The 56418-nt window shown below is 71.4% G+C and carries 53 protein-coding genes, 1 tRNA gene and 1 pseudogene (2 of these 55 only partly in view); 23 read left to right on the top strand and 32 right to left on the bottom strand.

Translation table 11 applies throughout. The features are described from left to right. From ACFPCY_RS23080 to ACFPCY_RS23065, 4 genes are all read right to left on the bottom strand, one after another. Positions 1 to 1228, bottom strand: the 5' end (the start) of a protein-coding gene (locus ACFPCY_RS23080; RefSeq protein WP_378258340.1) for a fibronectin type III domain-containing protein. 1811 nt of this gene lie to the left of the window's left edge; 1228 of the gene's 3039 nt are visible here — the first part of the coding sequence; it begins with the start codon at positions 1226 to 1228; the stop codon falls past the left edge of the window. Between the two features lie 177 nt (positions 1229 to 1405). Beyond that, the gene (locus tag ACFPCY_RS23075; RefSeq protein WP_378258338.1) at positions 1406 to 2638 is read right to left on the bottom strand and encodes a DUF6801 domain-containing protein; all 1233 of its coding nucleotides are present in this window, start codon (positions 2636 to 2638) and stop codon (positions 1406 to 1408) included. A gap of 170 nt (positions 2639 to 2808) precedes the next feature. Then, positions 2809 to 3162, bottom strand: coding sequence for a hypothetical protein (locus ACFPCY_RS23070; RefSeq protein ID WP_378258336.1), 354 nt, complete (start codon positions 3160 to 3162; stop codon positions 2809 to 2811). A gap of 15 nt (positions 3163 to 3177) precedes the next feature. After that, complete coding sequence (locus tag ACFPCY_RS23065; RefSeq protein ID WP_378258334.1) at positions 3178 to 5067, bottom strand: DUF6801 domain-containing protein; 1890 nt, start codon at positions 5065 to 5067, stop codon at positions 3178 to 3180. Positions 5068 to 5583: 516 nt separating this feature from the next. Between ACFPCY_RS23065 and ACFPCY_RS23060 the strand changes: the two genes are divergently transcribed. Continuing rightward, positions 5584 to 6804, top strand: a complete 1221-nt coding sequence (locus ACFPCY_RS23060; RefSeq protein WP_378258332.1) for an RsbRD N-terminal domain-containing protein — start codon at positions 5584 to 5586, stop codon at positions 6802 to 6804. Positions 6805 to 7055: 251 nt separating this feature from the next. After that, positions 7056 to 8108, top strand: a complete 1053-nt coding sequence (locus ACFPCY_RS23055; protein ID WP_378258330.1) for a hypothetical protein — start codon at positions 7056 to 7058, stop codon at positions 8106 to 8108. Between the two features lie 44 nt (positions 8109 to 8152). On the opposite strand, the gene ACFPCY_RS23050 is transcribed toward ACFPCY_RS23055, so the two are convergent. Beyond that, positions 8153 to 9370, bottom strand: coding sequence for a PucR family transcriptional regulator (locus ACFPCY_RS23050; protein ID WP_378258328.1), 1218 nt, complete (start codon positions 9368 to 9370; stop codon positions 8153 to 8155). 197 nt (positions 9371 to 9567) lie between these two features. Between ACFPCY_RS23050 and ACFPCY_RS23045 the strand changes: the two genes are divergently transcribed. Then, positions 9568 to 9642, top strand: a tRNA-Val gene (locus ACFPCY_RS23045). A 1015-nt stretch (positions 9643 to 10657) separates the two neighbouring features. Here ACFPCY_RS23045 and ACFPCY_RS23040 read toward each other — a convergent pair. Then, positions 10658 to 10798, bottom strand: coding sequence for a hypothetical protein (locus ACFPCY_RS23040; protein ID WP_378258326.1), 141 nt, complete (start codon positions 10796 to 10798; stop codon positions 10658 to 10660). Between the two features lie 61 nt (positions 10799 to 10859). Beyond that, the gene (locus ACFPCY_RS23035) at positions 10860 to 10994 is read right to left on the bottom strand and encodes a transposase (RefSeq protein ID WP_465251235.1); all 135 of its coding nucleotides are present in this window, start codon (positions 10992 to 10994) and stop codon (positions 10860 to 10862) included. 309 nt (positions 10995 to 11303) lie between these two features. On the opposite strand from ACFPCY_RS23035, the gene ACFPCY_RS23030 reads away from it, so the two are divergent. Both ACFPCY_RS23030 and ACFPCY_RS23025 read left to right on the top strand, forming a co-directional pair. Then, positions 11304 to 12023 carry a cytochrome P450 family protein gene (locus ACFPCY_RS23030; protein WP_378258322.1) on the top strand — a complete coding sequence of 240 codons (720 nt, stop codon included), beginning with the start codon at positions 11304 to 11306 and terminating at the stop codon, positions 12021 to 12023. A 726-nt stretch (positions 12024 to 12749) separates the two neighbouring features. Then, the gene (locus ACFPCY_RS23025) at positions 12750 to 13553 is read left to right on the top strand and encodes a maleylpyruvate isomerase N-terminal domain-containing protein (RefSeq protein WP_378258320.1); all 804 of its coding nucleotides are present in this window, start codon (positions 12750 to 12752) and stop codon (positions 13551 to 13553) included. Positions 13554 to 13908: 355 nt separating this feature from the next. Here the strand turns inward: ACFPCY_RS23025 and ACFPCY_RS23020 are convergent, their stop codons facing one another. Further along, complete coding sequence (locus ACFPCY_RS23020) at positions 13909 to 14787, bottom strand: IS5 family transposase (protein ID WP_378258318.1); 879 nt, start codon at positions 14785 to 14787, stop codon at positions 13909 to 13911. Between the two features lie 263 nt (positions 14788 to 15050). On the opposite strand from ACFPCY_RS23020, the gene ACFPCY_RS23015 reads away from it, so the two are divergent. Both ACFPCY_RS23015 and ACFPCY_RS23010 read left to right on the top strand, forming a co-directional pair. Next, entirely contained in the window at positions 15051 to 16448 is a 1398-nt protein-coding gene (locus tag ACFPCY_RS23015) for a pentapeptide repeat-containing protein (RefSeq protein ID WP_378258317.1), read from the top strand. A gap of 67 nt (positions 16449 to 16515) precedes the next feature. Then, positions 16516 to 16881, top strand: a complete 366-nt coding sequence (locus tag ACFPCY_RS23010; RefSeq protein ID WP_378258315.1) for a transposase — start codon at positions 16516 to 16518, stop codon at positions 16879 to 16881. A gap of 171 nt (positions 16882 to 17052) precedes the next feature. On the opposite strand, the gene ACFPCY_RS23005 is transcribed toward ACFPCY_RS23010, so the two are convergent. Further along, on the bottom strand, positions 17053 to 17310 hold the full coding sequence (locus ACFPCY_RS23005; protein ID WP_378258314.1) for a hypothetical protein: 258 nt from the start codon (positions 17308 to 17310) through the stop codon (positions 17053 to 17055). A gap of 128 nt (positions 17311 to 17438) precedes the next feature. Here ACFPCY_RS23005 and ACFPCY_RS23000 point away from each other — a divergent pair, with 128 nt between their 5' ends. Next, positions 17439 to 18182 (top strand): hypothetical protein, encoded by a 744-nt coding sequence (locus ACFPCY_RS23000; RefSeq protein WP_378258313.1) that lies wholly within the window; start codon positions 17439 to 17441, stop codon positions 18180 to 18182. A 66-nt stretch (positions 18183 to 18248) separates the two neighbouring features. Here the strand turns inward: ACFPCY_RS23000 and ACFPCY_RS22995 are convergent, their stop codons facing one another. Both ACFPCY_RS22995 and ACFPCY_RS22990 read right to left on the bottom strand, forming a co-directional pair. Next, a complete protein-coding gene (locus ACFPCY_RS22995; protein WP_378258311.1) occupies positions 18249 to 18956 on the bottom strand; it encodes a hypothetical protein in 708 nt (235 codons plus the stop codon). A gap of 662 nt (positions 18957 to 19618) precedes the next feature. Then, positions 19619 to 20260 carry an IS3 family transposase gene (locus ACFPCY_RS22990; RefSeq protein ID WP_378258309.1) on the bottom strand — a complete coding sequence of 214 codons (642 nt, stop codon included), beginning with the start codon at positions 20258 to 20260 and terminating at the stop codon, positions 19619 to 19621. A 30-nt stretch (positions 20261 to 20290) separates the two neighbouring features. Between ACFPCY_RS22990 and ACFPCY_RS22985 the strand changes: the two genes are divergently transcribed. Further along, a complete protein-coding gene (locus tag ACFPCY_RS22985; protein WP_378258308.1) occupies positions 20291 to 20812 on the top strand; it encodes a transposase in 522 nt (173 codons plus the stop codon). A gap of 319 nt (positions 20813 to 21131) precedes the next feature. On the opposite strand, the gene ACFPCY_RS22980 is transcribed toward ACFPCY_RS22985, so the two are convergent. The 3 genes from ACFPCY_RS22980 to ACFPCY_RS22970 all read right to left on the bottom strand — a co-directional run bounded on the left by ACFPCY_RS22980 (position 21132) and on the right by ACFPCY_RS22970 (position 24552). Then, complete coding sequence (locus ACFPCY_RS22980) at positions 21132 to 21701, bottom strand: methyltransferase family protein (RefSeq protein ID WP_378258306.1); 570 nt, start codon at positions 21699 to 21701, stop codon at positions 21132 to 21134. A gap of 490 nt (positions 21702 to 22191) precedes the next feature. Beyond that, positions 22192 to 23835 carry a CocE/NonD family hydrolase gene (locus tag ACFPCY_RS22975; RefSeq protein WP_378258305.1) on the bottom strand — a complete coding sequence of 548 codons (1644 nt, stop codon included), beginning with the start codon at positions 23833 to 23835 and terminating at the stop codon, positions 22192 to 22194. A gap of 120 nt (positions 23836 to 23955) precedes the next feature. Beyond that, positions 23956 to 24552, bottom strand: coding sequence for a dihydrofolate reductase family protein (locus ACFPCY_RS22970; RefSeq protein ID WP_378258304.1), 597 nt, complete (start codon positions 24550 to 24552; stop codon positions 23956 to 23958). A 275-nt stretch (positions 24553 to 24827) separates the two neighbouring features. On the opposite strand from ACFPCY_RS22970, the gene ACFPCY_RS22965 reads away from it, so the two are divergent. Then, positions 24828 to 26255: a glycosyltransferase gene (locus tag ACFPCY_RS22965; RefSeq protein WP_378258302.1), complete on the top strand. Its 1428-nt coding sequence runs from the start codon at positions 24828 to 24830 to the stop codon at positions 26253 to 26255. Positions 26256 to 26598: 343 nt separating this feature from the next. On the opposite strand, the gene ACFPCY_RS22960 is transcribed toward ACFPCY_RS22965, so the two are convergent. Next, entirely contained in the window at positions 26599 to 27210 is a 612-nt protein-coding gene (locus tag ACFPCY_RS22960; protein WP_378258300.1) for a response regulator transcription factor, read from the bottom strand. After that, a complete protein-coding gene (locus ACFPCY_RS22955; RefSeq protein WP_378258298.1) occupies positions 27207 to 27455 on the bottom strand; it encodes a sensor histidine kinase in 249 nt (82 codons plus the stop codon). Before ACFPCY_RS22955 ends, ACFPCY_RS22960 begins: the two co-directional genes overlap by 4 nt. A 466-nt stretch (positions 27456 to 27921) precedes the next feature. Between ACFPCY_RS22955 and ACFPCY_RS22950 the strand changes: the two are divergent. Beyond that, a pseudogene (locus tag ACFPCY_RS22950) lies at positions 27922 to 28299 on the top strand (nuclear transport factor 2 family protein). Between the two features lie 32 nt (positions 28300 to 28331). Continuing rightward, entirely contained in the window at positions 28332 to 29093 is a 762-nt protein-coding gene (locus ACFPCY_RS22945) for a class I SAM-dependent methyltransferase (RefSeq protein ID WP_378258296.1), read from the top strand. A 77-nt stretch (positions 29094 to 29170) separates the two neighbouring features. Here the strand turns inward: ACFPCY_RS22945 and ACFPCY_RS22940 are convergent, their stop codons facing one another. From ACFPCY_RS22940 to ACFPCY_RS22925, 4 genes are all read right to left on the bottom strand, one after another. Next, positions 29171 to 29470, bottom strand: coding sequence for a 2-oxo acid dehydrogenase subunit E2 (locus ACFPCY_RS22940; protein ID WP_378258294.1), 300 nt, complete (start codon positions 29468 to 29470; stop codon positions 29171 to 29173). Then, positions 29464 to 29820 (bottom strand): E3 binding domain-containing protein, encoded by a 357-nt coding sequence (locus ACFPCY_RS22935; protein WP_378258292.1) that lies wholly within the window; start codon positions 29818 to 29820, stop codon positions 29464 to 29466. The genes ACFPCY_RS22940 and ACFPCY_RS22935 overlap by 7 nt, the downstream gene beginning before the upstream one ends. Beyond that, positions 29751 to 29975: a transketolase C-terminal domain-containing protein gene (locus ACFPCY_RS22930; RefSeq protein ID WP_378258290.1), complete on the bottom strand. Its 225-nt coding sequence runs from the start codon at positions 29973 to 29975 to the stop codon at positions 29751 to 29753. Before ACFPCY_RS22930 ends, ACFPCY_RS22935 begins: the two co-directional genes overlap by 70 nt. 1223 nt (positions 29976 to 31198) lie before the next feature. Continuing rightward, positions 31199 to 31954 carry a GntR family transcriptional regulator gene (locus ACFPCY_RS22925; protein ID WP_378258288.1) on the bottom strand — a complete coding sequence of 252 codons (756 nt, stop codon included), beginning with the start codon at positions 31952 to 31954 and terminating at the stop codon, positions 31199 to 31201. 397 nt (positions 31955 to 32351) lie between these two features. Here ACFPCY_RS22925 and ACFPCY_RS22920 point away from each other — a divergent pair, with 397 nt between their 5' ends. Next, positions 32352 to 32960, top strand: a complete 609-nt coding sequence (locus tag ACFPCY_RS22920; protein ID WP_378258286.1) for a hypothetical protein — start codon at positions 32352 to 32354, stop codon at positions 32958 to 32960. 509 nt (positions 32961 to 33469) lie between these two features. Here ACFPCY_RS22920 and ACFPCY_RS22915 read toward each other — a convergent pair. Next, positions 33470 to 33769: a hypothetical protein gene (locus ACFPCY_RS22915; RefSeq protein WP_378258285.1), complete on the bottom strand. Its 300-nt coding sequence runs from the start codon at positions 33767 to 33769 to the stop codon at positions 33470 to 33472. Between the two features lie 539 nt (positions 33770 to 34308). On the opposite strand from ACFPCY_RS22915, the gene ACFPCY_RS22910 reads away from it, so the two are divergent. Beyond that, a complete protein-coding gene (locus ACFPCY_RS22910) occupies positions 34309 to 35241 on the top strand; it encodes an alpha/beta fold hydrolase (RefSeq protein ID WP_378258283.1) in 933 nt (310 codons plus the stop codon). Positions 35242 to 35881: 640 nt separating this feature from the next. Here the strand turns inward: ACFPCY_RS22910 and ACFPCY_RS22905 are convergent. Then, a complete protein-coding gene (locus ACFPCY_RS22905; protein ID WP_378258281.1) occupies positions 35882 to 36241 on the bottom strand; it encodes a hypothetical protein in 360 nt (119 codons plus the stop codon). 585 nt (positions 36242 to 36826) lie between these two features. Here ACFPCY_RS22905 and ACFPCY_RS22900 point away from each other — a divergent pair. Beyond that, positions 36827 to 38221, top strand: coding sequence for an erythromycin esterase family protein (locus ACFPCY_RS22900; RefSeq protein ID WP_378258279.1), 1395 nt, complete (start codon positions 36827 to 36829; stop codon positions 38219 to 38221). Positions 38222 to 38338: 117 nt separating this feature from the next. Here the strand turns inward: ACFPCY_RS22900 and ACFPCY_RS22895 are convergent, their stop codons facing one another. Then, positions 38339 to 39178 carry a glucosamine inositolphosphorylceramide transferase family protein gene (locus tag ACFPCY_RS22895; RefSeq protein WP_378258277.1) on the bottom strand — a complete coding sequence of 280 codons (840 nt, stop codon included), beginning with the start codon at positions 39176 to 39178 and terminating at the stop codon, positions 38339 to 38341. A gap of 22 nt (positions 39179 to 39200) precedes the next feature. Beyond that, complete coding sequence (locus tag ACFPCY_RS22890; protein WP_378258275.1) at positions 39201 to 40481, bottom strand: glycosyltransferase family 4 protein; 1281 nt, start codon at positions 40479 to 40481, stop codon at positions 39201 to 39203. A gap of 171 nt (positions 40482 to 40652) precedes the next feature. Here ACFPCY_RS22890 and ACFPCY_RS22885 point away from each other — a divergent pair, with 171 nt between their 5' ends. The 6 genes from ACFPCY_RS22885 (at position 40653) to ACFPCY_RS22860 (ending at position 45724) form a co-directional block, all read left to right on the top strand. Next, on the top strand, positions 40653 to 40913 hold the full coding sequence (locus ACFPCY_RS22885; protein WP_378258273.1) for a hypothetical protein: 261 nt from the start codon (positions 40653 to 40655) through the stop codon (positions 40911 to 40913). A 373-nt stretch (positions 40914 to 41286) separates the two neighbouring features. Further along, on the top strand, positions 41287 to 42114 hold the full coding sequence (locus ACFPCY_RS22880; RefSeq protein ID WP_378258271.1) for an AfsR/SARP family transcriptional regulator: 828 nt from the start codon (positions 41287 to 41289) through the stop codon (positions 42112 to 42114). Between the two features lie 131 nt (positions 42115 to 42245). Beyond that, complete coding sequence (locus ACFPCY_RS22875) at positions 42246 to 42704, top strand: anthrone oxygenase family protein (protein WP_378258269.1); 459 nt, start codon at positions 42246 to 42248, stop codon at positions 42702 to 42704. Between the two features lie 95 nt (positions 42705 to 42799). Then, positions 42800 to 44002 (top strand): acyl-CoA dehydrogenase family protein, encoded by a 1203-nt coding sequence (locus ACFPCY_RS22870; protein WP_378258267.1) that lies wholly within the window; start codon positions 42800 to 42802, stop codon positions 44000 to 44002. Beyond that, positions 43986 to 44924, top strand: a complete 939-nt coding sequence (locus ACFPCY_RS22865) for a hypothetical protein (protein ID WP_378258265.1) — start codon at positions 43986 to 43988, stop codon at positions 44922 to 44924. The genes ACFPCY_RS22870 and ACFPCY_RS22865 overlap by 17 nt, the downstream gene beginning before the upstream one ends. 20 nt (positions 44925 to 44944) lie before the next feature. Continuing rightward, entirely contained in the window at positions 44945 to 45724 is a 780-nt protein-coding gene (locus ACFPCY_RS22860) for a cyclase family protein (protein ID WP_378258263.1), read from the top strand. A gap of 36 nt (positions 45725 to 45760) precedes the next feature. On the opposite strand, the gene ACFPCY_RS22855 is transcribed toward ACFPCY_RS22860, so the two are convergent. Next, positions 45761 to 47020, bottom strand: coding sequence for a nucleotide disphospho-sugar-binding domain-containing protein (locus ACFPCY_RS22855; protein WP_378258261.1), 1260 nt, complete (start codon positions 47018 to 47020; stop codon positions 45761 to 45763). Continuing rightward, positions 46983 to 47996 carry an NAD-dependent epimerase/dehydratase family protein gene (locus ACFPCY_RS22850; RefSeq protein WP_378258259.1) on the bottom strand — a complete coding sequence of 338 codons (1014 nt, stop codon included), beginning with the start codon at positions 47994 to 47996 and terminating at the stop codon, positions 46983 to 46985. Before ACFPCY_RS22850 ends, ACFPCY_RS22855 begins: the two co-directional genes overlap by 38 nt. A gap of 104 nt (positions 47997 to 48100) precedes the next feature. On the opposite strand from ACFPCY_RS22850, the gene ACFPCY_RS22845 reads away from it, so the two are divergent. Beyond that, positions 48101 to 49087: an aldo/keto reductase gene (locus ACFPCY_RS22845; protein ID WP_378258257.1), complete on the top strand. Its 987-nt coding sequence runs from the start codon at positions 48101 to 48103 to the stop codon at positions 49085 to 49087. 120 nt (positions 49088 to 49207) lie between these two features. On the opposite strand, the gene ACFPCY_RS22840 is transcribed toward ACFPCY_RS22845, so the two are convergent. Genes ACFPCY_RS22840 through ACFPCY_RS22820 form a run of 5 tightly spaced genes read right to left on the bottom strand, consistent with a single transcriptional unit; the run spans position 49208 to position 54828 of the window. Further along, a complete protein-coding gene (locus ACFPCY_RS22840; RefSeq protein ID WP_378258255.1) occupies positions 49208 to 50257 on the bottom strand; it encodes an NAD-dependent epimerase/dehydratase family protein in 1050 nt (349 codons plus the stop codon). Positions 50258 to 50259: 2 nt separating this feature from the next. Then, positions 50260 to 51171, bottom strand: coding sequence for an NAD-dependent epimerase/dehydratase family protein (locus ACFPCY_RS22835; protein ID WP_378258253.1), 912 nt, complete (start codon positions 51169 to 51171; stop codon positions 50260 to 50262). Then, positions 51168 to 52232 (bottom strand): glucose-1-phosphate thymidylyltransferase, encoded by a 1065-nt coding sequence (locus ACFPCY_RS22830; RefSeq protein WP_378258251.1) that lies wholly within the window; start codon positions 52230 to 52232, stop codon positions 51168 to 51170. The genes ACFPCY_RS22835 and ACFPCY_RS22830 overlap by 4 nt, the downstream gene beginning before the upstream one ends. Continuing rightward, on the bottom strand, positions 52229 to 53599 hold the full coding sequence (locus ACFPCY_RS22825; protein ID WP_378258249.1) for an NDP-hexose 2,3-dehydratase family protein: 1371 nt from the start codon (positions 53597 to 53599) through the stop codon (positions 52229 to 52231). The genes ACFPCY_RS22830 and ACFPCY_RS22825 overlap by 4 nt, the downstream gene beginning before the upstream one ends. After that, on the bottom strand, positions 53596 to 54828 hold the full coding sequence (locus tag ACFPCY_RS22820) for a nucleotide disphospho-sugar-binding domain-containing protein (protein WP_378258247.1): 1233 nt from the start codon (positions 54826 to 54828) through the stop codon (positions 53596 to 53598). Before ACFPCY_RS22820 ends, ACFPCY_RS22825 begins: the two co-directional genes overlap by 4 nt. Positions 54829 to 55033: 205 nt before the next feature. Here ACFPCY_RS22820 and ACFPCY_RS22815 point away from each other — a divergent pair, with 205 nt between their 5' ends. Further along, positions 55034 to 55771, top strand: a complete 738-nt coding sequence (locus tag ACFPCY_RS22815; RefSeq protein ID WP_378258245.1) for a class I SAM-dependent methyltransferase — start codon at positions 55034 to 55036, stop codon at positions 55769 to 55771. A 15-nt stretch (positions 55772 to 55786) separates the two neighbouring features. Here ACFPCY_RS22815 and ACFPCY_RS22810 read toward each other — a convergent pair whose 3' ends face one another. Continuing rightward, a protein-coding gene (locus tag ACFPCY_RS22810) for a class I SAM-dependent methyltransferase (protein ID WP_378258243.1) crosses the window boundary here: on the bottom strand, positions 55787 to 56418 show its 3' portion. The gene runs 607 nt beyond the window's last position; only the last 632 of its 1239 coding nucleotides appear in the window; the start codon falls outside the window, past its right edge; the stop codon is at positions 55787 to 55789.

The following is a 56418-nucleotide window of genomic DNA, read 5'->3' as shown; positions in this document are numbered from 1 at the left end:
CGGTCGCGGGCAGGTGCGTGGGCGGGGGCGGGCCGCTGTCCACGATGTCGAACGAGGCGATCGTGTTCTGCTGGCCGGCGTCCTGGACGCAGGTCTTGGTGAACGTGCCGATGTCGGGCTGCGGCGAACCGTCGGCGAGCCGCGGCGTCATCGTCAGCTGGATGTCACCGACCTTCAGGTAGCCCTTGCCCTTGGTCTTGAAGACCATCTTCGGAGCGTCGCCCTCGGCCGGGATCTCCAGATGCCCGGTCGCGGGAATCGGGGTCTTGGCGATGGGCAGGTTGACGTAGGCCTTCAGGCCGTTGTCCGGGTAACCCGTGATCTCCGGGACGATCAGCGTCGACGTGGCCTTGGCCGAGCCCTCGATGGTGGCCGGGGCCGGGTCGAGCGAGTTGAGGCCCTCGACCGTACCGTCGTCGGTGGTGCTCAGCGACTTGATGTGGATCGGCGGCGCGTACTCGCCGACGTGGATCGTCGCCGGGTAGTCGATCGTCGCCTTGACCGACAGCGGGTGCTTGCCGATCAGGGGGTAGGGGCACATGTAGGTGAGCGTGATCTCATGCGGGTTCGACGGGTAGGTCGGGCTCGGGTACTCCGTCGGTCCCTGGACCGGCTTGTCGACCGGGTCCGGCTTGGGCGGCTTCGGCGTCTTGCCGTCGTCCACGTAGAACTGCTTCAGGACGTTGTGCTGCCCGGGCTTCTGGTAGCAGTTCACCGTCAGGGTGCCGAGCGCGGTCGGGTTGCCCGCGGCGTCCTTCGGCGTGACGGTGAGCGTCAGGTTGCCGACGTTGATGGCGCCCCAGCCCGCGGTGTCGAACTCCAGCGCGGGGGTCTTGCCCGCGGCGTTGACCGCGAAGGACCCCGTGGCCGGGACGTTGGCCTTGTCCAGCGTGACCGTGGTGTTGGCCCCGACGCCGTTCGGGTAGTCGGGCGAGTAGACCTTGGCCTGCGCCTTGGCGGTGCCTTCGATCGTGGCCGCGCCCATGGTGTTGAGACCGAAGGTGGTGTCGGCACCGATCGTCGACACGGCCTTGATGTTGAACGCCGGGTTCTGCACCCCGGCGGTCGTGGTGTCCGGGATGTCGGACGAGATGTCGACATGCACGTCCTGCATGCCGATCAGCGGGTAGTCGCAGCGGTAGTCCAGCGACAGCTGCGGCGTGTCCGCCGAGGCCGGGCCGGTCGCGAAGGCGACCAGCCCGGTCGCGACCGTCGCCGCGGCGGCCACTACCGCCGCGACTCTACTTCTGTGGCGTTTCACCTGCTGCCTCTCGTTGGGAGGAGGAACTCTGGGGTGGTTCGGGAGCAGGGGCGCGCGGGTCCGTCCCCGCCGCCGGGCGGGGACGGACCGCGTTCACGCGCGGAGAGGAGCCGGGGCGTCAGACCCCGGGTGCGCGGTCGGCCGTCAGGCCGACGGGGTGAGGTTGGCGTCGATCGTGTTGCCGGAGCCGGCGGTGAAGATGCTGAGGATCCCGTTCAGCGGACCGCAGTTCACGATGTCCGAGATGACGTAGTTCGACGCCTTGTAGGGGCCGCCCTTCTTCGGGTCGAAGAACTGGCCGGGCGTGGAGAACATGTCGATCGCGGACGGCTTGCTGCTCTGGCACTGGTCGCCGCCGCCCAGCGGGATGCCCATCAGGCTCATGACCGGGAGCTTGATGTACATCGTCGAGGTGGTCTTGATCTCGCCGTTGGCGTAGGTGCCGACGGTCTGGCCCACCTGGGCGAAGTCCACCGTGGCGTCCACGGGCAGGAAGCCGAGGATGTTCATCTTGCCGGTGGCCTTCTTCAGCGTCAGGTCACCGGTGATCGCGCCGGTCGCGCCGTCCACCTTGACACCGATGCTGCCGTCGAGCGGCATGGTGCCGTTCGGCGACTTGATGAAGGAGCTGCCCTTGAGGTTGAAGGCGTAGCTCAGCTGGCCGGGGCTCACCGGCGCACCCGTGTACGGGAAGTACGAGGGCGGCGTCACCGGCGTCGGCAGCGTCTGGTCGCCGTCGACGACCTGGCCGCTGGCGACCGTCGCGTCCTGGCCGGCGTCCATCGTGCAGGGCGCCTTGAAGGTGCCGAGCGCGCCCGGCGTGCCGTCCTTCTTCTTGAGCAGGACGTTCAGGTTCATGTCGCCGAGCTTGGCGGTGACCTGCCCGGCCGAGTCGAACGAGATGCCGGGGGCCTCGCCGTATCCCTTGATCTGGAAAGATCCGGAGGAGGGGATCGGCGTCGGCTGCAGCGCGTTCTTGGTGGAGACGTTGACCCCGTTCGGGTAGCCGGGGCCGACGACCTGGGCCTTCGCCTCGGCCGAGCCCTCGATGGACGCGCCGTCCACCGCGTTCAGGCCCGAGGTGGTGTCGTCGCCGAGGGTGGCCGTCCAGCTCACCTGGATCTTGCCGGTGTTCTGGCTGACGCCCAGCTTCTCCGGGATGTTGGTGTCGATCGCGACCTTGAGCGGCCGCTTCCCGATGAGCGGGTAGGTACACGTGTAGTTGAACGTGTGCGTGCCGGCCAGCATGGGCCGCGCCGGCGATGCCGGGGCCGCCGAGGCGGTTCCGGCGCCGAGCGCCCCGGCGAGGCCGACCACGACCCCGGCGGAGGCGCCGATGGCCGCTCCCTTGCGGAGCGCCCGAGACTTGCTGCTCACTCGTTACCTCTCAGTTACGACCAGATGCATGATGCGCATCGACGGATTTTCACCCCCGATTCGAGCTCACCTCCGGATTTGCGTTCGGCACGGTGTTTCACGCCCGTAAACTACGCTCCGGATGTGGCGTCGTTCTCAGACCCGCCTGACAAACTTTCCGGGTTCCGCGCTCACTTGGTTCCAATACTTCTGAGCAGTTCGCCGGCGCATTTGCGAGCGGCCGCCGACTCCTTGTCGCTGAGCGGTCGCCCGCTCGGCGGAATCGGCCGGACGCCCGCCCGTTTCAGGCAGTCGTCCAGCTTCCGCTTCGCCTCGGCCGATTTCTTCACGGCGTCGGGCGCGGTCGTCACCTTGCTGGACGGGGCGGGCTTCCCGCTGGTCGAAGCGCTGGACGGAGCGGTCGCCGGTGCGGCGGACGGCTGCGTCGGCGAGGCGTCATCCTTGCTCCCGCCGCATGCCGCGGCACCGAAAAGAACTGCCGCGCCAAGGGCAGAGACGGCTACCCGCCGCATTCTGACGTTCACTTATGGCTCCCTTTTTCAGCGTTGCGGCTCGACCGGCGGGCATTCTTCGGACTCGACCTTGCAGATCGGCCCCTGCCGGATCTTCAGGAGGTTTCCGGGGCCGGAGATGGCATGGTTGAACAGCCGGTTCATGTCCTCACCGACACCGCACCCGGAGAAGGCCGGGATGGTGACCGTTCCGGTGAGGAGGCCGCCGTCGAGGATGTCCTTGAAATCGGCCGACTTCGCAGTCAGCGTGATCTTCATCGGGGTCCGGCTCCGGCAGCGCGGGCCGACGTCGACGACCGCGCCGTTCGCCTTCGCGTCGTAGATCCGCACCCGGACGGTCGCGGTGGCTGTGACGTCGTAGCCGTCGCCCTTGTAGGTGCCGTCCATCTCGCCGTCGCCGATCTGGTCGAGCTCCATCGTCGCGGTGGTCGGCATGAACCCGAACGTCAGCAGCGTCGTCTTCGACCGCGGCGGGCTCGCGAACCGGAACCGCGCCTTGATGTACTTCTGCTCCACGGTCTTGAACGCGACGTTCGCGAACACCGGATCCTGCTTGGGATCGTTGACGATCGCCGCGCCGTCCAGCTTGTTCACGTTGTTGAAGCCCGCCATGTACAGGCATCCGTGCGAGGACAGGTCGGCCGGCGCCCCCGGATAGACACCGCACCCGCTGGGCGGCCCCTTCCCGGTGTGCACGGTGATCGCGTTGGACGGCTGCGACACGTTCCCGGCCGCGTCCCGGGCTCGCACGGTGAACGTGTAGGTGCTGAGCGGCGTGAGTTCTTGCACCCACCCCCACGGCTGGTCGGTCGCGGGAGCAGTGGCCACGACCTTGCCGCCGCTGAGGATCTCGTATTCCGCCACGCCGACGTTGTCGGTGGACGCCGTCCATTCGAGCCGTGCCCACGTCCCGCCCACCAGGGGCTTGGGCGGATCCCCGTCCACGGGCACCCGCAGCCCCGTCGGCGCGGTCGGCGGAACCTTCTCGGGAATGTCCGCACCGATCTGCACCGTCGTCGGATCACTCGCCGCCGACGGGTTGTCGCCGAGATCCAGCGCCTTGACCGTGAAGTCGTGCGGTCCCGCCGCCAGGCCGTCGACTTCCACGAGCGTGTCGCCGTCGTACACGCTCGCGACCCGCTTCGTCCCGTCGTACACGTTGTAGCCCTTGACGCCGACGTCGTCGGTGGACGGCGTCCAGGCCAGCGTCGCGCTGGTCGGCGATTGGGCGACGACGGCCGGAGCGCCGGGCTTCGTCGGCGGCACCGTGTCGGACGCCACGACCTTGAACTGCGCGAGGACGTTCGACCCCCTCGTCTGCGTGCAGGCGACGTCGAAGTCCTTGCCGAGATCGGTGAGGCTGCCGTCCGCCTTCAGCAGGAGCGGCGTCAACGTCAGCGAGGTCAGCTCGATCCTGCCGTCGCCCGGATCGTCCGACTCGAAGCTCGGCGCGGTTCCGTTCGCCTGGACGCGGAAGCCGCCCCCCGGCGGGACCTTCGTCTTCACCATCGAGGCGGAGCTCTTGATGTGCACCTGCTGCGTCGGCAGGACGACCGTCGCCTTGGCCAGCGCGGTGCCCTCGATCGTCGCGGCGTCCTGGGCACGGAGCCCGGTCGTGGTCTTCGGGCTGACCGTGGCGACGGTGTCGAACCGGGTGTGGTCGCTGAAGTTGCTGCCCGCGACCACCACGCGCGGCACGTTCAGCTTGATCGTGACGTCCAGGTCCTGCTTGCCGATGAGGGGGTAGTCGCAGGTGAAGCCGAGCGTCACGCCGTCCGGCGCGGCGAGCTTGGGCCCCGGCGACTGCGCGGACGCCGGGTCGGGGCGGCCGGCGGACAGGACGGTCAGGAGCGCGCCCAGCAGGACGGCCGCGACGACGGCGGCTCGGGCGCGCCGGGGGGTGGGAGAAAGTCTCATCGCCGCCTTCCGTTCCGTCCGCGGGCATCCGCCCGTGGGCTGCCGGACACGATAGGAAGGCGAATTGCCGCTGCGTAATACCCGAAACAAGCATTTGACGTTCGATGAGCACATCCCCTCGGGGCGTTGTCATCGAGTGCTATCCAAAGGCTTTGTCCGCAGATGACAAAGATCGCCGGAACGTTGTCATCGGGCGCCAGAACGGCGTTCATATGCACGTCGGGAAACGGCCGGGAAGTTCGTGCGGGTGGCGGGACGGGTGGTTTCTGTGAGCGGGACGCACATTCGGAGCGGTCTGTTTGGCAGCCGTTGAGTATGGGATCGGCCACCGCTGTTCTAGCTTCGGGTCAGTCCCGGACCGCGGTGGGACGGCGCGCAGGGGTTCCCCGCTCGGCGCGTCCCGCCCCGTCCCGCGGTCCCGTGCCGCACTCGGCGCACCGGCTCGTTCCCACCCCCGCGGACCCCCGCGGAGGCGGGGCGGGAGGGGCCGGACGCCGACGGCGAGGAGGTTTACCGATGACGCAGACGCTCGACCACCAGGAGGGACGGATCCCGGCCGGGCCGGTGCCGCCGCTTCCGCGCGAGCTCGCCATCATGATGCGGCCGGAGCTGCCCGGCCTCACCGACGAGATCATCGCCGAGATCCGCCGGCACATCCCCGAGTACGCCGGGCCGATCGACAGCCCGTACGGCCAGGTGCTGCGCGCCAGCGTGGAGCGCCAGCTCTCGGTGTTCGTGGACCGCGTCGAGGGCGGCGCCGCCGGGCGCGCGGCGTCCGCCGACGAGGACGCGTGCCGGCGGCTCGGCGAGCTGGAGGCGCGCGAGGGGCGCAGCATGGAGTGCCTCCAGGCGGCGTTCCGGATCAGCGGCCAGACCGCGTGGCGGCGGATCATGAAGGTCGCGCCGAAGCACGAGGTGTCGCCCGCCGTCATGGCCCGGCTCGCGGACGCGGTGTTCGACCACATGGACCGGCTCGCCGCGCTCGCCCTGGACGGATACGTGCAGGCCAAGCGCAGTCCGGCGGCCGTCACCGAGGAGCGGCGGCGCCGGCTGCTGCGGCTGCTGCTGGACCGTCCGCCGGCGTCCCCGGCCGCGATCCGCGAGCTGGCGTCGGCCGCGGGCTGGACCGTCCCGCAGGAGGTCGTGCTGGTCGCGATCCAGCCGCGCGGACGGTGCGTGCGCGGCGCGCTGGACGGCGACGTCCTGACCGACCTGGACGATCCGGCCCCCCACCTGCTGTTCCCCGGCCCGGTGACGCCCGGGCGGCTGGCGATGCTGCGCGCCGCGATCCCCGAGCACCGGGCGGCGGTCGGGCTGCCGGTCGTGCCGTCCCGCGCGTCCGACTCGCTGCGCTGGGCGCGGCAGGCGCTCGCGCTCGCCGCCCGGGACGTCCTGACGGCCGGGCCGCTGGTGCAGTGCGAGGAGCACCTGTCCACGCTGTGGCTCCTGTCGGACGTCCAGCTTCTCGACCAGCTCGCGCGCCGCCAGCTCGCGCCGTTCAACGGGCTCACCCCCGCGCAGGCGGACCGGCTCACCGAGACGCTGCGGGAATGGCTGGTCACGCGCGGGACGGCGGCCGAGATCGCCGAGCGGCTGCACGTCCACCCGCAGACGGTGCGGTACCGGATGCGGCAGCTCGAACGCATCCTCGGCGACCGGCTGCGCGACCCCGACAGCCGCTTCGGTATCGAGGTGGTGCTGCGCGCGATGCGCTACCGCCGCCACCCGGCCGAGTGACCGCGACACGGCGACAGGGACGCCGCGCGCCTCGGTAGCGGCGACGGCGATGGCGGGCGACGCGCGTCCGGTGACAATTCGGGGCGCGCGCCGCAAAGGCTGTAAGCGGTTGGTTATAGAACGGCCGGTAACCGGTTGCCGCCGGTACGGCCGCGTGATCCCATCCAAGGCGTTCCCCGGCTTCGGACATCGGCCGGGACGCCCCGGAAGAACGGGCGAGACGCCTTCGGAGATTGGCGGAGAAAATGCGCGTGCCTCGAAGCGCCCGGGTCGCGGGACCCGTCCTGGTGATCGGACTCGGCACGGCCTGGATCGTCCCGGTCGCGGCGAGCCTGGACGGCGGCGGACGCCATCCGGGCTCCGGGCGGACGCCCATGGCCCGGTTCAGCGGCGTCGCCGAGCCGGTGTCCGACAGCCCGACGCCCACCCCGACGACGACGCCGTCCTCGACGCCGACCCGGTCGGAGAGCCCGACGCCGACGCCGACGACGTCCTCGCCCACCAAGACGCCGCCCTCGTCACCGCCGCCGTCGCATCCGCACTCGCCGGACCCGACCGGTCCCGCGTCCCCGCCGCACGGACGGCCCGCGCACCCGGCGCTGGCGGTGAGCGTGCAGGTGTCGTCCACGTCGGTCGCGGCGGGCGGTGTGCTGGTCGCGACCGTCCGGGTGACCGCGTCGGGCGCGACCGCCGAGAACACCGTCGTGCGGATCTCCGCGCCGGGCGTCTCGGTGTCGCCCTCGACGACGTCCCTCGGCGCGGTGCGCGGGCCGCGGAGCGCGATCACGCAGATCGTCGTGCCGTCGAACGCGTCGTCCGGGACGATCACCGTGACGGCGCGGGCCTCGGCGAGCTACGCGTCCTCGGCGTCCGGGTCGGCGTCGTTCACGGTCACCGGCTCCTCGTCGTCGGTGCCGCCCGGCTCGACGGGCAACCAGCCGACGCTGCCGTCCGGCACGCTGCCCACCGGGACGCTGCCGACGAACACGCCGCCGTCCGACTCGGTGGCCCTGCCCCAGGTGGCCGCCCCTCCGGTCGCGCCGCCGCAGATCGCGCCGGGCTCCCTCGCCCAGCCCGGCCCGGCGCTCGTGCTGCGCTCGTCCGCCACCGAGGACCACGGCGACCTGACGTCCGCCCAGGCCGCGTGGCTCGCCGCGCTGGCCTGCAGCTGCGGCCTCTCCCTCCTCAAGCTGCGGCTGACCCGCCGTGACGGGCGCTCCGGGCGCCGGGTCGGCCGCGTCCAGGTCACGGTCCCGGCGAAACCGGTCACCGTCACGCCCCGCCCGGCCCCCGCCGGAAGTTGACCGCTCCGCAACGTCCCGCCGGCCCCCGGCGGGACGTTCGCCTTTCACTCCGCTTCGTCGGGCGTCATCGCGAGCCAGGCCCGCAGCACCATGTGCAGCTCCAGCTGGACGGCCGGCTCGTGCAGCACGGGCCCGAACAGGTCCTCCAGCTTCCGCAGCCGGTACCGGACGGTCTGCGCGTGCAGGCTCAGCCGCGTCGCCACGACCGTCGCGTTGAACCGGCACTCGATCAGCGCCAGCAGCGTCTCGGCGAGCACCCGCCGCAGCGCGGGCCGGACCTTCCGCAACGGCGCGAGCCGCCGGTCGGCGACCAGCGCCACCAGGTCCCGCTCCCCCGTCATCACCAGCAGCGGCATGTGCTCGGTCGCGACGATCAGCTTGTCGTCGCCGATCACGCCCTCGGTCGCCAGCCCCAGCGCGCGCCGCGCCCACCGCAGCGACCGCGCGACCCGGTCCGTCCCGACCGCGGGGCCGACCGCCGCGACCCACCCGTCCAGGCCGGTCTCCAGCTGATGCCGCCGTCCGGGCCCCTCCGGGTCCGGCATGATCACGCACGGCTCCTCCAGGTGCAGGCCGACCAGCGCGTCCGGCGGCAGCGCGGGCCGGTGCGCCGGATCCCGACCGGACAGCGCCAGCGCGACCGCCGCGACGGTCTGCGGCAGCGCCCACCCGGCCCGTCCGGCCGCCTCCCGCAGCTCACCGGCGTCGGGCTCGTCCGTCAGCAGCAGGTCGATCAGCCTCCGGCGCCGCCCCTCCCGCTCCCCCTCCGCGCGCGCCTGGGCCTCCGCGTGCCCCTCTCCGACGACCTCCGCGATCCGGTCGGTGTAGGCGAAGACCTCCCGCGCGATGTACCCGACCTCGCTGACGTTCCCCCCGAGCCCGAGCTTCTCCGCCTGCTCGGTCAGCCGTCCGATCGCGATCCCCGCCCCGATCCGCACCGACGCCTGCCACACGTCGAGCGACCGCCCCTCCCGCGCCTCCCCCGCCCCCAGCTCCCGGAAGTACGCGAGCACCTCGTCCGACGAGACGTCCCGCTCCCCCATCAGATCGATGAAGTGCCCGATCAGCTCCTCGACGGCCTTGCTCACCGCCTGCCCGTACCGCGGATCGTGCGGCCGTCCGTACTGCGGGATCTCGCGCCGGATGCTCTCCGCCGCCTCCCCCGCGATGGCCGGCACGTAGGGCCGCAGCTCGTCCGCCGCGTCCGCCAGCCGCCGCCGCTGCTCGGCGGCGAGCCCGGAGAAGTCCACCAACCTGGACACGCCCATCACCTCCGACACGAGCCACGAACGCATCAGGGAACGACAAACCTACCCAAGCGTAACCTTCATCTCCCCCGGCCACACCCTGAATACCAGGACCAGCGTCCCGACTTTCAGACCACAGCGTCCGTGCGCGAACACCCCCGCACATGCGCTAGAGTTCTTCCTGCCGGGAACGCCGCAAGGCCGACCAGCACGGGCGATTAGCTCAGTGGGAGAGCGCTTCGTTCACACCGAAGAGGTCACTGGTTCGAACCCAGTATCGCCCACCAGAAGTACCAGCTCAGAGGCCGGTTCCTGAAGATCAGGAACCGGCCTTTGATCGTTTGTCCGCCATTCGTCCGCGAGACCGAACATCAGCGTCCGGCACCGTCCGTGCCCAGCAGAGGGTCCGGCGACCAGATGGAGGGCACTCCGCCCTGACAGCGCAGCCCCTCCTACAGCAGTCGAAGAGAGCAACCGCGACGGCTCAGTGCCATGGGGTGGGCACACCTCATCACCAGTGGGGCGGCCTGGCTGACGGCCGTCTCCCTCACGTCCCTCACGGAGGTCACTGAGGTGACCAAGCGATTGACGACTTGCGCCCTCGTCGTCGAGTTCACCTCGGAACTCGCATGGGTGGAGATCGTCGGTACAGAAGGCGGTGTACGGGCACCACTCAACGTCTCCGACCAAACAAGACACGTGGGGAGCCGCTTCGCGTGCAGGCCCATAAGCGCGGCAATCTCTTGGGCGCCGAGTCAGCCGATTCAGCTCGGGACCCGCTCAAGAGTGCTGTCTGCACGCTCAGCGATTGGCGCCGCAGGAGCTCGCCACCTGAGCCTGACGTTCCGCATCCCGTGGCTCCGAGCCCGGCTGGGCTGACCGCCCATCGGGCGGCCAGCCCACTATTCAGTCGGATCAGTGACCGGAGCTTGTTCCAGTAGCCGCTGGAGGTCCGCAGTGACGACACGGTAACTCACCCCGACACGAATGACCCTGTAGGGGAAACATCCGTCCTTCGCGAGTTGACAGGCGCGGGTTCGTCCGAGCCCGAGGGCGCGTGCAGCGGTCTCGATCGTGGTCGTGGGAGGCAGGGAGAGCAGTTCGTCACGAGTCATGGGTTGCATGGTCAGGCTCCCTTCGGTGTGGGCGACCGCCCCGGTTGATCATGACGGCTGACCTGGCCATTTGGCTTCCATCGAGGCAACCAGCCAGCCACACCCAGGAGTTTCAATGATGGTGTCAAGCCGCTCGCACCATGAGCGACGGGCTGGCTTGGAACTGGCGACCGTCGCGCAGGAGTGCTCAGATGACATCGACCAGGCGGCGCGCCAGAGCGATGAGCGCCTGGGTGTGCATCTTCCCTTCGCTGCGCTTGCTGTCATTAAAGTGGCGGGAGGGCCGTCCTTGACCTTGATCGAGGACAGGGGCGGTCATGTAGAACACTGCGCGCAGGCCCCGGTGGTAGCGCTGAGGTCGCTGCAAGTTGCCGGTGACGCGTCCGGAGTCACAGGGGGACGGGGGCCAGACCGGCGTAGGCGGCCAGTCGTCCGGAGTTGCCGAAGCCGGCCTTCAGGTCACCTCCGGTATCGGCCAGGAGCTGGGCGCTCAGCACAGCGCCGAACCCGTCAACCGAGGTTATGAACGCCGCGTGGGGGGCTGCTGACCCGCTGGGCGAGTTGCCTGGTGAGGTCTTTGATCTAGCGGTCCTGGTTCAGGAACTGGCCGGCAGCTCAGGCAGGACCATGGTCTGCTGACCGGCGCAGGCAGCGGCCTTCACGGGTGCCCCTTTCCCCCGACCGCCGACCCGCGCGCGTCGCTGTCCGTCCCCACCGGCAGCTCCCGCGTCGTCCCGATCGAGCTGCCGGCCCGGCCCGACGGGCAACCCGCCGACCTGGTCAAGCCGACCTCGTCGGCCTGGTACGTCACCGGCTACGACCTGGTCCGCCGCGTGCTGGGCGAGAGCGACACCTTCTCCCGCGAGCACGGCGACGACGTCCACCCCTACCTGAAGCTCAGCCCCCCTCATCATGGGCTGGGACGGCGACCACCACCGCGCCCTGCGCTCGCTGGTCGCCCGCGAGTTCACCCCCGCCGCATCGCCGAGCAGCGCCCCGCGCTCCAAGCGCTCACCGACCGGCTCCTCGACACGATGGTCGCCGACGGAGAACCCACCGACATCGTCGAGGCCCTGGCGATGCCGCTGCACGCCGTCGGCGAGGTCCTGCAAACCCCGGAGCAGGACCGCGGGCAGTTCCGCGCCTGGGGCGACATGTTCATCTCCACCGGCCCCAACCGCGCGTTCGAGGCCGAGACCGCGCTGCGGGAGATGACCGCCTACGTCGCCCGAGGTGCGAGCCTGTACCACCACCTGTGCGTCAATCCCGACGCGATCCCCGGCGCCATCCACGAGACGCTCCGCACCATCCCCAACGGCACCCTCGAGACGGCCCAGCCGCGCCGTGCGATGCGCACCGTCGAGCTGGACGGCGTCACCATCGCCGCCGGCGACATCGTCGTGCCCGCGAGCCCAAGCCGCTGCTGGTGTTCGGGCACGGCCCGCGCGTCTGCCTCTGCGAGTACCTGGCCGTCCTCGAACTCCAGATCGCCGTCGAGAAACTCACCACCCGCTTCCCGGCGCTGCGCCTGGCCGTCGCACCCGACGACGTGAAATGGAACGCGACGACCGTCCGCCGCTCGCTAGAACTGCCCGTCGCCTGGACCCCCGCGTCCAGCTAGACACCCGCGTCAGCGCGGACCAGACTGCCCCGGCCCCCGGCAAAACGGCATCCTGGGAGGCCGGGGCACAGGCCCCGCGAGTCGAACCGGGACGAGCGCAGCGTCACCGCACGCTCGAACCGGGGGCGCGGCTCGCGGGGCCACCATCCCAACGCCCCAACCGAACAGAACGCGAATTCGGTCGTCTTACGGGTTCTCTGCACCATTCGCCCATGATTGTTCTGGGCCCAGGCGACGTCCTGCCGCCCTCGGCTCCCGCGTCAGTGCGCCGGTCGACCGCTTTCCCGCGGCGGGCCTCCGATCGCCGCTGGGTGTAGCTCGAAGTCACACCCAGCGCAGTTCCACAGAGCCTCGCTATGCCTCGGCATGTCCTGCGCCCGTGGTCGCGAGGTTCATGGCGAGGTCGCGCAGTTCTTCAGCTCTCAGCACTTGGTTAAAGCCGGGGAGCGGCACGTGCAGGAACGTGGTCCACCGCTCAGGTATCGCGGCCTGGCCATAGATTGAGCCGGCGACGGCACCCTCAACGGCGTGCCCGATGAAACGAATCAGGGGATCATCGCCAAGTCACCTCTCAGACCGCTCCACAGATCACCGATGAGTTCGACTGGCACCCCGAGTCAGTCCCAGCACAACGAACCCACCGATAAGGGGCTATCCCATGGCCGAGCTGAACGCCGACCTCGCCCGACGCGCGATCGTCGAGCACACCCGACACCTGGCCGAATCAGCCGTCGCGGCCGGACCCGCCGCCGTCGTGCCGACAACCCCGGAGTGGAGCATCGCCGAGCTGGTCAAGCACGTGGGCCAGACTCAGAACTGGGTCGCGGAGATCGTCGAGCGGCGCATCACCGACCCCACCCAACTGCCCTCCGAGCTGGCCGAGTTCCCCACCGACCCCGGTCAGTGGCAGGCGTGGCTGACCGAATCCGCACGGCGGGTCGCGAACGCGTGCTCTGATGAGGCGCTGGTGGCTCCGGTGTTCAACGCCTCCGGGGACCAGCGGTCCGGGGGACGGTTCTGGATGTCCAGCATGCTCAACGAGGCGGTCGTCCACGGCTTCGACGCGGCCGCCGCGGCGGACCGGCCGACCGAGGTCGATCCCGAGGTCGCAGCCGCGCTCATCGGCAACCATTTCGCGATGCTGACCTCTCCCACGTGGGAGATTCAGCGGCCGAAGTCGGCCCACGCAATCCGGGGCACCGGGCAGACCCTGCAGTGGCTGGCCACCGACGCCACCGACGGCGCGAACGCCTGGCTCGTCGAAAGGCGGCCCGACGGGGCCAGGTGGCAGCCTGGAGTCCGGCAGGCCGATGTGACGGTGAGCGGCCCGGCGCAAGCGCTGCTGCTGACCCTGGTCCGGCGGCTCCCCCTCACCGACGGCCGAGCCCACAAGATCAACATCGACGGCGACACCGACCTGGCCCAGCACTGGCTCGACAACACCGCCCACGCCAGCAACTGACCGGCGCTCGAACTCACCGGCGACACCATGACTGTGACTGCCTCCAACGGCGACGACACCATCAACGTCCAGGACGGCGTGGCCGACTCCCTCGCCGACGCGCCAGCTACGCCAAACCTGCATCGCCGTGCTGAGTGGCCTCGCGCTGGGTGTGGAGACGCTGGAGAACGGCGAGGAGGTCGACTACGGCACTTCACCACCGGCCACGGCATCCACGAGCTGGCGTCATCGGCGATGGGCCGCAGCTACATGGTGTGACGGCTCCGGCGGCGGGACCAGTCCGCTGCCTGAGTAAGAGCCTGTGAACGAACTGATCGGTCAGGGTGGGAGGAGTGGGGTGATGCGGGCGAGGCGTTTACTCATCACCATGATCATGGCCCAGACCCATGGCCTCGTGGGGGGTGGGCAGGCGTTCGTAGTCGCGGACGCAGCGGCGTCTGCAGGTGATCCAGGCCAGGGTGCGTTCGACCACCCGGCGGCGGGGTAGCACCACGAACTGGTGGGTGTCGGCGGGGCGGCGCATGACCTGGATGGCCAGGCCCACGGCAGTGTTGGCCCAGGTCACCAGCTTGCCGGCGTAGGCGGTGTCGGCCCAGATCAGTGAGGTCTTGTCGAACCAGTCCCGGAGCCTGGTCAAGGTTAGGCGGGCACCGTCGCGGTCTTGCACCGACGCGGCGGTGACCACCACGACCAGCAGCAGCCCCAAGGTGTCGACCACGAGGTGGCGTTGGCGGCCGTTGACGTTCTTGCCCGCGTCGTAGCCGCGGGTGGCGGCCCCGACGGTCTCGGCCGCGCGTAGCGACTGGGAATCGATGATCCCGGCGGACGGGCCGATATCGCGGTCGGCGGCCACGCGGACCTGGTCGCGCAGGTCGCCGTGCAGCGCCAGGACCTCCCCGGCCCACCACCGGGCGAAGCAGGCGTACACGGTGCGCCAGGGCGGGAAGTCGGCGGGCAGCTTCCGCCACTTGATCCCGTTGTCGGCCACATAGAAGATCGCATCGACGATCTCGCGGCGGCAGTACTCCTCGGGACGGCCACCGTTGCCGTCCAGCCAACTCGGCCACGCCATCCGCGCACAGATCACCGCCCACTCGGCGTCGGTGGGGTCGCTGGTGTAGCGGTGGGTGGAACGCGTGCCGGTTCGGGCACCGTGCCCGAACCGGCACGCCACACACGCACAGACCGATCGGGCCGTCAGGGTGACAGCGGCGACCTCGGGAGCGTCCAACATGGACGGGCCTTTCTGGACGAAGAGGTGACACCTTCGTCGTAACCAGAAGGCCCGTCTCTGTGCCCGGAAACCACCCGAACCGGTCTACCCCACACCAAACCCACGATCAGTTTGTTCACAGGCTCTAAGTCCAAGCTCACGTGTCTAACGGAAGTGGCTCAACCCGCCACCGGCGCACGTTCACTGTCGCCGGGGGCCGCCACAGGAAAGAGTCCGGAGTCGGGGAAGGTGAACGCGGTCTGTTGCGGGCGCGTCTGACAGGCATGGGTGAGGCGACGCCGCAGCGCGCAGCAGACGACTCCGACCTCTCCGAGCGTGGCGGTGAGCTTGCGCGAGAGCGGGAGGCGGCGGCGGGGCTGTGGCCGATACGCCGTTCACTGACGGCCGCGGCGATCGCGGTCGTCCTCGGGCTGGCCACCCTGATCACGGCGGCGTTGGCTGCGCTGGGCTTCCCACAAGTGCAGCACGCTGACAGTCTTCCGCTCGCGCAACTGCTCGACGTGCTCAAGGTGATCCTCGGCACGGTCGCCGGCGTCGGAGCCCTGTTCGCGTTGGTGACCGCCTACCGGCGTCAACGGCTGGCCGAAGCCGCCCACATTCTCGCCGAAGCCACCCACACGCACACCCGCCAAGTCGATGCCGCCCAGCAAGCCCACCAAGAACGGCTGGCGCGCAACGCCGAACACGACACCGCCGAGCGCCGCATCACCGAGCTGTACAACGCGGCCGCCGAGCAACTGGGGTCCCCACAGGCCGTCGTGCGGCTCACCGCGCTGTACACCCTGGAGCGGCTGGCCAACAGCAACACCGGCCACCAGCAGACGATCGTGAACATCATCAGCTCCTATCTACGGATGCCCTACACGCCGCCAGCCGCACCTGATCCGGCCGCCCAACACCGCCAGGAACTTCACGTCCGTCTCACCGCCCAACGCATCCTTCGCGCCCACCTCACCCGGAACGCCGCGACCCGGTGGACAAGCATCGCCCTGGATCTGTCCGACGCCACTCTCACCGGCTTCGACCTGCGCGACTGTGCACTGGACAGCGCCGACTTCACCGGCGCGACCTTCCTCGGAGTCGCTCGGTTCGACCGCGCAACATTCGCTGAGACCATCTCCTTCGCCGACACGACGTTCCGAGACAGCGCTGTGTTTGTTCACGCCACCTTCAGCGGCATGGCCTCCTTCACCCACGCGAGCTTCGGTGGCGGCGCGGTGTTCGGCCGCGTGGTCTTTCAGGGCAGCGCCTTCTTCGAGAACGCGACGTTCACCGGCGACGCCGCCTTCGGCGACGCACGGTTCTGCGGCAGCGCCGTCTGTACCGGCGCGACCTTCAGAGCCGGCGCCGCCTTCACCCGCGCGAGGTTCGACGGCAGCGCGGTGTTCGGCCGTGCGGTGTTCAGCGGCAGTGCCCACTTCGACCGAGCGAGATTCAACGCCGCTGCCTTCTTTGATGACGCGACCTTCAGCGGTGGCGCCTTCTTCGGTGACACGACCTTCGGCGACGACGCCGTCTTCAGCAACGCCGAGTTCGCCGTCAGCCCCTCCTTGGACGGGGCACGCGTGGCCGACCGGTCACGACGGCTGCTGCTCCCCACCGGATGGCAGGTGCAGGCGGCGCAAGACACCGGGGGCCGACTGGTCAAGGACGACAGGTGAGCGGCGGGCACCGCGGGGCGTGCTCCGGTTTCGAGCGCGCTACCTAGGACGCAGCTCACCTACCGGGTTGGCCCTCCTAACCTTGGGGCTGCTGCTGGTCGTGGTGGTCACCGCCGCGTCGGTGCAAGACCGCGACGGTGCCCGCCTGGCCTTGACCAGGCTCCGGGACTGGTTCGACAAGACCTCACTGATCTGGGCCGACACCGCCTACGCCGGCAAGCTGGTGACCTGGGCCCACACTGCCCTGGGCCTGGCCATCCAGGTCATGCGCCGCCCCGCCGACACCCACCAGTTCGTGGTGCTACCCCGCCGCCGGGTGGTCGAACGCACCCTGGCCTGGATCACCTGCAGACGCCGCTGCGTCCGCGACTACGAACGCCTGCCCGCCCCCCACGAGGCCATGGGTCTGGGCCATGATCATGGTGATGAGTAAACGCCTCGCCCGCATCACCCCACTCCTCCCACCCTGACCGATCAGTTTGTTCACAGGCTCTAAGGGAGCCCGGCCGTCCCTCCTGGACGGTGACGGGTTCCCGCATGGTGGAAGGTCTGCTTCACATATGACGTTCACGCTCGTTCGCGCGATAAGGGACCTTATGTCAACCTAGGTTGACGTAACGGTGCTCAGCACCACGGCCGTGCCGACCAGGCTGTGCTTGACTCTCACGCGGGATTCGCTCCAAAAACTGGAGATCCGCAACCCCACGATGGCGTGGGCGCCGCGACCGGCCGCGTCCTGAGCGAGCTGGTCGAGCCCGCGCCCGATGTCGTCGACCTCATTGACCCAGGCGGGCCAGGCTTGCAGGACGGTGCCCGCGCTCGCAGCGATCGGGATGGTGTCGGTGGTGTAGATCGGGATCACTGGCGCATTATCCCGACTTGATATCCCTCGGTTACGGCTTGCCCCTGAGCTGCGCCCCTCTCGCGCGAGGATCGACTGCGCGATGGACTCTGCATCACGGCCATGATCACTTACGGCATGATTACGGCGTGCCTACTCGTGCGGATCTGTACCCGGTGCGGTTGCCGGGATATGACGGCGGCCCCCTCGTGCACCGCCCCGAGCTGCTCGACGACCGGTTGTTCTGGCTTGGGCATCTGGCCTCTTGGGCGCATGACGACCGGGTGGGTGCGTTGCTGTTCGGCGCCGATTACGAGGCGGCCGAAGACTTCTACGAGCGGGTCTGGGCATCGGCGGAGTGGCCCGCCTTCACGATCCCGCTGGCGGGCGGCGCCCGCTGGCACATCGTCTACCGCACCCTGCCGGGTGATTTCGGGATCGACTATCTCCTGCACCATCCTTCCTGGGAACGAGCCGAGTCCCTGGCCTCCGACGAGGGCCACTTCATGGGGCCCGCGCTGTCGTGGCCCGAGCTGGTGACCGCCGCTGACGGCTCTCCCCCCGGCGGCAGCACGTCCGATCCGGACGCGCGGCTGCTCCTTCTTCTGCCGGCGTTGGGCGACACGGCCGTGCCCGGCGATGATCCGTCAGCGGTGGCTCGGTTGGCGGAGGCGTTGCGGGTGCGCGCGTGCGTCGATGAACCGCTACGGCTTGCCACCGCACTCCTCGACGGGCAAGGCCTGTGGGGCCCGGTCCCCTGGACCACCACCCACGCCGGCGTCCGAGTGAACGCGGGCGGCTACTCCTACCGGAACCCCACCAACGAATTCGCCCTACCGCTCCCCCGCATGACCCGCGTCGCCGACACGCTCGCCCACAAGACGCCGAACTAATCCGCACCAGGGCGGGGGAATACCGGCAGCTCGCAAATCAGAGGTTCCCAGTGATCGCCCACGGCGTCAGAAGAGTGGATCGTCGCAGCACCCTTTGTCGGCTGCGGCAGCAGGATCTGCGGGCTCTGCGCGGACACGCGCGGCGAACCTGCGACGATGAGGATCGGCGCTGCTCGCCAGGATCGCACTTGCCCGCTCGTTCAGCGCCTCGCGCTGGGAGGTGAGCGAGGGGTCCTGCGCCAGTGGCAGAAGCGCCAAAGCGGCGGCTTCGCGTACTTGCACGTCGAGGTCGTCCAGGAGCAGCAGCACGGACGGGATCAGCGCGGGACGGATCGCGCGGACTTGCAGCGCTTCACGGCTCAGTGTGAATCCGTGACGGAGTGTGGCCGCTTCGGTTTCGTTACCGACATCGTTGAGGACGCTGGCCATGAGCAGTAGCAGCCCGGCCCGTAGCGGTATCGGCGAGTCAGTCCAGTGCGGGATGGTGGGCAGCGTCACCCGATCGGTGTCCGGATCGGTCAACAGTGCCGCGACTGTGATCAGCGCCGGGGCGGTTGCCTCCGCGATGGAGTTCTGATGGTTGATCGCCTCGCTCAGGTCATACAGCGCGCGGGACCTGACCGGTGCTGCACCGTGCCGGAGAGTGGTGAACAGCTCCGGGACGGTCGGGCAGCCCTGGGAGGGGCCGATCATGACCTTGAGATGCGCCCAGTCAATGTCGCCGATCAGCCGATCCAGGGGCGAAGGTCCGTTGGAAGCGTTCGCGGCGGCCACCCGGTGAGGATCCCGGCTGCTCGGCCAATCTGCAAGTCAGTATGCAGGGCGGCGTCCCCATCAAAGTGGTCCGCCGTCGCCTCGGCCACGCCTCCACCGAGACCACCTAGTTCTCCACGCTCCTCGCCGATAGCGAGAGCCGCGCCGCCCGCCGACGCCACGACCGTCGCTGACACCGCGATCCTCAGCTTGCTACGAATCGTGGGCTTTTTCTGCGTGGCCAGTCAGCAAGCAGGTGCTCTAGCGCAACGGCGGCAGCGTCAGGGGTCCTCGTTGTGGTCACGAGTTCAGCCCGATCGGCGTAGGCCGCGATTCCCGACCAAACCAGGTAACCGTGCTGACGTGTCCGGGAGACGAAAGCGGGTGCTATCTGTCCGCCGCCAGGCCTTGCCTGCCAGAAATCGGCGCTGTCACTCAGACAGAGCACCGCATGCGAGGTGAACGGATACAGCCTTGCCAGGCTCGTAAACCTGACCGCGCGCACAAGGCCGCCCAGAGTGGGCGGCACCCATGTTCGAGCGGGATCGGCACAGCCGAGGCCCTCCTGGTCAGCAGCGGTCACCAGTTCGTTCCACCAGGCGGCAAGATTCGAGGCCACGACGCTCATCATCCAACGAGTCCTGAGGTTCCCCCCGTAGCACGGCCATCTGGGGTGAGATGGGTCAGCCGGTGGCAGCCTGCCGGGCGTGGTGTTGGTCCTCGTAGGCGACCGGGCTGAGTATTCCGAGGCTGGAATGTCTTCTGAACGGGTTATACCAGCACTCGATCCATTCAAACACCGCCGCCGCCAGTCCCGCCCTTGTTGCCAATTTCTTGGTATCGAGGAGCTCGATCTGCAACGTTCCCCAGACCGATTCCATCATGGCATTGTCGTAGCAGTCGCCGATCGTGCCCATCGATCCGAGTAGCCTTGCGTCGCGGAGTCGTTTCCCGAACACGAACGAGGTGAATTGCGTTCCGTGATCGGAATGCAGGATGGTTGCGCCGGCGACCGGGTCACGACGGGCGACCGCTGCCGCCATCGCGTTCACCACCAGTTCGGTGTTCTGGCGGACGTCGATGGAATGCCCGATGATCCTTCGAGAAAAGCAGTCCAGCACGGCGGCGCAGTACAGTTTCCCGTCACCGGCAGGATGCTCGGTGATGTCGGTGCACCACAGCCGGTCGGGCGCGGTGGCGGTGAACGACCGCTGCACCAGATCCTCGGCCGTGGCGGTGTTGACCAGGTTGCGGCGCCCGCGCCGCCGGTGGATCCCCTGGATCCCGGCCTGGCGCATCAGCCGCTCGACCCGCTTGTGGTTCACCGGCTCACCTCGTCCGGCCACCAGCTCAGCGTGCACGCGCGTGCCACCGACCGCGGCGGCCGGCACGGGTACGACGGGGCCAAGAAGGTGCCCGGGATCAAGCGGCATCTGCTGACCGACACGCTCGGCATCGTGCTGGCGGCCTGCGTCAGCCCGGGAGATGTCAGCGACCGCGACGGGGCCAAAGTGCTGCTGGCCCGAAGCTGCGATCGCTTCCCGCGCCTGGGCCACCTGTGGGCCGACCAGGGCTATCGCGGGCAGGAGTTCATCGGATGGGTACGCGACCACCTCGACATCACCATCGAGATCGTGACGCGCCGAGATGGTGGCCGTCGCGGCACTTGGGCCAAGGCCGGGACACCACCCCCGCCGCCGGTTCCCCGGTTCGCTCTGGTGCAGCGCCGGTGGGTGATTGAGCGGACCTTCGCCTGGCTGGGCAAGTACCGACGCCTGTCCAAGGACTACGAGTACCTGGCCGCCACCTCCGAAAACCTCATCTACCTGGCGATGAGCATGACCTTGCTCCACCGCATCACCGGCACCCCGACCTGACCCTTCTCAAACACCCTCTAGCGCCCCCAACCGCCAGCGCACCGCGCACCCACCGCCCGTGCCCACGATGCCGACCTGACTCAGCCCCGCCCAAGCGGGTTCTGGGGCTGGGCGGGTCGTGGTTTCTCGGCAGGACTATCGTCATCCAGGCACCGGCCGACGGGATGGACGTCACGACTTTCAGCGGCGGTCGGACGCCCGGCGTTGCGGGTGCTCGTGCTGTGCGCGAGGACCTGAGCCGACTGGACGAGCATGGCAGCAGGTCACCAGGGTCATCAGCCCGAGGCCGAGCGCCCGGCCGAGGGCCGCGCCGACCTGGTCAGAACACGAAGGGGATGAGCCGCGCGGTGTGCTGCTGGTACTCACGGTAGGCGTCGCCGAAGGTATCGGTCAGCATTCGCTCCTCCGACCTGATCCGGTAGGAGTAGGCGAGGACCATGAGCGCGGTCACCACGATGAACGCGATCCAGTTGCCGACGCCGAGGCAGTACCCGGCCCACACCAGCAGGCTTCCCGCGTATCCCGGATGCCGGACGGCGCGGTAGGGGCCGTCCTGGACCACGCGCTGGTCATCGGTCACACGAAGCGTCCTGGTGTAGAACCTGCCGAGCGTTGCCATCCCCCACGCGCGCAGTGCCAGCCCGCAGACCACCACGGCGACGCCGATCCACTGGACCGCCACCGGAAGGGTGCCGATCCCGGCGCTGCCCAGCACGATGACCAGTACGACGGCGAGCACATAGGACAGGATCAGCAGCGGCGTGCTGCGCCGGTCGCTCTCGCCACCGTGCCAGTCCGCCGCGTCGGCATCGGCGCGGCGGCGGAGCAGGATCTCGTATCCGGCCCACACCAGGACGCCGGCGATCGCAAACCAGGTCGGCAGGTTCATACTTCGGGTTGTCTCCCCCACCTGCCTCTCTCATTCCCCCGACCCGCTAGGCCGCCTCAGTATTGGGGCTTCGTATGACGGCCGCCGGGATCGTGATCACCGCTGACCTGGTCCGCGACCTGCTGCGGGAGCAGCACCCCGACCTCGCGGGGCTGGCCGTCCGCGAGGTGGCGGGCGGCTGGGGCGACCAGATGTGGCGTCTCGGGGACGAGCCGGCGTGCAGCGCATGGATCCCATCCCGGAGCACCAGCTCGAAGAGCGGCGGTGGCTCCCCGAGCCGATCCCGCTGCCGAGGTCGTGCCGTCCGGGACGACGCTGTCGCGGCCCCGGCGTGGCAGGGCCCGCCAGTATGGGGGCACGGCGACCTCCACCCGGCGGACGTCGTCGTCTCGGGCGGAACGCTCGCGGGCATCGTCGAACCGCTGGGGTGCCGCGGGCCGGACAGCCCTTCACCGCGTCCTCGACGACGCCTGACCGCGCGCCTCTGGTGTCAGTTGGTCGTGGGGAGGACGAGGTGGGAGGTGGAAGCTATTCGGTAGGTGGTGGGGCGGAGGTCGGCGGAAGTGGCGTCCGGGGTTCCGGTGCCGGGGTTGCGGGCGAAGCGGGGGTGGGCGCCGCCGCTGACCTGGACGCGGAGGCGGTGGCCGGGGGCGAAACGGTGGGCGGTCGCGAGCAGGTCGACGGTGACGACGGTGTCCAGGGGGTCGTCCCCGGTCAGGCGGAGGATGCCGTCGCAGAGGTTGCGGGACCGGCCTCGGGGATCGACGTCGCACAGGCGGACGAACAGGTCGGCGTGCGGGTTGTCGCGGGTGACGGCGATCTGGGCGGTGACGGCGCCGCGCACGTCCAGGGGTGCGGTCAGGGGCGGGCCGGTGAAGACCAGGACGTCGGGGCGGGCCTCCAGGACGCGGTTGTCGCGGGCGCCGCCGCCCTGGAGCATGATCGCTCCGCCGACGGACGGGGTCGGGTCGGACGGGTCGTAGCGGAAGACCGCGGGATCGCCGGCCCGGTGCTCGGCGGAGAGCGCTCCAGCGGGGTCGAGGTACCAGCGTCGCCCGTCGGCCTGCGGGGGCCAGTCGGTCTCCTGCCAGCCGACACCTCCGCCCGTCCAGATGCGGGCCGAGTGGCCGCGCGGCGGGGACGTCAGGCAGCGGTCGAGCCAGTCCAGGCTCTCGGCGGTGACCGTGCCCGCCTTCATGACGGCCTGCTCGTGCGTCCACGGGCCGACGAGGAGGCGGGTCGGGACGCCGCGCGAGGACAGCACCTGGTACTGCTCGAGGGTCTGGGCCAGGAAGATGTCGTGCCAGCCGCCGACGAGCAGTGTCGGCACGCTGGTCCGGGTGAGCGCGTCGCCGCATTGCAGCGGCGTCCAGAACGGGTCGGTGGTGTCGGGGTGGTCCAGCCAGCTCTCGAACCAGGGGGCGCGGTCGCCGAGCAGGGCACGGGCGCCGGCGCGCAGCGGCGATCCGGCCACGGCCGCGGTCAGGCGGGCCGCGGGGCGGAGGGTCCGCAGGCCGTGCCGGATCCGGTTCGGGCTCTCCTGGCCGCCGACCATCTCGCTCCAGCCGAGGAAGTTGGCCAGGTCGAACGCCCCGTTCCGGTAGGCGGACCGGCTGAAGTCGTGCGGGCCGACCTGGACGACCGCGCCGAGCAGTTCCGGCGGCGGGTCGTCGCGCAGCAGCGCCCACTGGACGAACCCGAGGTAGCTGGCGCCGTAGGTGAGCAGCCGCCCGTCGAACCAGTCCTGCTCGCGCAGCCACGCCACGGTGTCGCGTCCGTCGGAGATCTCGTGCCGCATCGGCTCGAACTTCCCGCCGGACCCGAACGTGCCGCGGCAGCTCTGGAGCAGGACCTGGTGGCCGCGCTCGGCGAGGAGCTGCGCGTTCAGCACGCTGAAGGGCGCTTTGCGGCCGTAGGGGCAGCGCACCAGGACCGTCGCGGCGGGCCCGGCGGTGAGCGGCGTGTAGTGGTCGGCCAGCAGGACGGTCCCGTCCGACATCGGCACGCGGACCGCGCGCCGCACCTTCACCCGGGCACGGCGCGGCGGGAGCCGCCACGCCTTCTCCAAACCCCATCCCGCCAGCCGGGCCCCCGGCCCCAGCGGGCGCCCGCCGTCCACCACGATGGAAGTCATGTCACGCCTCGCTCGGCTCGGGGCACACGTCCCGGGTGACGGTGCGCCGTCCAGGGCACCGGCCCGCTGCGTCGATCTTCCTCTGGCCGGGGGCGCGCCGCCAGAGTCCGCGAAGGGAACCTAGCCTGCGGTCCGGAGCCGCGGTCCGGCTCCGGCGGGGATCTCGCCGTGCAGGTGCGGGATGTACACCAGCTTGTGGGTGCGGCCGTCCAGGACGGTCGACTCGACGAGTTCCAGGTCGAATTCCGCGCCGTCCCGGAACAGGGCCGCCCGGCCGGCGCGTCCGGAGACGGCGGGGAACATGAGGATCTCGAGCCGGTCGACCAGCCCGGCGGCGAGCAGCGCGCGGTTCAGCGAGACGCTGCCGTGCGAGCGCATCGGGACGTCGGTGGTGCGCTTCAGTCGCTCGACCGCCGTCACGGCGTCCTCGTTTAGGATCGTCGAGTTGTGCCATCCCGGTTCCTGGAGCGTGCTGGAGAACACGAGCTTCGGCAGTTCGGTCAGGCTGTCGAAGTAGGGCTCGTCGAACTTCCCCACGAACTCGCGGAACTGCCGGAACGTCGTCGCGCCGAACACCAGCACCTGATCCTGGGCGAAGGTTTGCACGCGGTCCTGGCGGACCTCCGGGCCCTCCTTGCCCCAGTAGCCCGGCCAGCCCTGGGCCATGCCGTAGCCGTCCAGGCTGCAGAAGTAGTCGACGGTGAAGGTCGCGCTCATGGGTGGTGCTCCCTGGTTCGGCGCCGCCCCCGTCGGGCGGCCTCACCACTTCCACGAACCCGGTCGCCGCGATCCGACACCGTCGACGGAAGAATTTCAGGGATGCATGCGCCGGGCCAGGCCGGGCGGCTGGCTGGCTGGCTGGCTGGCTGCGATGGCGAATTCTCCTCCCCACTTCAGTGTCTAGCGTGGACGGGGGCTTGCGGCAAGAGCCTGGTCAGCGGGGAGAATCGCTGCTCGCACGCCGAGAACCGGCGCGCGGAAGGGGGATCGGCATGCGGTTCCTGCTGTCGACGGTCGGTTCGCGCGGCGAGGCCCAGCCGGTGATCGCGCTGGCGGTGCGGCTGCGCGCGCTCGGGCACGACGCGGTGGTGTGCGCGCCGCCGGACTTCCAGGTCTGGGCGGAGTCGCTCGGGGTGGAGTACGTACCGGTGGGGCCGGAGGTGAAAGGGACGGCCAAGGCCGCCAGGGGGTCGGTCCCGACAGTGCAGGAGCGACGGCGGATGATCGAGGGGACGGTCGCCGAGCAGTTCCGGGCCGTCGGCGCAGCGGCGGCGGGCGGATGCGACGCCGTGGTCGGCGGCGGCGCGTTGGCGATCGCGGCCCACTCGGTCGCCGAGGCGCTGGGCGTTCCGTACGTGTACGCGGCGTTCGCGCCGATCACGCTGCCGTCCCCGCATCACGCGCCGCCGGTGTTCGGCATGCTCGGGCAGAGCCGTACGGACGGGCCGGTCGACGCCGCGGCGCTCTGGGCCGAGGACGAGCAGCGGTGGAACGCGCTGTGGCGGGATCCGCTGAACGCCCAGCGCGAGCGGCTTGGTCTCACGCCGGTTGAGGACGTGCGTTCGCACCTGTTCACCGGACGTCCGTGGCTCGCGGCCGATGCGACCCTGGCGCCCTGGCCCGACCCGCGCGACCTGCCCGACCCGCGCGACCTGCCCGACCTGCCCGACCCGCGCCACCTGCCCGAGCCGCGCGACCTGCCCGAGCCGCGCGACCTGCCCGAGCCGCGCGACCTACCCGACCCGCGCGACCTACCCGAGCCGCCCGGCCTGCCCGAGCCGCGCGACCTGCCCGCTGGGGCCAGCCCGAGCGACATGTCCGGTGCATCCGGGCTGGACGTTCTGCAGACGGGCGCATGGCTGCTTGACGACGACCGTCCGCTGGAGCCCGAGCTGGAGGCGTTCCTGGAGGCGGGCGAGCCGCCGGTCTACTTCGGGCTCGGCAGCACGCGCGCCCCGGACGGCATCGCCGCCACGATGCTCGAGGCGGCCCGCGCGCTCGGCCGCCGCGTTGTGGTCTCGCGCGGCTGGGCGGACCTGACCGACTTCTCCGACGCGTCCGACTGCCTCGGGATCGGCGAGGTCAACCAGCAGGCGCTGTTTCCCCGGGTGGCGGCCGTCGTGCACCACGGAGGCGCGGGGACGACCACCGTCGCCGCCGGCGCCGGGACGCCGCAGGTGGTGCTGCCGCAGATGTTCGACCAGCACTACTACGCGGAGCGCGTCCGCAGGCTGGGACTGGGCGCGTCCGTCCCGCCCGCCGCCGACCTGCGCGACGCCCTCGCCCGGGCGCTGGACGCCGCCCCGGCCGCCCGAGCCGTCGCACCGACGATCAGCCGCGACGGCGCCCAGACGGCGGCCGACCACCTGCTCGCCCGCGCCGCATCCGCACCGACGCCCGACGAGCGGGCCGGAAGCTAGGACGTCGGCGAAGACCCAGCCGATGTGCCCGTGCACCTTCACCCGCGGGCACTCGAAGCGCCTCCCACGTTCACGCATGGCCCCTCCTCAAGGATCGAGGAAGAGTCCCTGGCCAGCTAGAGGCATCGTCACGAAGTCCGGCCACCCGGGCCATAGCCGACGAGGGCCATGCGCCTTGCCCGCGCGCCCACTCGACCGAGCCGAGCATGAACATCCTCCCGACCCGCCCCACCCAGCGGCGCGGACCTGCCAGGAAAGGCGTGAAGAACCTCAGTCCGACGGGCGCCGACCCCGAACCGGACGTGCGATCGGGGCGGAGCCGGTGCGGGTGCGGCTCCGGCGTTCAGAGCCAGCCGTTGCGGGTGGCGATCCGGAGGGCGTCGGTGCGGTTGCGGGCGGAGAGCTTGGCGATGGCGCTGCTGATCTTGTTTCGGACGGTGCCCTGGGAGAGATGCAGCAGTGCGGCGATCTCGGGGACGGTGGCGCCGCCCGCCGTGGCGCGCAGGACTTCGCGCTCGCGTGGGGTGAGGGGGCTGGGGCCGGTTCTGCGGGCGGCGGCGGCGAGGCCGGGATCGATGATCTTGTGGCCTTCGGCGCAGCGGCGGATGGCGTGGGCCAGGGCGTCGGCGGAGGCGTCCTTGAGGATGAAGCCGACCACGCCGCTGTCGATCGCCCGCTGGAGGTAGCCGGCCCGCCCGAAGGTGGTCACGATGAGCACCTTGCACCGCGCGCCGTGCTCTTGGAGCGTCCGGGCGGTGTGCAGGCCGTCGCCGTCGGGCATCTCGATGTCCAGGACGGCGAGGTCGGGATCGTGGGCGCTGATCTGGTCGAGGGCCTGGCGTCCGGTGGCGGCTTCGGCGACGACCTCGATGCCGGGCTGGAGTCGGAGGAGGCTGCGGACGGCTTCGCGGAACAGGCGCTGGTCGTCGGCGAGCAGGACGCGGACGGTGTTCATCGCAGCCCGTCCTCGGGCCGGGTCAAGGGGATCTCCACGGCGACCTCGAAGCCGCCCGCCGCGTGGTTGGCGGCGTCGATGCGGCCGCCCGCGCCGCGGACCCGGTGGCGCAGGGTGGTGAGGCCGGACTCGGCGAAATGCGGCGGCGCGCCGTGGCCGTCGTCCTGGACGGTCAGGGACGCGGCCCGGTCGTCGCTGCTGATCTGGATCCGGCACGTGCATTTCGATCCCCACGACACCGCCACGGCCGCCGGCACCTTCGACCCCCGATACGGTGGCGCCCCACCGCGGCCGATGTACCCCGCCGCCCTCGCCACCAAGGTCCACAGCTTCTGCCGCCGGCACGACCAGATCTGCCAGCACCACGACCCCCACGCCGACAAACTCCAACACGCCCTCTACGCGCCCCAGCAAACCTGCCAAGCCGCCGCCCTCCTCGAAACCACCCACGGACTCCCGCCCAGCGGCTGCAAAGAGGTCGGCCCGGTCCCGTAAGCGGCGTGCGGCCACCGGATGCGAATGGGCTTCATGCTGGCTCCTCACGCGCCTTTCGTACCGCCTCGATCGACATGACCTTCAGGAGAGCCCTTACTTGGACGTCAGGGTGGCGAGGTTGTTCGGGCTGCTCCTGGGCGGGAACACGGTGCGTGCTGTCCTTCTGGGTGCGATACGTGGGACGAGCGCGCGCGTAACGGCTGGTATTACTGGGACATGCAGGAAGAGGCCGCACGCTCCGCGATCGACACGTTCATCTCCGCGTTCAACGCACCGGACGACGGCGATGTGCCTGCCCTGCTCTCCCAGGCCTTGACCTCCGACGTGGTCTTCTGGGGGCCGCTGGGGCGCAGCGAGGGAATCGGCGCGGTCGCGCGGTTCGTGCTGGATCTCCGGCGCCACCCGGCGGGGACGGGCACGATGACGCGCTCTTCAGCGGTCGACATGCCTGACGAATGGGCCCGGTACCAGTAGGTGTTCACCACGCCTGATGGAGGCCCCCGCCTGGCGGGAACGGATGTCGTCCACCTGCGACGGGGCCTCATCGACCAGGTCATCGTCTTCGCGGGAGAGATCAAGCCGCTCGACTCCTGAGTCGTCCTCCTCGGTTGCGCGATGATGCGGACATGACCGGCGCCTCACGAGCTCACTCGTTCAACTCGGCTGCTCCGCGGTACGCGGCGAGTCGGCCCTCGTATCCGCCCGCGGTCTTCGACTTCGTCGAGGAGTGCGCGGGGCGGCCTCTCGCGGGGCTGCGCGTCGCCGACGTCGGCGCGGGCACCGGCATCGCGTCCGGGCTGCTGCGCGAGCGACGCGCGAGGGTGATCGGTGTCGAGCCCGGGGAGGCGATGGCCGCGGAGTTCCGACGGACGCTGCCGGACGTGCCGATCGTTCGAGGAGACGGCAACGCCCTTCCGCTCGCCGACGGCTCGCACGACCTCATCACCTACGCCCAGTCCTGGCAGTGGACCGATACCTCCCGTTCCGTCCCCGAAGCGCTGCGCGTGCTGCGTGCCGACGGGGCGCTGGCGATCTGGTGGAACACCACCGCCTTCGACGTGCCGTGGATCAAGGACCAGCACGCGCGCATCGCACGGCACTGCGGGATACCGGCGCGTTCGGCGGTCCGGCTCGGCGACGGCGAGGCCATCCGGCGCGCGGGCCTGGCCGGACTGCGGGTCGCGCGTCGGCACATACGCTGGCAGCGGCGGGTCTCCCTCGACACCCACCTCGCCAACATCAGCAGCCGCTCGGCGTTCCTGGTTCTCGGTGAGGACGCCAACCGGGCCTTTCTGGACGAGGAGCGTCGGCGTCTGCAGGCGGTCTTCCCTGACGAGACGGTGGAGGAGACCTACGTGGTGGATCTGCTGGTCGCCACTCGCCCGTGACGCGGTCAACGCAGGGGTGGAGGGCACGACGCCGCGGCGGCCGGGCTGGGCTGTCCGCGGCGGCCTGCCCGGTCGGGTCAGATCCTGCGTAGCAGGGACGAGGGGCTCTCGATGGCGTCGGCGACCAAGCGCACGAAGCCGCCGTAGTTGTTGAGGGTGAAGGTGCCCGCGGCGAGTTCCTCCCGGATGGAGCGGCCCTCCCTGGCGCGGCCGGTGACGTCGCGGACGGCCGCGTCCAGGTCGTCGGTGGTCAGGGCGCGCGCGTTGAGCACCGCCGGGACGACCAGGCCGCACCGGCCCTGGACGGCGAGACCGAGGTGGATGTGGTCGTACTCGACGATCTCGTCGCGTTCGGTGTCAAAGCGCGGGTTCAGCACCGGTTACCAGCGCAGTCCGGCGACGACGAAGCGGGCGAGGTAAGCGAGCAGCCCGGACCGGGGTCGGTGGGCGTGCGCCGGCTCTCGCCCATTTCCCACAGCGCGGTCGCGTCGACGTTGACCCCGACCGTCGCCTCGGGGACCTCGCGTCTGCCGCGCGACAGCGACGCGGCCACGGACTTGCGGAAGCCGTTGAGCGGCGTCCGGCGCTCGCCCTGCGCGGAGGGCGTTCCCGGCTTGGCGATGGCCGCGGCGGCGCGCAGGACGTCGGCGCGCGTGATCAGGCCGTCCGCGCCCGTGGGCACGATGTCGGCGAGCCGCAGGCCGCGGTCGCGGGCTGGGCGGCGCACGAGCGAGGAGACGACGCGGTGGACGGTCGTCCTCGCTCGGTCACCCGGGCGGCGATCACGGAAGCGACCGAGGCGAATCCGGCGGCCTCGTCGACCACGACGGCGCGGCCGGTGCCGCGGACGGCGGCGCAGACCGTCGCGTCGTCGAAAGGCACGATCGAGTGGACCTGCACACCTACAATCACTACCGCGGCCACACCGCGCTCGCAGGCCTCCCACCCGCAAGCCGCGTCCCCGACCAAGAGCGCGCCTCGGATTGAGAACCCACTGAGCCTTCGGAGCGCCCTCATCCCTCACGCCGCCCGCAGGCGTTCGAGGGCGGACTGAGGTCCCCCCGTAGCACGGCCGTTTCGGGTGAGATGGGTCAGCCGTGACAGCCTGCCGGGCGTGGTGTTGGTCCTCGTAGGCGACCGGGCTAAGCATTCCGAGACTGGCCCATCGATCCGAGTAGCCCTGCGTCCCGGAGCCGCTTCCCGAACACGAACGAAGTGAATTGCGTTCCGTGGCCGGAATGCAAAATGGTGGCGCCGGCGACCGGGTCACGTCGGGCGACCGCGGCTTGGGGCTGGAGACGCTGCTGGAGGAGATCGTCAAACTCGGCCGGGCCGAGGCGGTGGGCCTCGCGGCGGATCTGTTCGGCGGGTACTCCGACAAGCTGGTGGCCGCCTGGCGAGCGTGGGCATCGGCGTCGCACCCGTCGGATTTCGCGGCGAACCCATCCGAGACCCGGTTGACGTTGGGGGCGGCGCTGGTGTGGCGCGCCTCGGAGATCACTGACGCCTTGGTGGACCTGCCGATCGGGCTGATCGCGAAGGTCGACACCAAGGCGGAGCGGCGGGTGGAACAGGCGATGTTCACCGAGGCGTGCTGGGGACACGGCAAGAACTCCAAGCTTGTCTCCATCGCCCAGGCCGCCCTGCAACACCCGGACGACCCGGACGACACGGTGCGGCAGGTGGTGTATCCGGTGGTGGGACGAGCCGACGCTGCGCGCCCTGGTCGCCGAGGCCAAGGCCGACCAGCGGGCTTGGCAGTCGCGGGCGCGGACGGCGCTGACCAGCTCGTATTCGTCCTAGCGGCCAGGCTGAGCGGGTGCCCTATGACCTCGCACCCGGCTGTCGTGTGGGCCCCTGGCGAGAGTGCTCGGGCCGGTACGCGCCGAGGCCAGCCGTCGCGGCCGAGGCAGTGCGGGCACGGCAGCACACGATGTCCGCGCCGCATCCCCGGGCTGCTCCACGCAGGGCGGGCAGCCGCCCGGTCTCGGTCGACCTTGTGGTCAGGTCGAAGAGGGCCGTTGACCGGTACCGGGCGGCCGCGCCGGCGAGATGACCAGGAGGGTCCGGCTCGCGTCGTCCTTCGCGTCCCCGGGGAGGCGTCCTCAACCGCTGGTGGGCGGTCCGGTCGGCGTCTCGGCGGTCAGGAGGGCGTCCAGCCGTTGCAGGGCTCGGGTGTGGAAATCGTCCAGGAGGGTGAGCGCCTGGCGAGCGGAGCGGGTGTCAGCAGTCTCCCACGCGGTGATCATCTGGTCCCACCACCACAGGTGCTCGGCCGGGTCGGCGTACAAGGCCTGAAGGATCTGGGGGATCTCGCCGAGCATGGCGCCCAGGGAATTGAGGACGGCGAGGGCGATGCTTCCGTTGACGGCGGCCAGGCCGGTGCGCAGCACCTGTAGGACGGCCTTGTGGGTGTCGGCCGGACTGATGTCGTCGCGGGCCGCCAGGTGCTGAAGGCGCTGCAGGGCACGCCGGACGGGTGCAGGGTCGTACGCCCGGGGATCGGCCTCGATCTTCGTGAGCGTGGTGTCGTAGAACATGCGCAAGGTGTCGAGGATCTCCTGCACGCTGCGCAGCACCAGGTCTGGAAGGTGCGGGGACAGGCGCAGCAGGTAGCTCCAAGTTTCGACGCCGCCGTAGAGCTGGATGTCGCGGACGACGACGCCCACACCGTGGCGGGGTTCGACGAATCCCGCGGCGTGCAGCCGGGCCAGCACGAACTGGATCGTGCTGGGGTTGACGCCGTGTTCGGTGGCGAGCTGGCGGATCGACGGCAGACGCTCGCCCGGTTCCAGCTGGCCGGAGGCGATCTGGCGGGCGATGTGATCAGTGACCTGGTCGATGACCGTGCTGCGTGTCATGTCGTTGAACGCGCTCCCTGCTTCGACCTGGCCGCTGCCCGCCCGTGGCCCTCGGCCGCGAGATCCCCGACTCAGCGCCACAGTGTACGGCTCACGCAGCGGCACGACCTGCCGGCGCGGGACGCGCAGAACGCGCTCGTTCCGTTCCGGGCGGAGCGCGGCCGGCGGCTGAGGATGAATCGGCGTACGAGAGACGACCGTCCTCACTTGTCACTGCGTGACCATCGCCTGACGGCGGATGCTCACTGGCACTCTAGTGAACCATGCAGTGTGTGGTACAGACTGTGGCTCGCCCAGGCGGCGGAGGCGGGCGCGCTTCCCTCGGAATGTCCCTCGGCATGTCCCTCGCGTCCGCCTTCCGGCCGCCACCCACCCCCGTCCACGGAGGTCTCCGCACATGCGGTTCCCGAGCACGGCCACCGCGCGCCTGACGACCGGCGCGCTCGCCACCACCGCCGCGCTGGCCCTGGTCTGCCAGCCCGCCCACGCCGCCCCCCGTGAGTACGACTACAGCGGGACGGTCCAGACCACGATCACCGGCCTGGGCGCCGACATCGCCTTCACGCCGACCACCGCCAAGGTCGACGCCGACCTGGACACCGGCCAGGTCTCCTCGGTCAAGATCTCCCTGCCCGAGGCGCGCAGCAGCTTCAACCTGTTCGGCGTCCTGCCCACCAACATCAAGGTCAAGATCACCCAGGCCGGTGACTTCACCGGCACCGTCAAGGCCGGCGCCGCCGACATCACCGGCGCGGTCGACATCCAGATCCTGGAGACCGGCCACTTCGGCATCCCCATCCCGCTCCCGGACTGCAAGACCACCAAACCCGCGCAGCTCCACCTCACCTCGCAGGGCACCTTCGACCCTGCTACCGGCGGCACCCTCACCGCCAAGTACCAGATCCCCGAGGTGTCCTGGGGCTGCCTCTTCGACACCCCGGTCATCAACGCCCTGGTCGGCGGCAAGGACAACTCCCTGACGGTCAAACTCACCGCGCAGAACTAGACCGCCGTCCTCCAGGAGTTCGCCTGAGCGCGCGATCGGCGCCAGAAGCCAGCGGCGGCTGAAGGCGCCGCCCGCCTCAGGTGAAGGCGAAGGGCCCGCCGCCCGCCGGCGGGCCCTTCCCTGCGCCGCCCATCGCCTCAAGCGAGAATCCTCCGTTGGAGCGCACCCCGGCCGACTACGAGCGGGTGCTGGACGCTGAGGATTCGCTCACCCAGACTGTGCGGGCGAATCTGGAGGCGGGCCGAGGGTAGGCCGTCTGGAAAGGCGCACTTCCCCGGACACCCGAGCGGACGTGCACCGACACCGTCCCGAAACCGCCGTCCAGAAACCGGCCGCTCCTCTCTGGGGCTGGGGGCCACGTTCGGGAGAACCCCGCCGATCTGGCCGCCTGGGGGGCGCGCGCTCGCCTCCAGAACCCTCGCCCCGGACCGGGCGCCGGGCCCGGGGCGAGAGCGGCCCTACCGGAGGTGCCGCCTGGACGACGTCCCCTCACCGCGTCGCGGACGCCCTCACCCGGCCTGGCGGTGGCAGTCGGCGCCCTTCACCTGCGCGTCGCGGACCACGGCGCGAGCGCACGTGAAGGTGAGCGGCGGGTGATGATTCGGCACGCTGATGACGACGTCCTTGAGGAACTCCTCCCCCGTGGTCCCGCAGTCCTGGCCCGTCACGTACTTGAAGTGGACGGTGCCCCTGAAGCTCTTGCAGCTGAAGTGATGCTCCACAGCGGCAGCGCGTGCCGAGGCGGGCGGGCCGGTCGTTGCCGCGACCGCCGCCACTGCGGCCGCCGCCAGGGCGAGGGTCCTGCGCATGGGCGTCTCTCCTTCGGGTCCGGAATCCGGGCGCACTCCTCACTTTCCCTCTCCGTAGCCAAGTAACTACTAGAAGTAGTCACGACATGGCCGCTTTGCGCCCTCCGGACCGAGGGACGGGAACCCGCGCTTCCCGGCCTGGAGCCCTCGCCCCGACCATCCGAGGTGGCGCATCGTCGATGGAATGGGACTTTTCGGTGCGCAACATCGACAACAGCGAGAACCGATCGGCGGGCACCAACCTTGGGGGTGATCGGGCCGCCGCCCCTTCTGGCCTGTGGCCTGGCCGATCTGTCCATGCTGCGAGCGAGAGCACGGGATGAGCAGACCTCGGGGAGCGTGCAGGTTCCTCATCGTCGCCGCGGCCTTGGTCAAAGGTCGTGAAGCCGAGGAGGGAAAGCGCCGAGCCGCAGCCGGGGCCAGGCGGCGCGAGTCGCCGCGAGTCGACGCGGTCGGCAGGCGAATATCGCGGTTGGGAGCTAACAGAGCGCTTACGTGGGCGTCGCAGCGGTGAAACGAACGCGGCCCAGTCTGCGGGCATGACCGGCGAGCTGGAGTTCCGGGACATCCATGGTTACCGGCGGGCGTTCCGCAGGGCCGGTGACGGCCCTGCGCTGCTGCTGATCCACGGGATCGCCGACAGCTCGGAGACCTGGCTACCGGTCTTCGAGGCGCTGGCCGAGCGGTTCACGGTCATCGCACCGGACCTGCTCGGCCACGGAGCATCGGCCAAACCGCGCGCCGACTACGCCGTCGCGGCGTACGCCTGCGGGATGCGCGATCTGCTGACCGTCCTGGGCGTCGACCGGGTGACGGTCGTCGGCCATTCCCTCGGCGGCGGCGTCGCCATGCAGTTCGCCTACCAGTTCCCCGAACGCTGCGAGCGGCTCGTGCTCGTCGCGAGCGCCGGGATGGGATCGCAGGTGCATCCGGTGTTCCGCCTGGCGTCGGCTCCGGGCGCCGGGCCCGGGCTGGTCCTGCTGTCCAGCGCCCCGGTCCGCACCGCCGTCCTGACGGCGGCCCCGCTGGTCAAGCTGCTCGGCGCCGCGGGACTGGGCCCGGACTTCGACTACGTCCTCACCCGGTACGCCCAGTTCGCCGACCCCACGGCCCGCCGCGCGTTCCTGCGCACGATCCGCGCCGCAGCCGACGTCCGCGGCCAGGCCATCACGATGCGCGACCGCAGCTACCTGGCCGTCAACCTGCCCACGCTGATCATCTGGGGCACTCGCGACCGCATCATCCCCGCCTCCCACGCCGAGATCGCCCACCGATCCCTCACCGGCAGCCGCCTGGAACTCTTCGAAGGCGCCGGCCACTTCCCCCACCACCACGACCCCACCCGCTTCGCCGACCTCCTCACCACCTTCATCGCCACCACCGCTCCCGGCGTCTACAACCGCCGCACCTGGCAGAAGATCCTCCGCGAAGGCCACCCCCCGCCTTCCACCACCCCCTCCAGCGGCACCTGACCAACTCCAACCCCCAACGCTTCACGCCATCCCGTACCCGGGAAGAGGACGGAAGGCATGAGAACTTGCGTTCTTCGGACCGTGGGCTGAAGGCGCGCTCAGCTGGGCGGCGTCCTGTGGGTTGGGCGTCCGCACTGCCCCCAGCAGGTCGCCAGGGTCCGGGCCGCTCACCCGTTCGCCGCTGCTGCCACTTCTCTGGGCTCGGGCCGTGCGAGTTCGGCGGCCGTGCGACGGCCTGCGCTCCGCAGGAGTGACCGACGGCGTTCCCGTGGTCCAAAAGATTCGCCAGACGCGCGCCGCCGCGTCCACCTGCCACGGGGGCGCCCCCCGGAGGCGGGGCCGCGCGGCCGGGTCAGACCGCGTAGTCGGGGTCGTCGGCGACCGCCCGAGGGGCGCCGCAGCATGGCGCGGATCAGGACGTAGTCGATCAGCTCGGCGGCGCTGGTCGGCACGGTCTGTAAGGGCTCAGTTGAGTTGCCATCTGACGGCGCCATGAGCTGCGCGGATGGCGGTTGTCTCTGCCTGCTGTCGTCGTGATTCGTCTCAGGGTGATGTCACCTGGCCGGGCCTGCGGACGGTCCCTAATTCCCCGCCGCAAAGTTCACGGTCTTCCCCACCTGCGGTTCTACGCCGAACCTGATCAAGCAGAGCTTGTGTCCTCGAAGTAGAACCAGTCGTCGCCGGTCTCTGCCGAGGAGCCGGAGCCCTGGCTCCACTCCCCGGTCTTTCCCGCGGCCGCGATCTGGATCGAGGATGCGGTGTCGTTGAATCCTTCGAGCCAGGGCGTGTCGCTGGTGTAGGTCTTGCTGGCACCTTCGCCGTTGTAGTCGGCGTAGAGAGTGACCTCGTAGCCGGCGGCGACCTTCAGCGAGGAGATGACGTCGTTCCCGACCGCTCCGGTGTTCAGGCCGAAGTTGTAGCAGCCTTCCTCCAGGGTCGCGGAGGCGCCCTGGTAGTCCTTGTCGGCGAACACTTGGGCCTTGCCTGCTGCTGGTGGCATGACGAACGCTCCTTTGGCTGGGCCGACAGGTCCGGCTGCCTCGCCGGGAAGCAAGCGCTATTACGGCGAGTGTCAGCCCGTTCGCTGTCAGCGTCCCCCACCGTTCAAGGGAAGACAAGTGCCACTTTCGGCACGATGCCCGTAAATCCATGCCTCTGGCTGCGCGCTGTATGAGGCCGGCTACCGCTCACAGGGGCCAACCAGCGCTCCCGGGCACAGCGGCGCGCGTTCTGCTCCCGGGCCGAGAGTTCATGCGAGCTGAGGAGGCGTCACGATGAACCCAGTGCGGGTGGAGATCTTACCGGCGAAGATCCGGGTGATCCCAGCGGTGTTGAGGGCGGCGGGCTTCCGCCTCGTTCCGTACTCGTGTGCGCGACGGTGGGGTCCTGGGGCATGGACGGCGGACGGCGAGGGTGTCGAGCGGGGCGTCCTTCGCCGGGCAGCCACACCTCGGGCCCCGCGTTTTCCCCGGTACAGAAGGGGGGCTGGCTACACCATCGACCGGCCTATTGCCCGGGTGGTGCAGCAGGTTTCGGACAACGAGGCTGAACGCATACGGATCCACCAAGCAAGAGGGAACCTTCTGTGTTCAGCTTCAAGCCGCCGCGCCGCCGTACCGCCCGCACCGCTGCCGTCGGCGCTGTCGCCGCCGCGGTCTGCGCCACCATCATGACCGGCAGCGCCGGAGCCGTCGTCAACGGGCCGGACCACACCAGCGCTCCGTCGGCCGCGGCCAAGGGCGCCAAGGACCAGCAGGCCGCCGCGCTGCGCGCGCTGGAGCGCGCCGCCCACCAGCTGCGCTCGACGGAACCGGGCGGTGGCACCTCCGACCTGCGGGCGCTGGACGCGATGATCGGCGACGCCGAGGTGGTCGGGCTGGGCGAGGCGACCCACGGTTCGCACGAGTTCTTCGCCATGAAGCAGCGCGTCTTCAGACACCTCGTCGAGGAGAAGGGCTTCACCACCTTCGCCCTGGAGTTGAGCTGGACGGCCGGTCTGCGGATCGACGAGTACGTCCAGGGCGGACCGGGCGACGCCCGGCAGGTGGCCAAGGAGGCTCTGGCCGGATCGCCCTGGGAGCGCGAGGAGTTCGTCAGCCTCATCAGCTGGATGCGGCAGCACAACGACCGCCACCCCGACCGCAAGGTCCACTTCATGGGGAACGACATCGGGGCGCCCAGGCTCGGCGACGCCGTCTTCGACCGGGTGCTCTCCTACGTCCGCGCGAACCGCCCCCGGGACGTCGCGCGCCTCGAAGAGCTGTACGCGGGCCTGCGGCCCCTGGACGACGTCTTCGCCTACCTGCGCAAACCCGTTGCCGAACGCCGCCTCGACGCCACCACCACCCGGCAGGCGTTCGACCTGGTCACCGCGAACAAGGGGGCCGGCGGCGACGCCTACGAATGGGCCGAGCAGAACGCCCGCAGCATCGCCCAGACGTTCGCGTTCACCGCCCTCGACCTCTCCGACCCGGCGTCGGTCACCGCAGCGGAGCACCTGCGTGACCGGGCCATGGCCGACAACACCGCCTGGTGGCACCGTCGCACCGGCGACAAGATGCTGCTCTCGGCGCACAACGGCCACGTGGGCTACCTGTCCACCGACCCGGTGATGTACCCGACGACGCAGGGCGTCTTCCTGCGCGAGGCCCTCGGACGGGACTACGCCGCCATCGGCTTCACCTTCGACCGCGGCTCCTTCCTCACCGCGACCACCCTCGGCAGCCCCTGGAGCAAGGTCACGGTCCCCGCCGCCACCCCCGACATGCAGGAGTACACCCTGGACCGGGTGCGCTACCGCGACTACTACCTCGACCTGCGCACCCTGCCCGCCGCGGGCCGCACCTGGCTGAACGCTCCCCGTCCCACCTACGAGGCCGGCTCGTCCTTCAAGAAGGACCCCCTGCCCACTCTCGCCATCACCCGGGCATACGACATCCTGATCCACCTCAACCAGGTCCACGCGGCCACCAGCCTCTAAGGCGCACGGTGCGAGTGAGTGCACCCGGTTCCGCACGGCCGGGGGGCGCAGACTACTGGGGCATGGGAACTCGGGCGTGCCGCAGCGCGCCTTGCGTGCGGTTTTGTGGCGGCTGAGTCATTCGGTGCTCCAGCCGTCGACGCAGGCGAGCCATCGTCCGTTGTGGTGGATCGGGTCGATGTGGTGCATTCCGCCTTGGTTCCAGGGTTGGGGCGGGGCGTGGTTGAAGGGGTCGGTGGGGGTCTGGGTTTCTTGGTGGTCATGGGACGTGAGGTGGGTGACGGTGAAGGCTCGAACGTTCCTGCCGTAGCCGCCTCGGCAGTCCTGGGCGTAGCGCACGAGCTGGTGGTTCCAGAGCACGGGTCTTCCGGCGGGGCGGGCTCTGCCGGGGTCGCCGGAGACCAGGGGGCTGGCCGGGTGTTCGGTCCAGGGGCCGAAGAGGGTGTCGGCGTGGAAGAGGTGCAGGTGGTCGTGGTTGTGGGGGCCGCAGGCGTACATCCACCACCGGTCTTCATGGCGGATGAGGGTGGGGTCGGCCAGGGGCCGGTGCAGCAGGACCGTGGCCAGTCGCCAGCCGGTGGGGAACGGATCGGCCACATACAGGCGCACCTGCCCGGTGCGTCGCGTCTCGGGGACCAGGTAGATCTGCCCGGCGTGGGTGAAGACGAACGGGTAGGACAGATGGAAGTCCTCGGCCAGGACCACGCCGTGGTAGGTCCAGGAGCGGTGGTCGGCGCTGTCGGCGTGACCGATCCGTCCCCGACCGGTGGCGCGGTCGTAGATCTCAAAGAACATGTGCGACCGGTCGCCCACGCGCAGGGCGAAGGGGTCGGCCACGAAGGCCGCGTCGAGGTCGTGGATGTCGGCGCGGGTGAGCACCGGGTTGGCGACACCTGTGGCCGGCCGCAGGTCCAGTGGGGAGCGCCCTTCGAAGATGCCGATCGACCAGTCCTGCACGGCTCACCCTTCCCTTGGTCGGTCATCGACGGGAACCGGCGCCGGCCACCGCGCTGTTCTTGGCGGCCACCAGCCCGGTCAGGAGGTCGTCCCAGCGTGCGCCGATGATGTCGATGTCGTACTGCCGGGCGGCCTGAAGCGCGTTGGCCGCCATGCTGCGCCGCAGCGGTTCGTCGTCGATGAGCTCGATCAGCGCGGCGGCCAGGGCGTCGACGTCGCCCGGGGGGACGAGCAGCCCGGTGCGGCCGGGCGTGATGATCTCTCGGGGGCCACGCGGGCAGTCGAAGCTGACCGCGGGGACGCCGCAGCCGAACGCTTCGATGATCGTTCTGCCGAACCCTTCGTTGTCGGAGCTGACCGCCAGGATCGAGGCCTGTGCCAGCGCGGTTTCGATGTCGTCGGCCGGTCCCATGAACTGCACGTCGGCGCTGAGCCCCAGCCTGACGGTGAGCGCACGAAGGTCGTTCTCCAGCGACCCGCCGCCGTAAAGTCGCAAGGTCCAGTCCGGCCGGGCCGCTTTCACCTTGGCGAAGGCAACGATCAACCGGTCGTAGCGCTTGACGCGGACGAACCGGCCGGCCGCCACGATGACCCGCTGGTCCTGCGAGGACCGCAGCCGCCGCCGCGCGGGCAGTTCCCCGGGAAGCGCGACCACCGACGCGGCAGCACCCAGCATCCGGACGTAGTCGCGGCGGTCGCTTTCAGTGCGGGTCACCAGCGCGTCCAGCCGCGGATACCAGCGGCCGATCTGCTCCAGCATGGCTTCGTCGTGGAACCCGAAGTTGCGGTGCTCACGTCCGACGACCACGACACCGCGCGGCGCGAAACGGGCGGCGAGCAGGTTCAGGCCGCTGCGCGTGGCGACCAGGACGTCGGTCCGCAGCGTGCGCAGCGCCCGCCACAACCGCGGGTCACCGCGGAGCGGAACCTCTTGGCGCCGAGGGTCGGCACGCGAGATCAGCCGACTGCGGTAGCGGTCCAGCCAGGCCACCCGGCCCGGCCCGACCCCGTCGCGGACATCGACCAGTGCGCGTAGCCCGACCCGGGCATCGATGGGGTAGAACGGCTCGTCCCGACTGCGCAGAACCGTGATGATCTCTACCCGGTGCCGCTCGGCGAGATGGTTGGCAAGGATGATGTTGGACCGGAAGGTGCCGCCCATCTCGTAGGCGCTGTGCAGCAGGAATGTGATCTTCACCGAGGGCTCGCGGTCCCATCCGCTCGTCTCCCACGCCGAAAGCACGGCCACGGCGACCGGACCCGGCCCATCCAAGCGGCACAACATGATCTTCACCATGGCCATCTGGCCACATACGCATTACCCAGCCCGAGCGCCGTCCCTCTCCCGGGCCGTCTGGCGCTGCCGTCGGCGACGTGGTCCGAGGCGGCTGCCTGCCCGACCGGCAACCCGCCGAGCGGGCGGACGGCCCGGCCCCCCCGGCAGCAGGAAAGTGGCGGGCTCCACATGCGCGGCATGGAGACGGCGGTAGTCGGCCACGGTGCGGCGGTCGGCGTCCACCTGGGTGGCCAGGTACTCCAGCACGACCTCACCGAAGCCCAGCTGCTCCGGCCCCGGCTCGGAGTCGGGGTCGAGGTCGGGCTCGGCGGTCATCTCGGAGTCGCAGGTCTCGCTGTCGGTTCGGCCGGTACGGACCCCGCCCGCATCAGCGCGGGCCCGGCGAGCGCCCGGACGTCCTGGCCGGGCTCCCCGAGCCTCCACTGGAGTTCCGGGTGAACGATCTCCACGCCGTGCTTCCATTGGCCTGCCTACCGTCACAGGGCGGTCACAGGCTCGGCTTGGTCGTCCGGAAGCGCCTCGCCGGGGCGCCGGCATCCCCTGATATCCGTTCCGCCACACGAACCTGACCTGGCGGCCACCCAGTCCTCGCGACTTCACCCGCCGACCATCCCTGAATTGTTGGATCCGCGCAAACTCGCGATCCGAAACGCCACCGACGGAAGACGTAGCGTAATTACGTATTATTACCCCTTGACATCGGAATAGACGTATTCATACGATCAATTCCGTGTTTGCGATCTTCGAGCAAACCCTACCCCCTTCTCCGGCCCCCGAACTGCCCTCGATACCGTAGGCCATCGGAGACAACGTGGAAATCCAGGTACTGGGCCCCCTCGCCCTTTCCCACGAGGGGCGCCGACTCGCCGTCACGGCACCCAAGCCCCGCAAGGTGCTGACCCTGCTCCTGCTGAACGCGGAATCCATCGTCCCGACCAGCGCACTGATGGCCGAGGTCTGGGGCGACCACCCGCCGCGCAGCGCCTCGACCACCCTGCAGACCTACATCCTCCAGCTGCGCAGGGCCCTGCGGGCGGTCCTCGGGCTCCCCGCCGAGACGGTCGCGGACAAGATTCTCATCACCCGGGAGAGCGGTTATGTGCTGCGCACCCCGGGAATGCGCTTCGATCTCTTCGAGTTCGAGAGGCAAGCCCGCGAAGGACGCTTCGAGTTCAAGCGTGAGAATTACACCGAGTCCATTCAGATCATCAGCGGAGCACTCGATCTGTGGAAAGGACCGGCGCTCGTCGACGTGGCCGCCGGCCGCCTCATCCAGGCGGAAATCCTGCGCCTCGAGGAATCGCGACTCACCCTGCTCGAACTGCGCATTGAAGCGAGCCTGAGACTGGGCCGCCACCACGAAATTCTGAGCGAACTGACGGCCCTGGTCGCACGTCACCCGCTACACGAGGAACTGCACGCCAAGTTCATGCTCGCCCTGCACCGGTCGGGCCGCCGGTCGCAGGCACTGGAGGTGTTCCATCAGCTCCGCCGCACGCTGATCGGCGAGCTCGGCCTGGAACCCGCCCCGAGGCTCCAGGAGCTCCAGCGCCGCATCCTGTCCGGCGACCCCGTGCTCGACGTCGGCCCCGCTCACGAGGCACCCCCGCGGAAAGTCATACTCGCCTCCGATGCATAGCAGGGAAGCTGTCATAGCGGCGGCATGCCGTCAACGCCGCCGGCGTCCGCGCCGCACCCGCTCAAGCCACGCCCGAGGCCGGTTCGACCGGCCTCGGAGAGGCTGAAGCCAGCCATCGAGAGGAGCCGGGCATGTGGATGCGGACGCTGGAGGTTCTCGCCCTGGTCGGAGCGGGCACCGCCACCGGAATCCTCGTCATCGGGGCCGTGGCGCTGGTGCCGTGCTTCCGGGCCCTCCCGGCGGACCGCTACGTCGAGGTCCACCAGCTTCTCGACCGCCGTATCGACCCGCTGATGCCCATCCTCGTCGCCCTCTCGGCGGTGCTCGCGCTCGTCCTGACGTTCGCCGCCGACAGCACTTCCCGCAGCGTGCTCTTCGCCGCCGGGGCCGCGCTGCTCGTGGGCGTGGCGGCGGTGTCGCTGAGCACGGCCGTGCCGCTGCTGCGACGCCACGTCCGCCAGGTGGACGCCTCGAACCTGCCGGCCGATTGGTACGACCTGCGCCGGCCGTGGCAGCACTGGCACCTCGTCAGGACGCTGCTCGCCGTCGGCGCGCTGTTCGCGATCGCCTCGGCCTCGGTCGCGAGCTGAGCGAGCCGAGCGAGGCCGAGCGAGTCGAGCGAGTCGAGCGAACCGAGCAGGTCGAGGCCGCGCCCCGCCCCACCGTTCTCCGAAGGGAACCGCGCATGCTCGCCGAAGGCCGCAACGGCCGTCCCACGCCCCCCGCCGTCGCCGAGGCCGGACGCGTGGCGGCCGAACACGCCGAGAGGGCCGAGTCCGAACGGCGGATGCCCCCGGCGGTCGTCGACGCGATCGTCGGGGCCGGGTTCCCGTCCCACTTCGTGCCGCGCACCTGGGGCGGGCGCGAGGGCAGCTTCATCGACTTCCTGGACATCGTCAGCGTGGTCGGCGAGGGCTGCGCGTCGGCCGCCTGGTGCGCCGCGCTCTACGCCACGCTCGGCCGGATGATGGCGCACCTGCCGCTCGCCGGGCAGGGCGAGGTCTGGGCGGGCGGTCCCGACACCCTGATCGTCGGCGCGATCAGCCCGAACGGGCAGGTGGAACGGACCGCCGGCGGCTGGCGGCTGACCGGGCGGTGGCCCTTCACCAGCGGCGCCGACCACTCCGACTGGGCGCTGGTCGCCGCGCTCGCCCCCGAGGGGGACGGCCGGGCGCTGCGCTACTTCGCCGTGCCGCGCCGCGAGTACAAGGTGATCGACACCTGGTTCAACGTCGGCATGCGCGGCACCGGCAGCAACACGCTGGTGCTGGCCGGCGTCGAGGTCCCCGAGCACCGGGCGTTCGCGGGCGACGACCTGTGGTCCGGGAAGGGGTCGCCGTCCGAGGCGTCCTGCCACAACATCCCGTTCAAGGCGGTCAACGGGCTGTCGTTCGTGGCGCCCGCGCTGGGGGCGGCGCAGGGCGCGCTGACGGCCTGGGGCGCGTGGATCGCCGAGAAGCGGGACACCACCGGCGGGGCGACCCGCGAGCGGCTGACCGTCCAGATGGCGCTCGCCCACTCGGCGGGCGAGATCGACGCCGCGCGGCTGCTGCTCGGCAGGGCCGCCGCGGGCGCCGACGCGCCGGGCGCCGAGCCCGCCGACCTGCGGACCGCCCGCAACTCCCGCGACTTCGCCCTCGCCATCAACCTGCTCGCGAGCGCGGTCGACCGGCTGTTCCGCGCGGGCGGCGCCCGCGGCCAGGCCGAGTCGCAGGCGCTGCAGCGGGCGTGGCGGGACATCAACTGCGCGGCCGGGCACGTGGCGCTGCGGTTCGAGACCAGCGCCGCCGAGTACTTCGACGTCGTCACCGGAAGCGGCTCCCGGCTGCGTCCGGACTACCGCTCCCCGTCCGCCGGAGGCTCCCGTGCCGATGCTGCTCGACCGTGACGCCCTGCGCCCGCTGTTCACCGAGCCGCACTGGATCGAGGAGTCGTTCGGGGTCGTCGAGCGGGCGCTGACCGCGGCCGCCGGCCGGTTCGCGTGGCTGCACATGCCGCTGTCCGGCGAGGCGGGCGACGACGGGGACCAGCGGGTGAACGTCCAGGTGGAGACCGTTCCCGACGGCGGCGGCTACGTACGGGCCTATCCGGGCCGGTCGGCCGCCCCGCCCGCCGGGCACCCCGCCCTGCTGCTGGACTCGGGCGGGCGGCTGCTGGGCCTGCTGGCGGCGGACGACCTGAACGCCTGGCGCACCGCCGCCCCGGTGGCGGTCGCGGCCCGGCACCTGGCCCGGCCCGGCGCGCGCACGGTCACCGTCCTCGGCTCCGGACGGCAGGCCGAACACCTCATCCGGGCGCTGCGCGTGGCGCTGCCCGCCGTCGACACGATCCACATCCACAGCCGGACGCCCGAGCACCGCGAGCGCCTGGCGACGGCCGTCCACGGCCGGGCCGTGGCCGACCCCGCCGACGCCCTCGCCGCCGCCGACGTGATCGCGGTGACCGACGGCGGCCACGGCGACCTGCTCGCCGCCCACCCGCCGTCGCCGGGCGCGCTGGTCACCGCCATCATGCCGCTTCCGCTGCGGACCGACCGCCTGGTGGTGCCCACCTTCGACGGCCCCGAGGGCCGCCCGTCCGGCTGGGACCCGCCGCACGGCCCGCCCGGCGCGGCCGCGGGCCGCGAGCCCGGCGAGGCGGACGCCACGCTCGCCGAGGTGGTCGCGGGAGCCGCCGCCGCCCGCACCGACCCCGGCCAGGTCGTCCTGTACGACCAGCGCGGCCAGTTCGGCTGGGACCACGCGCTGCTGCTGTGGGCCTTCCGGCGGATGACCGAGGCCGGGAGAGGCGTGCCGTTCGAGCTCGCGTGACCGACAGGGAGACGGAACTCATGCCACAGAAGATCATCGATCTTTCGGCGCGCGTCGACGCGGCCGCCTGGGAGGCCAACCCGGTCGAGCACCGGGTGCTCTCCCCCGCCGAGGGCGCGCGGCACATGGCCGACGGGATGCGCGAGCACTACGGCGTCGACTTCGACCCCTCGGTGCTGCCGGACGGCGAGCTGCTGTCGCTGGACACGCTGACCCTGACCACCCACACCGGGACCCATGTCGACGCGCCCTCGCACTACGGGACGCGGGCGGACTACGGGGTGCCGCGCCACATCGACCAGATGCCGCTGGAGTGGTTCCTCGGTCCGGGCGTCCTGCTGGACGTCTCGGACGAGCCGGTCGGCGCGGTCGGCGCGGACCGGCTGGCCGAGCGGTTCGAGCGGATCGGGCACGCGCCCGGCCCCGGCGAGATCGTCCTGGTCCGCACCGGGGCCGACGCGCTGGCCGGGACGCCCGCCTACTTCACCGACTTCACCGGCCTGTCCGGCGCGGCCGTCGACCTGCTGCTCGACCTCGGCGTCCGGGTGATCGGGATCGACGCGTTCAGCCTGGACGCCCCGTTCGGCCACATGATCGCCGAGTTCCGGCGGACCGGCGACCGGGGCGTGCTGTGGCCCGCCCACTTCGCCGGACGGCGGCGCGAGTACTGCCAGATCGAGAACCTGGCGCACCTGGACGAGCTGCCCGCGCCGACCGGCTTCACGGTCAGCTGCCTGCCGGTGAAGATCGCGGGCGCCGGCGCGGGCTGGACCCGTGCCGTGGCGCTCCTCGACGGCTGAGGTCCGGGTGCGGGAGCGCTCACCCCGCTACCACTGTCAGCCGGGGCCCCCGGCCGCGGCGAGCCGCTCCAGGTCCGTGACCAGCGCCGTCGGTGGGCGGCGGGCGAGCTGCTCGGCGCGCAGCCGCTCGGCCGCCTCCCGCCGCGCGGCGTCCCGGACGAGCTCATGGACCGCCGCGCGGATCCGCTCCCGGGACGCGACGAGCGCCGGCAGGGACTCCGCGGCCCCGGTGGCGGCGAACCGGTCCCCCATCACGATCTGGTCGTCGGTGAGCGACAGCGAGAGCTGCGGGACGCCCCTCAGCGCGGCGGCCATGAACGGGTTGGCGCTGCCGTGGTGGATGAGGGCGTCCGCCGAGGCGAGCAGGGGGTCAAGCGGGAAGTCCCGGTACACCCGGACCCGGTCGGGCAGCTCACCGAGGGCCGCGACCTGGTCCGCGCCCGCGGTGAGCGTCAGATCGGCGCCCTCGTCCAGGACCGCGTCGACGGCCCACCGCAGCACCGGCAACCGTACCCCGAAGGCGCTGGGCGCCGAGCGCCCCCACAGCAGGCAGACACGGGGCCGTCCCGAGTCCGGTCGCAGCTCCGCCAGCACGCGTGCCGCGTCCGACGGCAGGGCTCCCGAACCGTTGTAGGGGACGTGCCGCACCGGGATCCGCTCCGCCTTCCCGCAACGTGCGGCCACGGCGTCCGGCGAGGGGTCGATGACGTACTCGATCTGGTCGCGGCCCCACTCGGGCAGCCCGTGCCGCGGGAAGGCGCGGGACGGGTCGGCGGGCCCCAGATCGATCTCGTCGTCCACCGTGCCGAACAGGCCGGGAGAGCAGTAGACCGCCGGGACCCCCAGCAGCCGCGCCGCCAGGGCCCCTTCCGAGGCCATCATGTCGTGGACGACCAGGGACGGCCGCCACGCCTCGGCGAACTCCACGGTGACGTCGTTGTCGTGGAGCATCGCCGCCCCCGCCTCGGTCCGGAGCCGGCGCACGGCGGCCGGGACGTCGAAGTCCGCGAGCGACGCCAGCGGCTCGCCGTCGAGCGGGTTCAGCGGGAGCGGCAGGTCCGGCAGCGTCCGCCTCCCCTCCAGGCTCCTCATCAGCAGCCCGAACCGGAGCATGAAGGTGGTGTCCGCGCCCTTCAGGATCGGGACCGGTGTGAGGCCCGCCACGCGGACGGTGTCCGACTGCCGCGCCGGGCAGAGCACCCTGACCTCGTGCCCGGCGGCCTGGAGGGCCCAGCCGAGCGGGATCATGCAGAGGTAGTCACCCGTCCAGTTCGCGATGTTGAATTGCACGCGCATGTTCGTCTCCCTCGCCGAACTCGAGCCAGAGGTCGTGCAGCGAGTCGCGGAGCGACCGCCGTGGCCGCCAGCCGAGCACGGCCCGCGCCCGGGAGGCGTCCACCCTGATCCAGGAGGCCGCGTCCCGCGGCTGGGCCCGCCCCGCCCTTGCGTCCGCCGGCTGCCGCCGTCCCGCCGCCGCGACCGTCGCCGGGACTCCGCTGATCTCCACGAGCAGGTCGACCAGGGCGCCCACCGGCACCGCCCGCCCGCTGCCGAGGTTCAGGGCCGGGCCGTCGGCGATCGCCGCGGCCGGGACGCGGGCCGCCGCCAGCACGGCCCCGGCGACGTCGCGCACGTCCAGGTAGTCGCGCCGGTCGGCCAGCGGCCCCAGTTCGAGGACGGCCGGAAGGCCTCGTGCGCGCGCGGCGGCCAGCTCGGCGGCGACGGCGCCCGCCAGGCTGGCGGCGGGCGCGCCCGGTCCCACGACGTTGGGCAGCCGCAGCACCGCGCCCGTGACGACGCCGCTCCGGAAGGCGCGTCGCACGGCCCGGGTCGCGGCCAGCTTCGTCCGTCCCGCGGGGCCCGCCGGACGCGCCGCGCGGTCCTCGCGGAGGACCGTCCCTTCGGGCAGCGGACCGAACTCCAGGACCGAGCCCAGATGGACGAGCCGGGGGCGGGCGGGCAGCAGGGCGAGCGCGGCGAGCGTGTTCCGCGTCGCGTCGGTGTTGGCGCGGCGCATCTGGTACCGCGTGACGTTCCAGTTCGCGCCGACCGCGTTGACGACCACCTCCGGGCGGTGCGCGGCGAGCACGCCCGCGATCTCCGCGGGCCGGCACCCCGCCAGGTCCAGCGCCGCGAAGGACGCCCCGCGCTCCGCGGGCGGCCGGGCGCGCCCGACGACCAGCACGTCCCAGCCCTCGGCGGCGAACGCCGCGGACACGTGGCGGCCGACGAACCCGGCACCGCCGAGCACCGCCACGGCGTGAGCGGACATCATCGGCCTCCCCGCGACGCGTCGTGCCAGGAGCTCCAGGATGGGCCGCGCGGCTGGACCCGCGATCGAGTCGCGGTCAAGCGGCGCCTGCCATCCTCGCCGTCATGGAGTACACCACCCTGGGCCGCACCGCCCTGCGGGTCAGCCGACTGTGCCTGGGCACGCTGAACTTCGGCCCGAGGGTCGACCGCGACGGCAGCCACGCGCTCATGGACCGGGCGCTCGACCACGGCGTCAACCTCTTCGACACCGCCGACAACTACGGCTGGCAGATCCACCGCGGGCACACCGAGGAGATCCTCGGGTCCTGGTTCGCCCGGGGCGGCGGGCGCCGGGAGAAGGTGGTGCTGGGGACCAAGGTCTTCAGCGAGATGGAATCCTGGCCGAACAACGGGGGGCTGTCCGCGCGGCACATCATCGCGGGCTGCGAGGACTCCCTGCGACGCATGCGCACCGACTGGATCGACCTCTACCAGATGCACCACGTGGACCGGAGCGCGCCCTGGGACGAGGTCTGGCAGGCGATGGAGGTGCTGACGGCGCAGGGGAAGATCCGGTACGCGGGCTCGTCCAACTTCGCGGGCTGGCACCTGAGCGCGGCGCAGGAGGCGGCCGCGCGGCGCGGGTTCCTCGGGCTCGTCTCGGAGCAGTGCGTCTACAACCTGGTGACGCGGCACGTGGAGATGGAGGTGATCCCGGCGGCGCAGGCCTACGGCCTCGGCGTGCTCGTCTGGTCGCCGCTGCACGGCGGCCTGCTCGGCGGGGTGCTGGCCAAGCAGCGCCAAGGCACGGCGGTGAAGAGCGCGCAGGGACGTGCCACCGTGGCGCTGCGCACGCTCGCCTCGGAGGTGGCCGAGTACGAGGACCTCTGCGCGGAGCTCGGCGAGGACCCCGCGCGGGTCGGGCTCGCCTGGGTGCTGTCGCGGCCGGGCGTGACCGCCCCGGTCATCGGCCCCCGGACCGCCGAACACCTGGAGGAGGCGGTCGCCGCCCTGGACCTGCGGCTGTCGGACGCCGTGCTGGAGCGGCTGGACGCCCTGTTCCCCCCGGTCGGCAACGGCGGTCCCGCCCCCGAGGCCTGGTGCTGGTGACCGCGCCCCGGCGGTCACCCGGCGGACGGGCGGCCACCCGGCGGACGGGCGGTCACCTGGCGGGCGGCCACCCGGCGGACGGGCGGCCACCCGGCGGACGGGCGGTCACCTGGCGGGCGGTCACCCGGCGGGCGGGCGCATCGGGGCGGCGGCGAACTCCTCGATCCCCGTCCGGAAGTCGACGGCGGCCCGCCAGCCCAGCTCGCGGGCCGCCTTCGCCGGGGACGCGAAGATGTGCCGCACGTCGCCGATCCGGTACTCACCCGTGACGGTCGGTGCCGGGCCTCCGCCGGCCCGGCTGAGCGCCAGCGCGAGCTCGTGGATGCCGCGCGGCTCGCCGGACGCGATGTTGAACGGGTGGAACCCCGGCTCCTCCCAGGAGAGGGCGGCGACGTTGGCCGCCGCCACGTCCCGCACGTGCACGAAGTCCCTTCGCGGTAGCCCGTCCTCGTACACGCGCGCCGGAACGCCCTGTTCCACTGCGGTCCGGAACACCGCCGCCACACCGGAGTACGGGCTGTCGTAGGGCATCGCGGGCCCGTAGACGTTGTGATAGCGCAGGGCCACCGCGACACCACCGGTCTCCCGCGCCCAGGCCGAGACCAGCAGCTCCTGAGCGAGCTTGGTGACGGCGTACACGTTCCTCGGCGGGTCCGGCAGGTCGTCCTCTTCGACCGCCGAGGCGACCAGCTCCAGGGCGCATGAGGGGCAGCGCGGCTCGAACCGGCCGGCGTCCAGGTCGGCGGCGGCCCGCCGGAGCGGCCTGACCCGGCCGTGCTCGGGACAGGAGTAGCGGCAGTCGCCGTACAGGACCACCGAACTGGCCAGTACCAGCCGCTCCGGCCCGGTCCGGGTCATGGCCGCCACGAGTACGCCGGTCCCGAGGTCGTTGCTGTGCGCGAAGGCGGGGGCGTCCAGGATCTCCTGGCCCCGGCCGACCATCGCCGCCTGGTGGCAGACCAGGTCGACGCCGCTCAGCGCGCTCGCCACGGCGGACCCGTCCGCGACGTCGGCGTGCCGGAAGTCGACGTCCGTCCACGGCGGGCGGGCCCTGCCGGAGGCGTCCGGGAGCCGCCGGTCCAGGACCCGGACCTCGTGGCCGGCGGTCAGCAGTTCCGCGACGACGCGGCTGCCGATGAACCCCGAGCCGCCCGTCACCAGGATGCGCATGCTCACTCCGATCCCCGATTCGCTCCGGTGGCGACCCGGGCCGCCAGCTCACGCCAGGTGAGCGCCACCCCTTCGGCCAGTGTGGTGCGCGGCCGCCAGCCCAGTTCGGATGCGGCGAGCCGGATGTCGAGCGCGACGTCGCGCCGGTCGAAGGCGCGGGCGGGCCGCGTCTCGAGGACGAGTTCCGCGCCGACGACCGAGCGGATCACCTCGAGCAGCGTCTGGAGCGACACGCCCTCCCCCGAGCCGATGTTCAGCACCGGGGCCGGCGTCGCGTCCGGGCGGAGCGCGACCAGCGCGTCGACCACATCGTCCACGTACACGTAGTCCCGCAGCGCGGCCGTGTCCCCGTAGATCCGCAGCGGGCGGCGATCGGCGATCGACCGCAGCCAGTGCGCGAGGACCCCCTGGCCGGTGCCGGTGCGCTGCCCGGGCCCGTAGACGTTGCCGAGCCGCAGCACCAGGCCGGGGACGGCGGGCGCGCGGGCGCGCAGGGCCGACTCCAGTTCGAGCTTGGCCCTGCCGTAGGCCGAGCGCGGACGCGTCGTCGTCCGCTCGTCGTAGGGCGGGGGCACGTCCGGGTCGTACACCGCGCCGCCCGACCCGGTCAGCACGACCAGCGGCGGTCGCCGGAAGCCGGCCAGGGCGTCCAGCAGCCGCTCGAACGCGGCCCGGTCCGCGGCGACCAGATCGGGACGGTCCTCGGCGATCGCGGGGTTCACGCTGGTCGCGAGGTAGTAGACGATCTCGGCGTCGCGGACGTCGGGGTGCGGGCCGCGCGCGGTGACCAGCGGCGTGCCCCGGGTCACCGCGCCGACCGTCCGGTCCTCGCGGGCCAGCCGGTCGAGCAGCCGCGCTCCGATGAACCCGGCCGCGCCGACGACCACGCGGCGTCCACCGCCCGGCGGGCTCATGTGCCGATCACCACCCGGCCGTCGTCGCCGACCACCAGGCGGTGCGGGCCGGGCGCCGAGCTCAGCCGGGCGTCCCGGCCGACCAGCGAGTGCCGCAGCCCTCGCACCCCGCTCAGCCGCGCGCCGTCCAGCAGCACCGAGTCCGCCACGCCGCTGCCGTCCACCAGGCAGCCCGCGCCGATCGCGGTGTGCGGGCCGACCACGCTGTCGCGCACCACGGCTCCCGCCCCGACGATCAGCGGGCCGGTCAGCCGCGACCGGACGATCCGCGCGCCGGCCTCGACGACGACGGGGCCGCCGACGCGGCTGCGGGCGTCCACCGCGCCGGCGATCCGGGGTTCGAGCGCGCCGAGGAGGGCGCGGTTGCAGTCCAGCAGGTCGGCGACCCGGCCGGCGTCCTTCCAGTAGCCCTCGTGCCGGTGGGCCTGGACCCGCAGGCCCCGGTCGACCATCCACTGCAGGGCGTCGGTGATCTCCAGCTCGCCGCGGGCGCTCGGCCGGATCGCGCGCACCGCGCGGTGCACGGCGGGCGAGAACACGTAGGCGCCCGCCACCGCGAGGTCGCCGACCGGCTCCCGCGACTTCTCGACCAGCCGCCGCACCCGGCCGTCCGGGCCGTTGACCGCCACGCCGTACTCCGCGGGATCCGCGACCTTCTGCACGGTGATCATCGCGTCCGGGCGCACCGCGGCGTACGCGTCGGTCAGCTCCCGGATGCCGGGCAGGAAGACGTTGTCGCCGAGGTACAGCACGAAGTCGTCCTCGCCCAGGAAGTCTTCGGCGATCAGCACGCAGTGGGCGAGCCCGGCGGGCCGCTCCTGCGGGATGCAGGTGATCCGCAGGCCGAAGGCCGACCCGTCCCCGACCGCCTCCCGGATCTGCTCGCCGCGCTCCCCCACGACGATCCCGACCTCCTGGACACCGGTGGCGGCGAGGGCCTCCAGCCCGTAGAACAGCACGGGCCTGTTCGCCACCGGGATGAGCTGCTTGGCCAGGGAGTGGCTGAAGGGCCGCAGCCTGGTTCCCGTTCCTCCCGCGAGGACCAGGGCCTTCATCGTCATGTCGGTCCTCCCGCGGTCAGCGAGTGGATGCAGGCCAGCAGGCTGCGCGCCTCGATGTTGAGGTAGTGGCTGTGCGCCAGCAGGGCCTGGCACTGCCGCAGCGACATCCAGCAGTAGTCGTCGGAGACCTCGGCGGGGAAGTCGTCGCCGGCCTCCACCACCAGGTAGCGGTTGCGGGCGTGGCGGAACCGCCCGCCCTCCTCCGACAGCACGGCCTCGTAGCGGACGCGCTCGGGCGGCGCGGCGAGCACGTGGTCGAGGAACGGCGGCCGCTCGTACTCCGGCAGGTCCCGGTAGTTGGACTCGGTGCACTGGACGGTCGGCCCCATCTCGACCATGTCGAGGTAGCCGGGTTCGCAGGCCGCCCGCATGAGCAGCTGCGGGACGCCCTCGAAGCGCCGGACCAGGAACGCGACGATGCCCTGGGCGCACGGCTCGATCAGCGGCTGGGTCCAGCGGGTCACCTCGCGCCCGGCGGCCTCGACCCGGACCGCGACCACACTGAAGTACTTGCCGCTCTCGTGCGCGATCCGGTCGGGCAGCCGGTGCCATCCCGACACCTCGTTCAGCGCGATCCGGCAGGCCCGCAGCTCGCGCCGCGCCTTGGCGTCGGTGAACCAGCTGACGACCTCGCCCGTGGTGTGGACCTCGCCCTCGCCCGCCGCCGACCGGGCGAGGGCCGCGCCGAACTCGGTGCCGGGCCCGGCGGGCGCGCCCGCCGGGCGGCCGAGCGCCGACAGCACGGTCCTGGCGTCCATGTTCACCAGGTCGTCCACCTGGAGCAGATCCCAGATCCCGGACAGCGGCAGCCAGCGGAACCCGTCGTGGGCGGGCACGTCCTCGTCGACCTCGACGACCATGTTCCGGTTCCGTTTGCGGTAGAACCAGGTGCCCTGTTCGGACTGGAGCGCGTCGACGGCGATCCGGCCCGGCGAGGGCCGGACGAAGTACTCCAGGTAGCGGGTGGCCCTGCCGCTGTGCACCCGCGTGTAGTTGCTGCGGGTCGCCTGGACGGTGGGCGACAGCTGCAGGCCGTTGACGTTGCCCGGCTCCGCCTTGGCCTGCATCAGGCAGTGCGGTTCGCCGCCGATCCGGCGGAGCAGGAGGCCGAGGATGCCGATCTCCGGCTGCACGATCATCGGCTGGGACCAGCGGCGCGCGGGATGCGAGTCGTCCCGGACGCGGGCGCCCTCGATCGAGAAGAACCGGCCGCTGTCGTGGACGAGGTTGCCGGTCCGCCGGTCGAAGGACCAGTCCGTCAGCTCCGCGAAGGGAACCCGCCGCACGGCCAGCGGGCTGCGGGCGGCCCGGTCGGCGAACCAGTCCCGGACCTCCCGGAGGGACGTCCCGCGCGTGTCCGACCTCACCGCGCGCCCGCCGATCCCGCTCCGGCCCGGGCGCCGCGGTCCGGAGCGGCCGGGGCGCCGGCCGCGAGCCGCTCCAGGACCGGGACCGCCTCGGCCGGGGTGGGCATCGCCAGCGCCTCGTCCCGCAGCCGGGCCGCGGACGCGCCGAAGGCCGGGTCGTCGAGCAGCCGCGTGGCGGCGTCCGCCACGCTCCGCGCGGCCACCGCGCCGGCGGTGAGCTCCTCGGCCCAGATGTTCAGCCCCGCGCCGGCCTCGGCGACCCGCCGGGCGTTGAGGCTCGTGTCGGGCATGAAGGGGATGGTGAGCTGCGGCAGGCCCGCCAGCACGGCCGCCATCACGGTGCCGCCCCCGGCCGGGTGGATCACCGCGTCGCAGGTCGGCAGCAGCAGGCCGAGCGGCACCGGGCCGATGTGCGCGACGTTCGCGGGCACGTCGGTGAACCGGTCGCGCTGCGCGGCGTTCGCGGCCACCACCACCTCGGCGTCCAGCCCGCCGAGTCCGGCGACCACGCGCGGGGCGAGGAAGGTGTCCGCGGGGCCGACCTCGACCGCCGAGTTCCCCCAGGTGACGCAGACCCGTCGGCGTCGCGGCCGGTCGCGCAGCCAGGCGGGCAGCACCGCCGGCCCGGTGTAGGGCACGCAGCGCACGGCCCGGCGCGGCAGCTCGTCGTCGATCTGCAGGCTCGGCGGGCAGGGGTCGAGGGTGAGGTCGCCGACCGCGCCGATCGAGCTCACGCCGTACCGCTCGAACAGCTCGCCGAGATGCTCCCGCTCGATCCCGGGCATGCCCGCGGTGAAGTCGGTGGCCCAGATGTGCCGGACGGCCGGGACGCCCAGCGCGCGGGCGACCAGCGGCCCCGCGAACCCCAGCGGCTCGTACACGACCAGGTCGGGCCGCCACCGGCGGGCGTGGTCGAGCAGGTCGCCCGCCATCGCCGCGGCGCTCGCGACCATCGGGCGCAGGGCCCGGCTGCGCTGCTGCCGGGCGGCGCGTTCGGCGTCGGTCTCCGCCCGCCTGCTCCCGGCGGTGATGTTCGCGCGGATCTCGGCCCGGATGTCGACCTCCGGGCCGACCGGCAGCCCGGGCAGCCCCGCCTCGGTGACCGTTCCCATGAACGACGGATGGGAGGCCACCAGCACCTCGTGACCGGCGCAGCGCAGCGCCCACGCCATCGGGACGAGCGGCTTGAAATGCCCGCTGACCGACCAAGTGACGAACAGAACACGCATCGGCTCATGGCTCCCGTCCGGCCGTTCCCCGGCTCCGATCGCGCGCCGGGGCATCTCACTCACCGTGCTCCCGGCCAGTCGCGGACCCCTTGAGGACCGCTGCACCCGCCGGCGTCCCCCACCGACCCCGAGCCGCGCTTGAGCGAGACTCGATCCCGCCTGGCGAGAGTGTGCTCGACCAGCCGGAACGTACGAAGGGGTCGCGATGTTGGCCGAGGCGATGGCATGGACCGGGCAGCGGCTGCTGCGCGACGTCCCGCCCGACGGGAACGCCTACTGGGCGAGCCGTTTCTGGGACCGCGACGCCGCCGAACGGCATCCCGGACTGGCCGCCGAGTTCGACCGTCAGAAGTCGACGATCAGCGAGTACCTCACCCGGTACGCGCGCGACGCGGAGACCGATCTGGAATTCGCCTGCGGCACCGGTGAGTTCACCCGGCTCGCCGCCGAACTGACCGGTGTCTCGAGCATCACCGCGCTCGACATCTCCGAGCAGGGCCTCGCCCGGACGCGGCGACGGGTCGCGCACGACGACCTCACCCTGATCCAGGGCGACTTCTGGGACGACCACGGCCTGCCCCCGTCGGACCTGGTGGTGTGCGTGGACGCGATCCACCACCTCGGCGACGTCGGGGCCGTGCTGCGGAGGCTGCGCTCGTTCGTCCGGCCCGGCGGCGTGCTCATCGGCAACGTGCTGATCAGGGACCGGTTCCACGAGTTCGAGCGGCGCCGGTACGGCACCGTGGGGCATCTCGACCGCACCGCCCGGTTCCTCGCGACCGCGATCCTGGTCAGGGCGTCGGGCGGGCGGCTGAACTCCGGCGCCTACCGGACGCAGCTGCGCGGCAGCGAGGACGTTCGGCGAATCCTCGACGAGGTCTTCCCCGAGGTCCTGGACGTGTCGGTGGACCCCTACTTCATGGCGTTCGCCTGCCGCGGGTGAGCCGCCGGACGCGGGTCAGGGCGCGCCGACCACGTCCATCACGGGCAGCGGGAAGACCAGCCGGCCACCGCCGCGCAGGTAGTCCCGCTCCCGCTCCAGGTACCCGGGCCGGTGGATCCACGGCAGGACGAGCAGCTGGTCGGGCCGCATGTCCTTGGCCGCCTGCTCGGTCACGATGGGGATGCCGGTCCCCGGCGTGCGGCAGCCCGCCTTGTCCGGGTTCACCTCGCCGATGCACGGCAGGTCGCCGGCGTCCACGCCGCAGTACTGGAGGATCACGTTCCCCTTGGTGGACGCGCCGTACCCCAGGGTGAGCAGGCCCGACCGCCGCGAGGTGTCGAGGAACTCCCGAAGCTGGTCGCGCCGTTCGGCCGCCCGCTTCGCGAAGGCCTCGTACGGCGCGGTCGTGTCCAGGCCCATGGCCGCCTCCGCCGCCCGGATCCGGTTCAGGCCCGCCTCGTCCCGCCGGTGCGCGGAACCGGCGTGCGCGAGGACCGCGCACAGGCTGCCCCCGTAGACCGGGTTGAGCTCGGCCTCGACGACCGTCAGCCCCGCCCGCTCGGCCATCCACTCGATCTGCCGCAGCGTGTAGTACTCCAGGTGCTCGTGGCAGACGACGTCGTAGGCGGTGGTCTCCAGCGCGGCGG

The organism is Actinomadura gamaensis (assembly GCF_042652125.1).
GTDB classification, from domain to species: Bacteria; Actinomycetota; Actinomycetes; order Streptosporangiales; family Streptosporangiaceae; genus Spirillospora; species Spirillospora gamaensis.
Note: the sequence above shows the minus strand (reverse complement) of the source record. Positions and strands in the feature narration are given on the sequence as shown.

Bases quoted from the DNA above. Each gene is read 5' to 3' on its own strand.
- ACFPCY_RS23065 (WP_378258334.1), bottom strand. From the start codon at position 5,067: ATGAGACTTTCTCCCACCCCCCGGCGCGCCCGAGCCGCCGTCGTCGCG.
- ACFPCY_RS23060 (WP_378258332.1), top strand. From the start codon at position 5,584: ATGACGCAGACGCTCGACCACCAGGAGGGACGGATCCCGGCCGGGCCG.
- ACFPCY_RS23025 (WP_378258320.1), top strand. From the start codon at position 12,750: ATGGCCGAGCTGAACGCCGACCTCGCCCGACGCGCGATCGTCGAGCAC.
- ACFPCY_RS23020 (WP_378258318.1), bottom strand. From the start codon at position 14,787: ATGTTGGACGCTCCCGAGGTCGCCGCTGTCACCCTGACGGCCCGATCG.
- ACFPCY_RS23015 (WP_378258317.1), top strand. From the start codon at position 15,051: ATGGGTGAGGCGACGCCGCAGCGCGCAGCAGACGACTCCGACCTCTCC.
- ACFPCY_RS22980 (WP_378258306.1), bottom strand. From the start codon at position 21,701: ATGAACCTGCCGACCTGGTTTGCGATCGCCGGCGTCCTGGTGTGGGCC.
- ACFPCY_RS22975 (WP_378258305.1), bottom strand. From the start codon at position 23,835: ATGACTTCCATCGTGGTGGACGGCGGGCGCCCGCTGGGGCCGGGGGCC.
- ACFPCY_RS22970 (WP_378258304.1), bottom strand. From the start codon at position 24,552: ATGAGCGCGACCTTCACCGTCGACTACTTCTGCAGCCTGGACGGCTAC.
- ACFPCY_RS22965 (WP_378258302.1), top strand. From the start codon at position 24,828: ATGCGGTTCCTGCTGTCGACGGTCGGTTCGCGCGGCGAGGCCCAGCCG.
- ACFPCY_RS22960 (WP_378258300.1), bottom strand. From the start codon at position 27,210: ATGAACACCGTCCGCGTCCTGCTCGCCGACGACCAGCGCCTGTTCCGC.
- ACFPCY_RS22945 (WP_378258296.1), top strand. From the start codon at position 28,332: ATGACCGGCGCCTCACGAGCTCACTCGTTCAACTCGGCTGCTCCGCGG.
- ACFPCY_RS22925 (WP_378258288.1), bottom strand. From the start codon at position 31,954: ATGACACGCAGCACGGTCATCGACCAGGTCACTGATCACATCGCCCGC.
- ACFPCY_RS22920 (WP_378258286.1), top strand. From the start codon at position 32,352: ATGCGGTTCCCGAGCACGGCCACCGCGCGCCTGACGACCGGCGCGCTC.
- ACFPCY_RS22915 (WP_378258285.1), bottom strand. From the start codon at position 33,769: ATGCGCAGGACCCTCGCCCTGGCGGCGGCCGCAGTGGCGGCGGTCGCG.
- ACFPCY_RS22910 (WP_378258283.1), top strand. From the start codon at position 34,309: ATGACCGGCGAGCTGGAGTTCCGGGACATCCATGGTTACCGGCGGGCG.
- ACFPCY_RS22905 (WP_378258281.1), bottom strand. From the start codon at position 36,241: ATGCCACCAGCAGCAGGCAAGGCCCAAGTGTTCGCCGACAAGGACTAC.
- ACFPCY_RS22890 (WP_378258275.1), bottom strand. From the start codon at position 40,481: ATGGCCATGGTGAAGATCATGTTGTGCCGCTTGGATGGGCCGGGTCCG.
- ACFPCY_RS22885 (WP_378258273.1), top strand. From the start codon at position 40,653: ATGGAGACGGCGGTAGTCGGCCACGGTGCGGCGGTCGGCGTCCACCTG.
- ACFPCY_RS22875 (WP_378258269.1), top strand. From the start codon at position 42,246: ATGTGGATGCGGACGCTGGAGGTTCTCGCCCTGGTCGGAGCGGGCACC.
- ACFPCY_RS22870 (WP_378258267.1), top strand. From the start codon at position 42,800: ATGCTCGCCGAAGGCCGCAACGGCCGTCCCACGCCCCCCGCCGTCGCC.
- ACFPCY_RS22865 (WP_378258265.1), top strand. From the start codon at position 43,986: ATGCTGCTCGACCGTGACGCCCTGCGCCCGCTGTTCACCGAGCCGCAC.
- ACFPCY_RS22860 (WP_378258263.1), top strand. From the start codon at position 44,945: ATGCCACAGAAGATCATCGATCTTTCGGCGCGCGTCGACGCGGCCGCC.
- ACFPCY_RS22855 (WP_378258261.1), bottom strand. From the start codon at position 47,020: ATGCGCGTGCAATTCAACATCGCGAACTGGACGGGTGACTACCTCTGC.
- ACFPCY_RS22850 (WP_378258259.1), bottom strand. From the start codon at position 47,996: ATGTCCGCTCACGCCGTGGCGGTGCTCGGCGGTGCCGGGTTCGTCGGC.
- ACFPCY_RS22845 (WP_378258257.1), top strand. From the start codon at position 48,101: ATGGAGTACACCACCCTGGGCCGCACCGCCCTGCGGGTCAGCCGACTG.
- ACFPCY_RS22840 (WP_378258255.1), bottom strand. From the start codon at position 50,257: ATGCGCATCCTGGTGACGGGCGGCTCGGGGTTCATCGGCAGCCGCGTC.
- ACFPCY_RS22835 (WP_378258253.1), bottom strand. From the start codon at position 51,171: ATGAGCCCGCCGGGCGGTGGACGCCGCGTGGTCGTCGGCGCGGCCGGG.
- ACFPCY_RS22830 (WP_378258251.1), bottom strand. From the start codon at position 52,232: ATGACGATGAAGGCCCTGGTCCTCGCGGGAGGAACGGGAACCAGGCTG.
- ACFPCY_RS22820 (WP_378258247.1), bottom strand. From the start codon at position 54,828: ATGCGTGTTCTGTTCGTCACTTGGTCGGTCAGCGGGCATTTCAAGCCG.
- ACFPCY_RS22815 (WP_378258245.1), top strand. From the start codon at position 55,034: ATGTTGGCCGAGGCGATGGCATGGACCGGGCAGCGGCTGCTGCGCGAC.